Origin of the sequence: Anoxybacillus ayderensis, assembly GCF_000833605.1 — a bacterium.
Taxonomy (GTDB): domain Bacteria; phylum Bacillota; class Bacilli; order Bacillales; family Anoxybacillaceae; genus Anoxybacillus; species Anoxybacillus ayderensis.
The window spans coordinates 1-40962 of record NZ_JXTG01000020.1 but is presented as its reverse complement, the minus strand read 5'-3'; the positions used below and the strand labels follow the sequence as shown (position 1 = coordinate 40962).

Here is a 40962-nt window from a genome sequence, read left to right as displayed (position 1 = left end):
TTGCTTCTTTTTTCCTGTCATTTTGATCGTGCGTTTCAAGCAGACAGGACATAACGGGCATTGTTCAGGTAGAGAAAGTTCGAAAATCCAACGATCTCCTTCTTTTCGCACCTTTTGAATCAAAACATCTGGTAAATCGATGAGTTCTTTGATAAACTGAGAGTACATGCGAATTTTCCTCCAATGGTTTGGTTTGGTCACCTTTACCATACAGGAAAATTCGCATTTTTTGTACCCCTATTTTCTATATGCACACCGATCTTAAATGATCAAGTACAACTTGTGGTGAAGAGCCTTTTTTTCGGAAAATCCTTTATTTCCTGCCTGTTTTCTCCCCGATTTTTTGTATTTCCTTAAGGGAAATGGTGTATATGCGAGACGTAAATGGGCGATTTTTCTCCGTTTTGTCTTTCGCATCATACAAGCGTTTTTGTTAGGCTAAATGTACCGCGGAATAACTGAGGGCGCGCCTTCAAGAAAGGGATATATATGTCTTTTGAAAAAATTGTTGACGAATATCGCCCGCTCATTTCTTATATGATTCGCAAGTTGCATATTCGCCGTCATGTCGATGAATATATGCAAATCGGTTTAATTGCGCTTTGGGAAGCATATGAGCGATACGACGAAACGAAAGGCTCCTTTTGTACGTTCGCATTTAAAATGATTCGGTGGCGCATCGTATCACAGCTGCGCAAAGAAACGAAAAACGTATATGTTCCGTTGCCAGAAGAATATGTGCTAAAAGAAGATGTCGATTTTTTTGCCAACATCGTATGGGAAGATGCGCTGCAATATTTAACGCCGCGCGAGCGCATATGGCTTATTCGTCATGTGATCGAAGGAAAAACGTTAAAACAAATTGCCGATGAAGAAGGAGTAAGTATAAATGCCGTAAAACAATGGCGCATATCCGCCGTCAAAAAGCTAAAACGTTACGTTAACTGCGCGGCTCATCCATATAGTAATACACGACATCGCCGCCGCGCTGGGCGACGCCGCGAAAATGTTTAAAATCTTCTTGCTGGACGAGCACATGACGAAACGTTAAAAAATGTTCTTTTTTTACAAGTAAGTGTGGAACGTCGCGTGTGCGCAATTGTTCAATTAGTCGCTTTGCTTCTTGTTCAGTCACGTTTATCCCTCCCTCTTTGTTTTAACGCGCTGAACGATACATGTCAATACGATGTGTGAATGCCTAATTTTGTTATATTGACACACGTCTATAAAAAATGCACATACAATGTTGGTGGATTCTAAATGAAAGAAAGGAAGATGAACGATGAATGACTGGAATATGTATGAAGATTTCCGATTAGATCAACAAATGATGCCCCAGCAAATGCCACAGATGATGCCGCAACAAACGCAGCCGATGCCAATGCCACAAATGATGCCGGGGGATTGTGGCTGTGGGATGCCGATGGGACCGATGTGGCCAGGAATGCCGCAAATGATGCCACAAACGATGCCAATGCCACAAATGCCGCAACAAATGCCACAGATGATGCCAGGACCAATGTGGCCGTACATGCCGTATGGGCCACAGCGTTAAAAATAGTTGAAAATGCCCTTTACGAACGAGGAAAAATCATGCAAAATAGAAAAAAGGTTTAAAAATTCAAAAGTAAAGGGGATTTTCAATGAAAAAAGCGCAAATTGGCGACATCATTGAATTTAAAAATGGGTTGCGGGGAATTGTTGAAAAAGTAAACGAAAATTCAGTTATTGTCGACTTAACGTACATGGATAACTACAAAGAACTCGACTTACAAGAACGAACAGTTGTCAACCATAAAAACTACAAAATTGTAGAGTAACGAAAAGAGGGCTGCTTATTGTTGATGAGACAGCCCTCTTTGTTGTTCACATTGACCTTTTATTTCGCTACATTCGTAAATGTATACTCCTTGTTTTTCGGAAAGCGCAGCATAATACATCGCTTCCGCCACTTGTTTTGCAGCGATCGGCTTATATTTTTCCCATTTGCCGACGAACGCAAACGAAAAACCGTGAGAAAGCCATTCCGCTGTTTTTTCACCGAGGCGAAATTCTTGTCGCTCTCCTGTTAATAACGATGGGCGAAAAATGTGTAACGAGCGAATCGTAAGCCGCTGCAACGCTTCTTCCGTTTCCCCTTTGACGCGATTGTAAAAAAACATCGAATGCGGATCCGCCCCGATCGCAGAAACGAATAAAAACGTTTTGACGTGGCATTTTTCCGCTAGTTTTGCCGCCCGCAACGTATATTCGTAGTCGACTTTAATAAATTGTTGTTTTGTTTTTGCTTTTTTCATCGTCGTCCCTAAACAACTAAATACATCGTCGACATGAAAATATTGTTCATATTGTTCGATGTTGTCAAAATCAACGACAACTTGTTGTAATTTTTCATGCTCGCACGTCATTTGCTTTCGAACAAACACCGTCACTCGTTCATAATGCTCTGAGCGAAGCAATCGTTGGAGAAGCTCGCCTCCGACTAACCCGCTTGCTCCGATCACAAGAGCTGTTCTTTGTCTCAAATGAAGACCCCCCAAACAAAAAAAGGTTCGTAACAATTTGTCATTATATACCCGTTTGCGAAAAAAAACTAGTTCTCTTTTATGAATTTTTTAAGGCTGACTTATGAGCCAGCCTTTTTAGCGATTATCCACTTTTTCCGGATATAAATCGTGGTTTAATAAGCGATATTCCGCCATTTTTTCATATTTCGTTCCCGGGCGACCCCAGTTGCAATACGGGTCAATCGAAATGCCGCCGCGCGGTGTAAATTTCCCCCACACTTCAATGTAGCGCGGCTCCATGACGCGAATTAAATCGTTCATAATAATATTGACGCAATCTTCATGAAAATCACCATGATTGCGGAAACTAAATAAATATAACTTCAGCGACTTACTTTCAACACATTTTTTATCAGGAATGTAACTAATGTAAATTGTGGCGAAATCTGGTTGTCCGGTTTTTGGCAACTGCTTTTTGTAGAGCAGGTGGACTATATCTTATTCTTATTCGACTGCGATATCGAATAAGAACCCTTGCGCTTCCACCACGATACTTTCATCGCGATGTACTCTACTCTCTTCCTTTATCACTACTTTTACTCGCTTCGTGATAAAGTGATTTCGATAGTCTCTGCACCTTCCTTAGAGAAAAAGGCTGTATACATCGCCCTTTCTTCTTTAAGGCTTGGCTCAGGGTTGGAGAAATAGGGTTCTAATAAATGGATAAGACGATTCTCTTCTTGCATTCTCATATAATAATTCTCTTGTCGATGAATATTGCGATGACATGCAGAACACAAACATTTGTAAATTTTACTAAAGTTTTCTTTATGAAATTTATGCATTTCTGAAATGACAGACAGTGTGTCTAAACAATTACGTTTATCTAAATAAAAGCAAATAGCATCAAAAATTTTTGTAAAAGATAGGAGATGATGTCCATTACAAGTAATGGATCTGATTCCACAGCACTCACAAGTATAGTCTTTTTCAATAACTATATATCTATTCCAAGTGTCAAGAACATACTCTTTCACACTAAGACGATCAATGTGTTTATAGACCTGAGAACTGTAAAATCCACCTTTCCAATTCGAATTATTTTTTCCTCTTTGTTTTTTGGATAGATTTTCTTTAAATTCCTCCGATCTTTTCACATTTTTATTTGAATCAGAAATTTTATTTTTTATTTCTTGAGCCTTCTCTTTACCATAAATATCCTCGTAACTTTTCCCTTTATACATAATCTCTGCTTTTCTTTTATTAGAAATCGAATATCTTTCCTTTTTCCTCTTCACTATGTTTTCAAAAACATCTAATCCGTACTCCGCAATAATCCTTTCTCTTTCCGAGTGCCTAGGTAGTCCGTGAATCTGCCTCCACCTTTCAAGACTAGACCAATCCATACCTAATTCAATGGACAACTCATGAATACTTTTCCCAATGTAAATAAACTGCTCAGTAAACCATTCCTTATCTCTCCAAGGCGTACCGTACAATACAAACACCCTTTCACGAACATATATTCCTATGCTTGTATTGTACATAAAAATTCAGATAATTTCCACCCTTTTTCTCTTCCCCTGAATTCACAAGGTTTAGCCGACAGTGTCACCACTGAAGTGTGCCCTCATTGACACAAGCTCGTGAACTCCGGACAGTTAAATTTTACAAAGTAGTCGCGATCAGGATGTTTGTTATCAAACACTTCAAGAATGTCTGGGCTGTATTCGAATACATATTTCGTTCCTTGGTTTCCAAGAAGCGTGACTCCTTGTAGTTCTTCATCTTTTCTCATCGCTTTCTCCTCCTTTAGTTATACGCCGCGACGATTGCCCCATAATAACGTATGTAGTTGCGGCAAGACGCGAACGTCGTTCATCTCGTTTGATTGCACAACTTGTTCGACGAGCCATTCAAGTTTTTGTAATAACTTTAGGCGAAGCGTGACGTCGTCTCCTTCATGTATATCATCATTGCCGACTTGCACGTAAAACGGAACGGTCGGGTAGCGTTGATGCACATGTTTGGCATAAGCAAAATCTTCATCGTTAAATACGACGACTTTTATACTCACTTGTCCGCGATGGCTCGCTAATCGGTCCATGATCGTATCAAGCATCGCAAAGTTTGTTTCCATGTTTGAGCTCGGCGGCTTTGGTGAAATCGTGAAATCGTCGATATCGTAAAACCAGTCTTGCCATACGCTTCCTTGCGTCTCTAAGCCGATGCGCATTCGATGTTGTTTCAGTAAAGAAATGAGCGCATGCAAACTTTTGAGCAGCGCAGGATTGCCGCCTGAAATGGTCACATGGTTAAAACGATCCCCGCCAAGCTGTTTCAGTTGTTGCCAAATGTCTTCAGCCGTCATTTGTTTTATTTCATCTTTCGCCGAACCGTCCCACGTAAACGACGAATCGCACCAACGGCAACGATAGTCGCAGCCTGCCGTGCGGACAAACATCGTTTTTTGCCCGATGACCATACCTTCACCTTGAATCGTCGGGCCGAAAATTTCAATGACCGGAATGCGCTCCATTATTGTTTCCCTGCTTTCGGACGATATACGACGTAGCTTGTCGGGGACTCCCGCACAAACACTTGAACGCATGTCGGTTTATTCGGCAACGTGTCTAAATGTTCTTGAACAATTTCTGCAATTTTTCGCGCTACCACTTCTGTCGTCGGAAAATGTTCAGCAGCTGTATCGCTAAATACGTCTTTATGGTCGTTCATAACCGTATGATCAAAACGGTTGTGCACAAGTTTTTTCAACTGTTGAAAGTTAATTAAAAAGCCCGAATCATCTAGCTCGTCACCGGCAACAGTAATGTTTATAAAATACGTATGTCCGTGCATGTTCGCACATTGCCCGGCTGCTTCATGCGGAATAAAGTGCGCCGCCGCAATTTGCATATCTTTATTTAATTCATAGCGAAATGGGTGTATCACTTGCGGATAAATTTGTTGGATCATTGCACATGCGCCCCTTTCTTTTCACTCATATATTGATCAAGACCTCGTTTACGCAACACGCACGCTGGACATTCGCCACAACCGTCAGCGATGATGCCGTTGTAGCACGTGAGCGTTTTCGTGCGCACGAACTCAAGCGCATGCAACTCATCAGCAAGCTTCCACGTTTCTGCTTTATTTAACCACATGAGCGGCGTATGGATGACAAAGTCGTAATCCATCGCTAAATTAAGCGTCACGTTTAACGACTTAATAAATACGTCCCGGCAATCCGGATAACCGCTAAAGTCCGTTTCACATACGCCCGTCACGAGATGACGTGCCCCTTTTTGTTTCGCAAGCACGGCCGCAAACGATAAAAACAATAAATTGCGCCCATCGACAAACGTGGACGGCAATTGTCCTTCTTTTTGTTCGATCGCTATATCGCTTCTTGTCAGCGCATTTGGTGCGAGCTGATTTAATAGCGACATATCGAGCACCGTATGTGGCACGTCAAGCTCTTTGGCGATCGATGCAGCGACGTCAATTTCGAGCCGATGGCGTTGGTTGTAATCAAACGTCACCGCTTCGACTTCCGCAAAATGTTTTTTCGCCCAAAATAAACATGTTGTACTGTCTTGGCCGCCGCTAAAAACGACGACTGCTTTTTCCTTTTTCATTTTTCGCTCCCCTTTCTTACGTAATGAGAAGAAAGAGCGTTCTAAAACAAAAACGCTATACCCCCTAAGGACATAGCGATCCCTAGTTTTTTTATAGAGGGTGTTCTAGAACCTCTCCTACGCAAAAAGCGTAGAATTCTTCTTCAATTGTACGCCTAACAATATACCATAAAACATATATTCATTCTATAAAAAAATTATGCTTTATTTGTGAACTGTTTTCAGGATATAATAACAACAAAAAAGTTAGGTGATTCAACATGACAAAACGTTCAACTTTTGATGCGGCGCTTCAACAACTGCGCGAAAAATTAATGACGATGGTATCTGCTTCGCAACAAGCGCTACATGAATCGATTGAAGCGTTAAAAACGCAAAATATCGCGAAAGCAGATGACATTATCGAAAACGATAAAAAAATTAACGAACTGGAGCGCGAAATTAACGAGCTTGCGATTATGACGATTTTAAAACAACAACCGGTCGCATCTGATTTACGTCGGTTAATCGTTGCGCTGAAAATTTCGTCTGATGTCGAGCGCATTGGTGACATTGCAGTCAATATCGCAAAATCGGTCAAATTTATCGGCACAGAACCGCATGTAAAACCAATCGTCCACATTCCTGAAATGGCGGCGATCGTCAACGAAATGTTAGATCATGCGCTTCATGCGTTCCATAACGACGACGTTGAAGAAGCGAAACGCATTGCGCTTGAAGACGATCGAGTAGACGAATTACAAGGAAAAATTATTCAAGAATTAATTGATTTAATGAGCGAAAAGCCAGAGTTTACAAACCAAATTACACAATTGTCGTTCATCACGCGCAACTTAGAGCGCGCTGGCGACCATGTGACAAATATCGCTGAAAATATTTTATATAGCGTCAAAGGAATTCGCATTGATTTAAACTATTAAACATTCGGGTGCCTCCCATCGTTTTGGGGCATCCTTTTTTTGTCGATTTCTTTTTGATGTGATGATATAATTTTGTCGGGGGAGGTGAGGAAATATGGATGATATGCTCAAACGTATTTTCGATGAGCTCGCATTGTTGCGTGAACGCATGGCCACGAAAGATGATATCGCAAGCATTGAACAGCGTATGGCCACAAAAGACGATATCGCTGCCATGGACAAGCGTATGGAACACATCGAGCAAACGATGGCGACAAAAGACGATATCGCTGCCATGGATAAGCGCATCGAGCACATCGAACAAACGATGGCGACAAAAGATGATATCGTAAGCATTGAACAGCGCATGGCCACGAAAGATGACATCATTAGCATTGAACAACGTATGGCTACAAAAGATGACGTCGCAGACATTCCTCTCATTAAACAAGCCGTGCTAGAAACATTAGAAGCAGTAAATGAAATATCAACGATCAAGCAAAACCTCGCTGAAATGTCCCAAAAACTAGATGATGTCATCGCGACCCAAGCGCGACATGAACTTGCTATTCAGTCGCTTGCGCTTCGGTCACTTGTACATGAAAACGAAATTCGTGCGTTAAAAGCGAGATAATAAGAAAAGCGCAAAGCGCCCGCCTATCGGCGAAGAGCGCACAAGCCCCACCGAGGAGGCTGTTGCCGCCGCAGTGTGGGGCGGAGCGACTCAAGCCGATGGCGCTTGGAGCTAGACATCAACTCCAAATTTTATACTTTCTTATCTTTCGAGATAAAAGGCTGTCACAAACTTCTTTTGGACAGCCTTTTCCATTTATTTTTCCTCTTTTGCTAGTTGTTCAAACGACTTCACTTTCCCGTGCGGTTCATTTTGCGCTTGCTTTCGTACGGTCCATTGTCGCTCTTTTTGTCTTTTCGATTGGGTCATTCGTCTCACCTCCCTTTTTATCATTTGTTCATTTTCCTTTTTTATGTCTTTTTCATCATCTGAAAATTGTGTATATTTGAAATAAGGGGAAAAGGGGGAGAGAACTTTGTTGCAATCGAAACAAGCGAAAAAAGCACTACAAAAAGTACAACGAGTAGCGAAAGAAGTAAAACGAACGATGCGATTAGATGAACCGCTCGCTCAACAACTCGATTCGTTGCGCGACGTATTAGACCGCCATCTTGAACGCGATGAATATTTCGTCATCGTCGATGAAGACGGAAAAGGTGTTGTGCATACGAACCGTTTGCGCGAAGGGATGGTATTTGACGACGAAGTAGGAAAAAAATCTGCGAAAACAACTACCCCACTGTTGCAACTGTATAAACGAAATACAGGTGAAGTGCTCATCGATGCGGCATGTCCACTTTTCGAACAAAATGGAAAGCGCTTTAATTTGCGCATGGGACGTCTCATCCATCAGCCGTATATAGAAATGTGGTTTAGTACGATCGTCTTATTGCCCGTTATCGCTCTTTTTATTGTTGCGTTTATGATGCAGCTGCCGGTCAAACAAACGTTGTTGCTCACAAGCGTCACCGGCTTCATCAGCTTTCTCGTTTCTTTTTCATTTTACCGCACGATCATGAACCGCCTGCACGCGTGGTATCACGTCACTCGTGCCGTCTCATCCGGACAGCTTCATACCGAAGTGAAAACGGTCGGAAAGCGCAACGCTTTTCATCAAATTGGCTATGAAATAAACAAAGTGATTCTCGGTTTGCGCATGATTTTACAACAAATCGCAAAGGCAACTTCCTCCGTCGAACAAGTGAGCCACGAACAAAAAGAAGAAGCGAAGCGAATAGCGGAGGCGTTTGATGAAGTGTCCGCAACGATGGAAACGTTTCGTGAAGGGGCGCAAAAACAAACGACATTCGTCGATGAAGCGAAACAGCGCATTCAAACGATGCTTCATTATATGCATACCGTCCAAACAGATATTGAACAAGTCGTCGAACGGGCGCAAACGACATTTCAATCCGCCCAAACAGGATATACGTATATGCAAGCTGTCGAACAACAAATGAACGATACAAAACAACAAATGAACGACACCGCGAAACAAATTCAAACGGTCGCGAAAGAAGCCGATGCGCTCATCCAAAAAGTGTCCGCCATTACGGCGATTGCGGAACAAACGAACATGTTGGCATTAAATGCTTCCATTGAAGCGGCACGAGCAGGAGAAGCTGGCAAAGGATTTGCCGTCGTTGCCTCAGAAGTGCGAAAACTTGCGGAACATACGAACGCTTTCGCGCATGAAATTTTATCATCGCTTGCGAATACGTATAATCAACTATCAAGCGTCGCAAATGCGGTCACGAAACAAGCAAATACGATCGATGAAACGACCGCCTCCTTAACAAAACTGACCGACAGTATTGCTTATTTTCAAACGATGTCACATGAGCTAAATGCGTTAAGTCAACGAAACCGAACGCTTATGCAACAAACGACAAAAGAAGGAAACGAACTACACGAAGCGATTGCCGATATTTATACGATCGCCAACGACTTTACAAAAGTCGTTCACGAAACAGCAAGCGGACTGGAACAACAAGCATCAAGCGTCCACCAACTCGCAAAAGAAGCGGCGGTATTGGCGGAGGAAGTGTATCAACTAAAACAAATTTTACATCGATTTGGAATAAAATGAAAAAGCGAGCCTAATGTGCATTGGCTCGCTCCCTTTTTGTGTGATATGCGTATGCTCCCATACCGATCGTTAAAACAAAAAGCACCAAAAGCATATGTCCTTCTTCTAAACTAGCTACAACGCTACATCCGAAACAAAAGAGAAGCGGTGTTTCTAGCCACTGTTCCTTGCTAAATAGCCACCACTCAAATAAACCGATCGTAAACGCCAATACGTACATCGTTCCACCATGAAGCAAAAGTAATGAAAAAACCCCCATCCATAACGCAATGGCTGCTGGCAATAAAAGAAATGCGTCATGCTCACGTACACCGCGCTTAAACACATATATATGAACGATAAGTCCAAAAGAAAAAACAATAAGCGCCCATACATTTGCATTGTACCATTGAATGAGATGGAACGTTTCAAGCGTAAAGAAAACAAGTAAAACGAACATTGCGATAACCGTTTTCCGCATGAATTCACCTCCCCACATTCAATGTACTACACTTCTTTTTTTCTAGCTAGGCATTTTTCGATAGAATAGCAAGAAAATAAAAATGATGCTCATATATCCAAATAAAGGATACAATAAAGTAAGAAGCGCATCATATCCGACTAAACTAAACGCATACATCGCCAGCAAAAGCGCAACGAGAACAAAGAAAGGCTGGCGAAAAAAAAGCGCCAATTTTCGATGCAAGCCGAACACCCCTGCAATAAACGAGGTGAAAATTTCGCCATAAATGATGGCGACGTATAATCCGTAAAACGAAGCAAACGAACGTTTCACTACTTCCGCCATCGGAATGCTGTAAGATGACAATTGCGGCAACAATGAAAGGGCAACATGACTGCTAAATAAAATAAACATAAGCAACAGGCCTCCGAGCCAACCACCGAGACGAATCGTTTTTTCATCTTTTACTTCCGTTGCAAGCGGAACGAGAACGACTTGCGCCATCGCTAAATTAAACGCCACATACGAAAACGGAGAAAAAAAAGCAGCAAGCGGCGGCTTCGTCCATACGACGTCGCTTCCGTTCATCATCGCAATAGCTAAGCTAAATATCACCATCATCGGCACGACAATCATATTGACGCTTAAAATGCCGTTTAAGCCAAATAACATCGTCACAAAGGCAAGGATGATCGTGAGCACAAGGCCGACGTATGCCGGCATATGAAGCTGCTCTTCAAACACCGCCCCCGCCCCTGACAACATGACCGATGTCACGCTAAATAACACAATAAACATAAATATATTGACGAGAAAACCGAATTTTCCAAACAAATAACTATTCAACTGCTCATATGAACGGGCATGAAGCCGAGCGGCCATCATCATTAAACGCGTCCCGAAAAAAATAAATAGCCCCCCGCTTGCCGCAATAGTTACAAACCCAATCGCACCGTATTGCGTAAAAAATTGCACAATTTCTTTTCCGGTCGCAAATCCAGCCCCAACGACCGTTCCGACATATACAAACGCAATTTGAACCGCCCGCATCCACATACGCTCTCCCCCACTCGTCCATTTTTTCTATATATATGAAAAAAAAACGGCGAATATTTTCCGCCGTTTATTCTACCACTACATCGATTTTTGGCATATTATGCATATTTTTTGCCGTCACATGCGCCACAACGGAATACGTTCCTTTCGCTGCGAACGTATAGCGCGCGACATATTTTCCGTCGCCGACATGTTTTCCTTCAATCATTTGTCGGTCTTCTGTGCCATGTTTCCATACTTCAAATTTCACTTCTGATGCATCCGTTACTTTTTCATCGCCATATGTTACTAAACATGCGAGCTCGACTTCTTGATTAGCCGGAAGCTTTTCTTCGACCGCCATTTTGACGTCTAAATACGCCAACTCTTCTTCTTCCGCCTTGTTCGCACAACCGGCGACGAAAAGCAAAATGAATGAAAACAACAACAACCATTTTTTCATTTGAATCCCCTTCCGTGTTACAATAGTTTCACAAAATATTCACAACTATTTGCTACAATAGTATTAAAATGCGATGGAGGATTTGTGCGATGCGTGTTCGTTTCTTTTTTTGGCTGATGATCGTGATGTTATTAACGAGCTGCACTCCTCGAACATACACCCCGATCAAACGGGACGAGGCGGTCATCGGCGTCGTGAATATAAAAGAACAAAGCTTGTCATTTATTGATTATAACACGAAACAAGTCATAACAACATGGCAAGTGAAAAAACCGATCACAAAAGTAGCGCTTCTTCCGGACGGCGATACGATCGTTTTATTCGGACAAGACATGGATGAAATGATCGCCTATACGTTATCGACGGGAAGAGAAGCGAAGCGATGGAGCGTTGAAAAAGGGGTCACGGATGTGCTCGTCACTGAGCGTGACTTGCTCGTCGTCAACGAAAAAAAAGGAACGGTGTCAATCATGACGTTTGATGGAAAAGTGAAAGATGTGATCGCAACTCCGCCGTCCCCTTTTTCAGTAATAGAAGACGATAAGCATGACCAATGGATTATTATTCATTTTAAAAATGGCGCGATTTCGTTTATTGACAAGACGACAAAACGAGTGACACGAACGGTCGATACGCTCGATTCCGCCGTCAGCGGCTTCGTCGTTCCTGAAACGAATGAACTATGGGTCGGCGGGCATGGCAGCGGAGCAACGATTCAACAAGAAGCATACGTCCATTCGCTTGTCGATGGGCGTCTCATCACACGTGTAAAAGCAGAAACGATGCCGATTCAATTCGCCCAAACGAACGAAGCAATATACGTTCTTTGTCACGGATCGAACATGTTATACGCATTTGATCGGAACACAAAACGATTGATTCGCGAGCTGAATATTGGCGCCAATCCGTTTGCGATGACAAAGGCGAAAAACGATCTCGTCATCGCAAGCTACGACAGCAACGAACTACTTTTTGTTGATGAAAAAACATTCAAGCAAACAAATACTGTTTCTGTTGGACACGGACCGTTTTACATCTTTTTCCGTGATGCGAAGGGGGAATAAACGTGGCAACGATTTTAATTATTGACGATGAAAAAGAGATGCGCGAGCTACTTCGCCTATATTTAGAGCCAGAAGGATTTACGTGCATCGAAGCGGACGATGGCGAAGCAGGGCTTGCACAATTCGGACGAAGACATGTCGATTTAATTTTACTTGATATTATGATGCCGAAACTCGACGGCTATCGTTTTTGCATGCACGTGCGCGAACGTTCGCAAGTGCCGATCATTTTTTTAACGGCACGAAGCGATGAATGGGATCGTGTATATGGGCTGAAAATTGGCGCAGACGACTACATCGTAAAACCGTTTAGCCCGAATGAAGTCGTGGCGCGCGTTCATGCTGTACTTCGACGAACGAAAGGGGCTGATGCAACTCCGCAATATGAAGCAGGTCCGATCGTTGTCGATGAAAAAGCGCGAAAAGTCACGGTCAACGGAAAACCTGTTTTGTTAACGTTAAAAGAATTCGAATTGCTCGTCTTGTTTTTAAAACATCGCGGTCAAGTATTTACGCGTGAACAGCTGTTAGATCGCGTCTGGGGCATTCATTACGTCGGCAGCACGCGCACGGTCGATACACATATTAAAACGTTGCGCATTAAATTAGGCGAAGCAGGGCAACTCATCCAAACGGTATGGGGAGTGGGATATAAATTTGATGAAACGGTTTAATTCTCTTTCTCTACAACAAAAGCTTTGGCTGACGATTAGCGCTTTTTTAGTGCTGGCGGTGTTGCTTTTATATACGGTTGCCGTTTATATATATGAAAACATTTATATTTCAAACGTCGAACAACGTTTATTGCAAGAAGGAATGAACATCGCCGCAAAATATGAAGGTGGTGCGCTGACAGACTCGTTTCGCGACACCGTTTCCTTCATCAATGACATATCCGATACAGAAATTGTGCTCGTCAACAATCCGCGTGAATTAAGCGCATGCTTGCCGTTTGAAGTCGATCATCACTCCATTATTAGCGAAGCGGAACGGCAACAACTACTTGCCGGGAAAACAGTGACGAAAAAAGGATATGAACAAACGTTTGACCGTCAAATTGTCGGCATCATCATTCCGCTATTAGACGAACATCGCCTCATGGGCATTTTATATTTGTACGTTCCGCTCGCATCTATTGAAGATGTGCTCGAGCGCATTCAAACGTTCGTCATGATCGGCGGCAGCCTTTTTTTATTCATTACGGTATTTGTCGGACGAAAAATTGCGATGCATTTCACAAAACCGTTGCAACATATGCAACAAGCGGCCTATCGCGTCTCACAAGGCGATTTTTCTGTCCACGTGAATGTCGAAACGGAAGATGAAATCGGACAATTAGCGAAGGCGTTCAATCAAATGGCGCATGCGCTCGCCAAAGAAGATGAACGAAAAAAAGAATTTTTAGCGAACGTTTCCCACGAATTGCGCACGCCGTTAAGCTATGTGAAAGGATATAGCGAAGCGTTATTAGACGGCGTGGTAAAAGACGAACAACAACAAAAAAAATATATGAAACTCATTCACCGCGAAGCGAGCCGCATGCAACGTCTTGTGCGCGATTTGCTCGATTTGGCGCAACTAGAAGGCACATATCCGCTCGTGCGCACTCCGTTTTCAATCGCACAGCTTATCGAAGAAACGATTGAAAAATACGAGCCGCTCTTGCAGGAAAAAGGCATCCATCTTTCTCTCGATGTCGACCATGATTTAGTCGTCGATGGCGACCCAGATCGCATCGAACAAGTGTTGCAAAACTTGCTTGATAATGCGTTGCGCTACACCCCTTCTGGCGGCAACATATCGTTACGCACCGTAAACAAACATCCGATGTGCGAGCTCGTTATTTCCGATTCAGGACAAGGAATGTCGAAACAAGACATCGAACGATTAGGCGAACGTTTTTTCCGAACGGACCGCTCCCGCTCGCGCGAACATGGCGGCACAGGTCTTGGCATTGCAATCGTCAAGCAAATTGTAAAACTACACGGAGGATCGATTCGCTTTGAAAGCGAACAAGGAAAAGGAACGACCGTGTACATTCAATTGCCATTATATGATGAATCATAGTACAATAGACCTATCATATTTCTAGGAGGGATGACATGAAGTTACATACTATTCCAATTGATTTAGAGCGTCTATTTGAATCGATGTGTCGCTCGTTTGCGATGATTTTATTCCGCCCAGATACGACGGTATTATGGGCAAACGATGCGTTTCTTGAAGCGATGGGCTACACGGAGCAACAATTGCTCGGCATATCCCACCGTCAATTTTGTCTTCCAGAATATGCAAACAGCTACGAGTATACACAATTTTGGAATCACCTAAAAAGCAAACAGCCGTTTTACGGCACGGTGCAACGCGTCACACGACACGGCAAACATATATGGCTTGAGGCGCTCTACGCTCCGGTATTAGACGAACAAGGGCAATTGCAAGCCATTTTTAAAATCGCCACTGATGTCACCGACCGTCACCAGACGTTAAATGAAGAGTTTGCCAGTTTACTTGAAGAAATGAATGCGAGCACGAGCGATATTCAACAAACGGCCCGCTTAATCAACAATCACGTCAAACAGTTGAGTGAAAAAGCGGAAAAAGTAAGCAAAAGCACAGAGGAAATTCAAGGCGTCATTTCGTTCGTAAAAGACATCGCGATGCAATCGAATTTGCTCGGATTAAACGCTGCTATCGAAGCGGCTCGCGCTGGCGAACACGGTCGCGGCTTTGCGATCGTCGCAGAAGAAGTGCGCAAAATGGCGGAAAAAAGCAAACATTCCGCCGAAGACATTTCCGAACAGCTTAATCATATTACAAACTCGGTGTTAGAGATGGTTCATATGCTTCAAGAAGTGTCGGAAAAAATAAACGATAGCGCCGAAGCGATCGACGAACTTCATCAAGTACAACAACATATGGTGAAAATTACGGATAAATTGACGAAACTTTTATAACTGCCCATTGCGGCAGTTTTTATTTATCATGCCATATAATACAATCGCTCAACGTTTCGAATAAAAAATAAAGATTTTTTCAGTCATATTTGTTAAAATGAATTTGATGAGAATTTTAATAAATGGAGGAGGTTGTATGTATACAAGTATCGATTTATTTGCAGGACCTGGCGGATTAGCAACCGGTTTTATGTGGAGTGGAATAAAACCTTTAATTGCAGTTGAAATGAGTTATTGGACAGTTCAAACGTATAGTGCTTCCCACGATGCTGAAATTTTTGATTTAGAAAGTTTCCTATCTGGTACAATGGAAAATCCAGAGAAGTTTTTTAGAAAAAGTGAACGCACCCTTCTCATCTATGGGGACATTAATAAAGTTTCCAATAACCTTATTTCAAAAATTCTCAAACAACGTTTTGGTGTGGATTCGGTAGATATTGTAACAGGAGGGGCTCCGTGTGAAAGTTTTTCTATGGCTGGGAAGAGGGAAGATGGAGATGAACGAGACGATTTGTTTTTAAACATTTTGCGTATCGCTCGCCATGTGAAAAGTAAGATGGTTCTTTTTGAGAATGTAAAAGGACTATTATCAAAACGCTCAAATGGTAAGTCTGTATTCAAAAATATTTGCGATGAATTTGAATCAACTGCTTATGATACGTCCTTTTGTTTAGCTAGCCGTGATCCCCATCAAATTCTTCTAACAGCAAGCCATTACGGTGTCCCTCAAAATCGAGAACGCATTTTTTTAGTTGGGATTAATCGCAACTACAATGCAACTTTTCGATACCCACTCCCAACTCACGGACCTAATCGAATGTTTCCTTATGTTACTGTAGGAGATGCTTTATTAGACTTACCTGAAGTTCGTCCAGGTGAAGAAGTAACAGAGTATACATTCAATTTTTCAGATCACGCACTTAGCGAGCAAAGACGTGATTTTTTACTTAAAATGCGTGGAGTTACACTAAGTGTTCCAAAGCACCTAGCATTTCATCAGAACTCATTAACTTCACACAAAGCAGTAAATCATCGTGAGAAAATGGTTAAACGTATGGAGCTTATACACCAAGGTGAAAATATGAGAACTGCTGCTGAACGTTTAATTTCAGAAAACAGAGAAGACTTACGACGAGAACTTTTTCCGAACAAGTTATATGGCGCGAGAAACAGGAGATTAAGGGAAGATACCCCAAGTTTTACAGTCACATCCCATTGTTTAGATGAAATGATACACCCAGTTCAGCATCGAGGATTAACTCCGAGAGAAGCTGCAAGACTTCAAAGTTTTCCTGATTGGTATATTTTCGAAGGTCCTTTTGTAAAGTTTCATTCCGATCCGGAACAAGACCGATACGAACAGATCGGCGATGCTATTCCTCCGCTACTAGCTTATGCATTAGGACAAGAAGTAGTAAATACGTTAAACACGATCTATCACCAAATAAACAACAATATTGAATATATATGTTAAAAGAGTAGGACAAGTTCCTGCTCTTTTTTTGTAAGTAAATTTGTGGTAAGGTAAAATACAGAACAATCTGTATGGGGAGTGACGAGACTTGGCACAAGAAAATCGCCGAAAACAAGAACATGGTGAAAAAAACAAAAAAAATCTTCAGTCACTAATCGAGACATACACTCGGGAAGGACATATTGCTGAAAATATATCACCTTATAAAACGGGTTATCCCAATTTTGATGAAAAACAATTTAAATTAGACCATCTTATCACCTTCCGTGATGGCGAAGTTTGGGGAATACATACTACGTCAACCATTCGAACAGATCGTGCAAAACAAATTCAATGGGATTCTTACCATATTAAGAAAATTAACCAACATGTGAGCAAAGTATATTTAGTTTTTCCTGAAGGGCTTGATCATTACAACAAAAATCAAGCGCTAAGTTATCAAAAAAAAATTAGAGAGAAAAAAATGTATACAGCTATTGATGATGTTTTAAGTTTAAGTGAGCTTGAACAATGCTTAGAATCAAAAAGTTTGGAAAATGAAAACATTGGAAAAAGAAAAGCAACGGAAGGAAAAAATTTTGAAAAGCGACTAGTATCTATACTAAACCACTCTTCAAACATAAAAAAATGGAATCAATCAAGTTCAACAGAAGATGGTTATTTTTATCCAACATTTCAACAAATCATGAGTTTAATAGGCTTATCAAGAAATGAGAAAATACTGAAAATAGAGGCAACTGATAAAATTCCTAGACTCGAAACAGGTGGACAACCAAAAACAGATATTCTACTTACCATTACGACAGATAGACGCTCGGAAGAAATGTTCACATTTAGTTGCAAACGCTCAAGTGCGAAGTATGTTTCAATCCATGAGTACACAGCAGAAAGTTTTATAGAGGTGTTAGATATAAAAGATAAAAAATTACAAGAAGCTTTCCTAAAGTTACAAGAAGTCGGAGGCTTTACCGAACTGAAAAAACGATATGATGCTCTTTATAAAGTAATGGAGAAAGAACTGCCTATTCTAAATAAAAAATTAGCAGAATGGGCTTATGCCGGTATTGGTGGATACGGGGATCCAAAGATTCACTGGGCAAATTATATCATTGTCTTCAAAAATGATACAAAAACACTTGAGATGGAAAAAATAGATGTTTATATTGCGAATATATTACAAAATGTAGAAGGACAGATGGGGACTTCTTTTCAATGGACTTATCCATCTAAGAAAAAAGGCAAGGCAATACAACTAAAAGGAAAGATTACTTGACTTTTATTTCAAAAAACAAAGACTGCTTTACTTCAACAATATACGAATGAACAAAACTTATTCTAAGCTTGTGCATAGTTGATAAGAGACAAGGTGTCCCCATGATTTTCGGGACACCTTCTTCTTGTTTTATTCATCTCTTTCATGTTTCACAACGATGCGATCGTTTTCTACATCAATGTGGATCGTACGTACATGTTCTTCATCAAGCAACACGTCAGCAATTTGGTCTTCGACATGTTCTTGTATGACGCGGCGGAGTGGACGGGCGCCAAATGTCGGATGATAACCAAGTTCAGCTAATTTTTCTTTCGCTTTGTCGCTCATTGTAACAGCTACATGCTGTTCAGAAAGCGTGCGTTGCAATTCAGCGAACATGAGATCAACAATTTGCAACATGTGCGCTTTTTCAAGCGGTTTAAATTCGATGATCGCATCGAGACGGTTTAAAAATTCCGGTTTAAAGTATAGGCCGAGACGTTGGAGCAAGTCGCCTTCGACATTCGTCCCTGCATTTGATGTCATAATGATGACTGTATCTTTAAAGCTGACGGTACGACCTTGGCTATCTGTTAAACGACCGTCTTCTAAAATTTGCAAAAACATATGTTGTACGTCCGGATGCGCTTTTTCCATTTCATCAAGCAAAATGATGCTGTAAGGATTGCGGCGCACTTTTTCCGTTAATTGACCGGCTTCTTCATGACCAACGTAGCCAGGAGGTGCACCGATGAGTTTGGCGACTGCATGTTTTTCCATATATTCGCTCATGTCTAAGCGAATCATCGCATCTTTAGAACCGAACAATTGTTCGGAGAGCGTCTTCGACAATTCTGTTTTACCGACGCCAGTCGGACCGACGAATAAGAACGAACCGATCGGACGGTTCTTCGCTTTTAAGCCGGCGCGACTTCTGCGAATCGCTTTAGCGATTTTTTTCACCGCTTCTTCTTGACCGATGACTTTTTTCGCTAAGTTTTCTTCTAAATGTTTCATTTTTGCTTGTTCATCGTCTTGTAGTTTGCCGACTGGGATGCCTGTTTTTTCTTCAATGATTTGTTGAATGTGCATGACGTCTACAACAGGTGGCTCAGCTTGTCCGTTTTGTTTTAATTGTTTTTCAAGCTGCAATTCTTCTGTGCGCAATTTGGCAGCGAGTTCGTAATTTTCTTCTTGCGCTGCTTTTTCTTTTTCTTTTCTTAATTGTTCGAGACGTTGTTCGATTGCTTCTTTATTTGTCGGTGTCGCTTTTAAGCTTACTTTTGAACCCGCTTCGTCTAACAAGTCAATCGCTTTATCAGGAAGGAAGCGATCTTGAATGTAGCGATGCGACAATGTGACGCATGCATGAATCGCTTCATCTGTATATTTTACTTGATGGAATTGTTCGTATTTTGGCTGAATGCCTTTTAAAATATCGATCGCTTGTTCAATTGTCGGTTCATGAACGATGACCGGTTGGAAGCGACGTTCAAGCGCTGCATCTTTTTCAATTTGACGATATTCTTTTAACGTTGTTGCGCCGATGATTTGCAATTCTCCGCGAGCAAGCGTCGGTTTTAATATGTTGCTTGCGTCCATCGAACCTTCTGCCGATCCGGCACCGACAAGTAAATGAATTTCATCGATGAATAAAATGACATTTTTCCGTTGCTGTAATTCAGCAATGAGTTGTTTCATTCGCTCTTCAAATTGACCGCGAATGCCTGTGTTTGCGACTAAGGAAGCGACATCGAGCACGTACACTTCTTTGTTTAATAATTTTGTTGGAACAGATCCTTCGACGATTTTAAGCGCTAATCCTTCGACGATCGCCGTTTTACCAACGCCCGGTTCACCGATTAACACCGGATTGTTTTTATTGCGCCGATTTAAAATTTCAATGACGCGTTCAATTTCTTTATCGCGTCCGATGACAGGATCGATCAATCCTGCTTTCGCTAATTGCGTTAAGTTGCGACCGAATTGGTCAAGCAATCCGTTTCGTTTCGGTTGTTGTTCTTGTTGTTGGGCGTGGGAAACAGTTTGTTCAGCAAGCGGTGCGAAGAAGTCGGAGAACAATTGATCGAAACGATCGAAGTGGAATCCTGCTGGCACTTTTAATTGTTGTTTTTGTTTTGCATAGCACGCCTCGCAAAGATGCAATTGTTGTTTTTCGTTGTTTACTTGCACATGTAAAAAGATGTTTGCTTCATTTTGTTTACATACTTGGCACATCATAGGCACCAACCTCCTTTTTGACTTTGACTATATTTGACCTTTCTGTCTTTATTATAATTTGACCTTTTTTGACTTTCAAGACCTTTTTTAAAAAAATAAAAAAAAAACATGATAGGAAGATAACCTATCATGGTCGCTTTAACCCATTCATCAAAAACTGAATCGTCCGCTCTATCTCTCGTTCATCATCCCACGGATAGTCGGGCATGACGAGAAAGCGAGTGAGTAAAAACCCCGCAATTGTCGTAATCGTCAAACGAATAATCGTCTCTGGCGGAAGTGGAGCAAGCTCCCCTTTTTGTTGAAAATGCTCGACAATTTGTTTAAACTTTTCGTACACATGATTGATAAAAATCGTTTGAAACTGCGCTTTAATGTCATCGTGAAACGCCATTTCTTGCCATAATACACGAATCGCGGGCAAATACGTTTTGACAAATTCATATCGGTTTTGAAAAACGGCGCGCACAAATTGCTCATCATGTTCATATTCGTTTTCAAATGCATGCTTCAAAATTTTTCATTGACGAAATAAAAAGATTTTTGTACGATAGTAACGTCAATTGCATATGAAATCTTTCTCGTCAACTAAGATGAGATAGAGGTCGCGGCAAATAATAGTAGTTTCATGGAGACGCAGAGACGTCGCTGAAGTGAGATGAAAGGATTTGTCGCCGAAGTTTATAGCGTGCTCTGGCGCTATAAGCTGGGCCTGTTGCCGAATAGGTGCAGGACTGTCATCGCACATGCGGTGGAGAGCTATCGATCTTAAGTTTGATGCGGATGTGTCATATATTGTGCACCCGTTGAAAACTTAGGGTGCACTTTTTTATTTGAAAAAAGTGCACGACAACAGCGCTCTACCGTACGCACCGTATATTTTATGAACGAAAGGATGAAAAACATGAAACAACAAAAACTCGGCTTTTGGGTATTGACCGCGCTTGTTGTCGGTAACATGGTCGGATCTGGTATTTTTATGCTTCCTCGTTCGCTTGCGGAAGCCGCAAGCCCGGCTGGCGTATTGCTCGGATGGCTGTTGACGGGGGCTGGGGTGTTAATGATTGCGATTATTTTTGGTAATTTAGCGATTCGAAAACCAGAATTAAACGGCGGACCGCAAATTTATGCGAAAGAGCTGTTTCCGAAAGGTTCAAATGCGTCGATCTTATCCGGTTTTATGTCATCTTGGGGATATTGGATCGGCAACGTCGCTGGAAACGTCGCCATTATTACGACGTTTGCTAGTTACTTATCAACGTTTTTCCCTATTTTAACGAGCGGACATGTCGTCTTTTCCGCCGGTTCATTGACGTTAAAGCTCGGCAATTTGCTGACGTTTCTCGTTTGTACGGCGCTTTTATGGATGATGCATACAATTATTTTACAAGGAGCAGAAAACGCTGGAAAATTAAACTTTGTTGCCACCGCAACGAAAGTGCTTGGCTTTTTCTTATTTATCGTCATCGGGCTGTTCGCCTTTGAAAAAAGCTATATCCAACCGTTTGTTGCTCCGCGTTACGATGAAGCAGGTCATACGCTCGGGCTTCTTTCACAAATCAACAACGTCGCATTAAGCACGCTTTGGGCGTTCATCGGCATTGAATCAGCGATCGTCTTCGCTTCGCGCGCGCGCAAACAAAGCGATGTGAAACGCGCGACAATTGTCGGTTTATTTATCGCCTTAGCGATTTACATCGGCATTAGCGTGCTCGTGATGGGATTGTTAAAACAAGAGGTGCTCATGCAGTCAGAAAAACCGCTCGTCGATGCGATCGGAACAGTGTTAGGACCGATCGGATCGCAACTGCTTGCAGCGCTCGGTTTAATTAGCTTAATCGGTTCGACGCTCGGCTGGATTTTTTTAAGTGCAGAAGTGCCGTACCAAGCTGCAAAACAAGGATTGTTTATGCGCACCTTTTTGCAAGAAAATAAAAACGGAATGCCGCGCTTTTCTTTAATCGTCTCGAATATGATTGCGCAACTATTCATTTTTTCAACGATTTCAAACTCGATGGCGGCAGCGTTCGATTTCGTCATTTACATTGCGACATTATCGTATCTCGTTCCGTACGTCATCGCATCCGTCTTCCAATTGAAGCTCGTTTGGACAGGAGAGACGTATCGTACGATGCAAGAACGAATGACAGACGGAACGATCGCCGTGCTTGCGACCATTTATTCCATTTGGCTTGTGAAAGCAGGAACGGCCGATATGAAAACATTTTTACTCGGCATCGCCTTGCTGGCAAGCAGCTTGCTTTTTTATCCACTTGTTGTTAAACAACAAAACGGCGAAACGAACAAACAAAAACAGTCAGCATAACAAATCCCCCGTCATTTCGGCGGGGGACACATCTTCTCATTTTCTCATCTTTATTCTTTGTATTTTTTTCTTGCTTTTTCAAACATTTGATTTAATTTTTCGATCTGTTTATTATTTGCTTGCTTGCTACTGTTCAAATGACCATCATACTCAATTTGATTACTATCTAATGGAACTTTCCCATAATAAACCCCTTTGATTGTATACTCATCATGTGTAGTGCTTTTTCTTAAAAACAAAAGATAACTCTTATCATTTTTCATCAATTGATACCCTGCTGAACCGTACATTGTATTCGTTTCTTTATCAAATGCTCCATTCTCCATAACTTTGATAACATTACCCCTATCTAACTTATATCCTTTTTCATTTTTGAACACTTTTTTGATCTCGACGTCACTTATTGTGTAAAAGCCCGTTACCATATCGCCATCTTTATCAAAATGACTCTCCCCACTTTTCTTCGTACCGATTAAAATGACTTCACTATCATTCTCCATTTCTTCTAAATAATCATACTGATCTATAATTTTTGATTCACTATGAACATATTTTGTATGTGCATTGCTTAGTTCAGATGTCGTATGATTACAAGCAGCTAAAAACAAAATAGTAAAAAAAAGAAGAACATCTTTTTTCATTAGATCATTTCCTTCCCTCTAATAGATAGCATTTATTCCGTTCCAATCATCACTCTGTGGGTACTCGTCATTTAAGAAACCTTCCGAAAGCATGATAGCACGAACATCATTCTCATGATCTAGTCCCAGAGCATGACCTATCTCATGTGCTGTCGTTTCCCTCGTTTGTACCCAAGATAACTTTTGAAAACCCGGCAAATAAATCCTTAACTGAGACTTATCATATGTACAATCCCAGCAAGCAGTCACTTGTCCTAACCAATTTACGTTATAGTTAATACAATCAGCGACAACGGAACCCATATCTTTCGTACTAGCCCACCATTTATAGTTAGCTTGGGAAGCATCATATGTCCTAGTCGTACCAATTAAAGGTGAACTATCAAACGCTTCTGATCCGTAAGCTGCCCGTGCTTCATAACCGGCATGAATAACCGATGAGTCGATCCAATATTTTAACGAGTTTGGACTTCTATATTTTCCTCCCAACAGTTCATAAGCATGAACATTGACACTAGGGATTAAATATAAAATGATAATAAGTAAAAAAGTAAATCGTCTCAAATTTGCTCACCTCTAGAATTTCTTATTGTTTTCAACTTTTCAACCATCTTATCATTTTTTTTTTTGCAAATTGTTTTTACACTAATGACTAAGGTAACTCCCTTGGTCTTTTTTATTTTTCGTCCTCTATCATTTACAGAACATATTTCGACATCTTTCGTTTTCGTCCTTCTTACCCGAGCAAAAATCCCCTTCTTACACTAATGATTTTTTCAGCCTTTTTTCACATGTTTATGTTATAATATTCCTTGAATTTCGTTTTGTCGAGGGAGTACATATGGGGAGAGAGAAAATGAGACGGTGGTTGTTGTACGTCTCGCTTGTTATTTTGCCGTGCTTTGTTGGGAGCGCATGGATTGTGCTTTGGCAAGACGAACAGCAGCAACAACAACTGCTTGAAGAAACGCGAACGTTTGCGAATATACATAAAAATGACCTTGACCGTTTTCTTGCGGAGACGACGGCTCGGCTAGAAACGTTAGCGATCGTCCTGAGCAAACATATCGCGACATTGAAAAAGGAAGAAATAAACGACATATTGCAACAAATGCAAAAACAAGACGTTCGCTTTGAACGCATCTCGTTCGTTTCTGATATGACAAGTTCAACGATGTACATAGCAAAAATAACGAAACAAACGATGATCGATACCCATCAGACGACGACGATCGTCACGCCAATTATCGATGAACAAACAAATCAAACGGCTGGCTTTCTCGTTGCAAAATTGCGCACAGCGTACATGAAACATCGCATGAAAATCATTGATCCAAACGCATCCTTTCGCTTATACGATGAACACGGAACGCTTCTTCTTGCGACAAACAAGCTTCAAGCATCACAACAAACGGTAAGCGTCCATTTAAATCACGCACCGTGGACGATTGAAGCGAACGTGCCGCGCGTAAATATGAAACAAAATATACAAGCTTCCCTTCCTTATATCTTGTCGCTTATTGTGATCATCCATATTATTTGGTTGTTCATTCAATATTCGCTATTAAAACGGCAAACGATCGTCGAACGAATGGAAACGGAAGCGCAAAAGCTTGAGCTCATTGGAACACTCGCCGCAAGCACGGCACACGAAATTCGCAACCCGCTTGCGGGCATTAAAGGGTTTATTCAATTATTAAGCGAAAAACATAAAGATAACGAATCACAGCTTTATTTTTCGGTCATTCAAAACGAAATCACACGCATTAACGATATCGTCAATGAATTTTTAATTCTCGGCAAACCGACGGCACAAAAGCTTGAAATGTGCGATTTAAATCATATCGTCCAAAGCATTCACCCGATGATCGAGTCGCAAGCGCACTTACATAATGTTATTTATTCGTTTCAACGCGCCGATGTACCGCTTCCGATTCGTTGTTCGAAAGACCATTTAAAACAAGTCGTCTTAAATTTAGCAAAAAATGCGATAGAAGCGATGCCGCACGGTGGCGAGCTAACGATTTCTCTTGAAAAACAAGGAAGCTTCGGCATATTGCGCGTCAAAGATACAGGTTGCGGCATTCCGAAACATGTGAGCGACAAGCTATTCCAACCGTTTGTCACATCTAAACAAACAGGCACAGGGCTTGGGCTCGTCATATGTAAACGCATTATAGACATGCACGAAGGGACGATTGACATTCATAGTATAGAAAAGAAAGGAACGACGATTACCGTTCGTTTTCCGTTAGGAGGGTGATTATGGTTGACATGCTGATCGGAAGCACGCTATCTGCACTTGCCACAGGAGCTGGCGCTGTCCCGATTTTATTTTTGTCGCGCTCGTTAACACACAAATGGCGCGACATGTTGCTCGCTTTTACGGCTGGTGTGATGATGGCGGCATCCATGCTTGGACTCATTCCAGAAGCGCTTTCTTCCGGAACGTTTTTTGCCTTAGCCATTGGATTGGGCGTCGGTGTGCTCGCGTTAACGTTCCTTGAAAAAATCGTCCCCCACATCGATTTAGCGCATACCGAAAGCGGCATAAAAATTGACCAAAAAGCGTTGCTTGTGCTTGCGGCGATTACGCTTCACAACATCCCAGAAGGACTATCTGTCGGCGTGAGTTACGCTTCCGGCGAACAAAACCATATGGGTGATTTAATTGCGCTTGCGATCGGCTTCCAAAACGCGCCTGAAGGATTGCTCGTTGCGCTTTTTTTATTTAATCAACAAATTTCAAAAGGAAAAGCGTTTTTGATGGCAACAGGGACAGGACTGATTGAACTTGTCGCTTCCGTCATCGGCTTTTATTTAACGTCGATCGTCGATGCGCTCGTCCCGTACGGATTAGCGTTTGCTGCTGGAGCGATGTTGTTTATTATTTATAAAGAATTAATTCCTGAAAGCCATGGCGATGGGAATGAACAATCGTCAACGTATTCTTTTATTATCGGACTATTAGTGATGGTATTTTTAATTGAAACATTTTAAAGGATGATCTACATGTCGAAATATTATATGCTTCTTTTATTGACAAGCGCATTATGGGGAGGAAACTTTGTCGCAAGCAAATTGCTTGTCGCCCACGCCTCCCCGCTCACGCTGACGTTTATTCGCTGGACGATCGCCGTCCTTTTTTTATTTCCGATCGTGTTAAAAAAAGAACGATCCGTCCGTCTTCAAACGCGCGGCATCGTTCCTTTGATTGCGATGGGGATGTCGGGCGTCGTGTTGTTTAACGTATTTATGTTTCAAGCGCTTCGCTATACATCAGCGGATCATGTCGGTTTAATTTCAACGCTAAACCCGATGGCGATTGCGCTCGTTGCATACGTCGTCTATCGTGACAAACTGACGCTTCGGCAATGGGTGGCGATGATCGTTTCGCTCATCGGTGTGCTCATCGTCATGACGCACGGGCAACTGCATCGTCTAGCGGATGTAAACATCGGCGATGTATGGATGATCGGAGCGGTCATCATTTGGGGCGTTTATTCAGCCTGCGCCAAAGCGGTGATGACATCGTACTCTCCGCTTGCGGCGACGTTTTGGTCTGGCGTATTTGGCGTCATCGGATTGCTGCCGTTTCTTTCTTCTTTTTCCGTTCATGATGTGAACGTCTCCTTTTCGCTTGCGCTTTTATATACGAGCGTTGGGGCGACGGTGCTCGCGATGTTTCTTTGGAACGTCGGCGTCAAACGAGTTGGTGCGACGACAGCGGGCATGTTTTTAAATTTTAATCCGCTTTTTACTGCCTTGTTTGCATACATACTTCTTGGAGAAACGTTAACGCCACCACAATGGATCGGTTCATTCGTCACCATTGCAGGCGTCATATTGTTTACAAAAAAATAGAAGGGGCGTTATTCCCCTTCTTTTTCTTCATATGGATGAGCAACCCAACCGGATGGATCGATAAATAACCGAACGGCAACGACTTGACGATCGTCCATTAATGTAAAGAAATGTGGATTTCCTTCTGGCACGGAAATGACGTCTCCTGCTTCAAGTTCCACGTCAAAATATCCTGTTTTTTCGTCTCCTTTAATGACGAAAATGCCATGTCCTGCGACGATTGCACGCACTTCATCTTCCGTGTGCGTATGCACTTGTTCAAATTTTTTCAATAGCTCTTCTAAATTTGGTGTTTGTTCGCAGAGGGCAACAACGTCCCACGCCTGATAGCCTCTTCGCTTCGCTAAATCTTCAATTTCAGATTGAAACGCGGCTAAAATGTCCGCTTTTTCTTCGTCTGTTAATACAAATTTGTTTTGAAGATGCGTTGGAAGTTTACTTGCATCCCAATGTTCGTACAACACACCTTGCTTATTTAAAAACACAGCGACGTTTTCCTTTCCTTCAATCACTTCTCCTGTATTGCGCACTTTAATCACTGCCATACTTACTCCCCCTTATCGTTTTAAAAGTAATAATTTGACGTGGTACTGACATAAAAACTCGCACGCTTCTAGCCATTTTTTCGCTTCAAACGCATCTTTTCCCCAAACGGTAATGCCGTGGTTGCGAATAAGTACCGCCCCGTTACTTTCGTGCACATGTTTCGCAAATTCATTCGCCAACGTCGGAATATGAGCGAAATTCGGAATAATCGGAATGCGAAATACCGCATCTTCTTCCCATAACCCGAACGCTTTAATGATTTCTTGATTCGTAAAAACGACTTCTCCTTCATCGCCGTACCATTCCGAAATGACGTTGTTGTCAACGGTATGCACATGCAAAACGCAGCCAGCGTTCGTTTTGTTGTAAATGCGGACGTGAAGAAGCGTCTCCGCTGACGGTTTGAGAGACGTCGCTTCCGCTGGCTGTCCGTCCGCACCGACGAGTAAAAAATCTTCTGCCGTCTCTTTTCGTTTATCTTTGCCGCTTGCGGTCACAAGAAACGTGAGCGGCTCATCGCTCACTTTGAGCGACAAATTGCCGCTTGTTCCCATAAACCAATCGCGCGCCGCTAGCTCCCGTTTCACCTCAGCGAGCTCTTCCCATTTTTTTTGCCTCATGCGACCACCTCGCTTTCTTTTAACGCATCGATGACATCATAAAACGTCGTAAACGGCGTATGCGGTAAGTGAAGCTCACGGCATTTTTCAAGCAAAAAGTCGCGGGCGATGACATGATCCGCTAATTTTGCCGCCGCTAAATCCGTAATCGAATCGCCAATCACAATCGTTTTCGCTCCTTTTGGCGCGAGTTTACGAAGAAGGGACGGCTTACAACAGCCGCATTCATTTTGACAATGTTCATCGCACGCATACGGCCATGTAATTTGAATCGTTTCGCCGCGAAAGTCCGCGCGATTGCAAAAAATGCGTTCTTTTTCAATCAAACCGTCCAACAACGGATAAACGAAAAAGTCGATGCCGCCGCTGACGATATAAAGCGGAATGTGTTGTTGTTTCGTAAATGCGACAAACTCCGAAAATCCGTCGCGAATGCGGGCGGTGTCAAGCAAAAATTGCACGATTTGTTCTTTCAATGACGACGGCAAAAGAGAAAACATGCGCCCAACGCCTTGTTGTACGGAACATGTTTGCGCAAGTATATCGTCTTTGATCGCTTCCCACTCCGGTGGAGCGAACTGTTTCATAATCGCAATAATGTTATCGTTTAACGTAATCGTCCCGTCAAAGTCGCAAAAAATGACTGGCTTCATGATGCGCTCCCCCATAAATCAAGCGCTTGTCGTAACGGTTCGTTTTCTTTTGCCGCGTCATGAAGCGAACGCCCTGAAAGCACCGCTTCTACTGCCGCTCGAAACGCTTGACCGCCGCCAACCGCTCCGGCTGGATGACCGTGCACCCCGCCGCCTGCGTTAATGACACAATCGATGCCAAAGTCGCGAATTAAAAGCGGCACAAGCCCCGGATGAATGCCAGCGGATGGGACAGGGAACGTGCGGACAAACGGCTCTTCTTTCGTCAGTTCTTCAGCAATCGCAAGCGTCTGTTGTTTTTCAAGCGCTACACTTCCGTACGGAGACGGGAAAAGCGAAAAGTCTGCGCCTGCCATGCGCAATAGTTTGCCAAGAAGAAGTGCATAGCTCACTCCATACACGTGCGAGGAAGCGATCGCACCGCTAAATGACGGATGCGCCATGATCGGCAAACGAATGTCATCGTCTTCGCGAAGCGCTTGCAGCACGTCAAGTCCGTATGTAAACACGTTAAATAACAACACGTCCGCACCTAACTCCGCTGCGCGCTTTGCTTTTTCTTTTAGTTCAAACGTTTTTCCTGTTAAGTTCACCGCATATAACGTCCGATGCCCTGTTTGTTCGTACACATCGTTGAGCGCTTGTTTTCCTGCGACGATGCGTTTTTCAAACGGCGTCAAGTCGTTTTCAAACAAAATTTCATCGTCTTTCACGAGATCGACACCGCCGAGCGCTTGCAGTTTTAATTGCTCGGTCACATATCGCAAATCGCGCCCGATGACCGCTTTAAAAATGCTCATCACAAGCGGACGGTCAAAGACGCCAAGCTTTTCACGAATACCGTCAATGCCAAAGCGCGGACCCGGAAATGCCCGTTTTAATTCGTCAGAAAACGTCAGGTCAACGAGTTTAATCGTTCCATCCAGCGACAATTTGCCAAACGTCGTCGTCAAAATCGCTGGAAAATCGGCACTAAAATTGACGCTCGGATACGAAATGCGCACGAGCGCCCGTTTCAATCGCTTCCCGAAATACGTATTGACTCGCTCATCTTCCTCAAGCTGTTCAATGGACTCAACAACACCTTTATGTTTTTTCAACTGCTCTTGTTCAAGCTGCGGCAAATCGGTCCACGACCCGATAGTAAGCCCAAGCGCAATCCCTTCCGCTTTTTTCGCCAAATCTTTGTCATCATGAATCAAATATGTTGCTGTAATCATCGTACCACTCCTTTACAAATAAAAAACCTCTTCATAAGAAGAGGCTAATTGTTCGTCTCTTCTTATCTCTCAGCCTACTGCTGCGAGAATTAGCACCGTGCTTAACGTTCGTTAAGTCGGTTGCCGGGCTTCATCGGGCTCGTCCCTCCGCCTACTCTTGATAAGAATTCGCAATGTATGAAATTTTTCAAATGGTTCGTTTTTCACAAATTTAATTTGAATTATGACAGCAGTCTCTCATTTTGTCAATCATTTTTTTAAAAAAGTTGCAACCGCCCGATTCGTTCCGCCGCTTCTTTCAGCCGTTCTTCGCTTGTGAGTAGCCCTGTGCGCACATATCCTTCCCCATGCTCACCAAAGCCGATGCCTGGAGCAACAGCGACATGTGCTTGTTCAAGCAAAAGATTGGCAAACGTCTCAGACGTATATCCTTTTGGCACAGGAAGCCACGCAAAAAACGAGCCTGCTGGCGCTTGGACGTTCCAGCCGATGTCGTTTAACGCGCGAATAAACGTATTCCGTCTTGCTTCATACGTGGCGACAAGCTCCTCGACGCATTGTTGCGACTGTAAAAGCGCGACCGCTGCCGCTTCTTGAATGGCGCCGAACATGCTCACATATAAATGATCTTGCAAAACGTTGATCGCTTCAATCATGCTTTCGTTGCCGACCGCAAAGCCGATGCGCCATCCTGCCATATTGTACGTTTTCGAAAACGTATAAATTTCAATGCCGACATCTTTCGCCCCTTCGACTTGTAAAAAGCTGATTGGCTTTTTCCCATCAAACCCGATCGCCCCGTACGCAAAATCGTGTACGACGGCAATGCCGTATGTTTCAGCAAACGAAACGGTTTTTTTAAAAAACGATTCCGTTGCTGTCGCGCCTGTCGGGTTGTTCGGATAGTTTAAAAACATGAGTTTTGCTTGGCGAACGACGTCTTCGTGTAGTTCCTCATAATCGGGCAAAAAGTCGTTTTCCGCCCGCAGCGGCATCATTTCCATGCGCGCCCGCGCGAGCACAACGCCCGACCAATAGTCCGGATAACCGGGGTCGGGAACGAGCACGACATCGCCGGGGTTTAATAAACAAAGCGGCATTTCAACGAGCCCAGCTTTGCCACCAAATAAAATGGCGACTTCTTTTTCAGGGTCAATCGTTACCCCATACTCCCGTTTGTAAAACGTCGCTACCGCTTCTTTCAAAAACGAATACCCGCGAAACGGTGAATATTTATGGTACGCTGGCTTTGCTACCGCCTGTTGCATTGCGTTTACAATATGAGCAGGGGTCGGCTGATCCGGATTTCCTTGCCCAAGATTAATGACGTCATGCCCTTCAGTAATGACCGCATTCACTTTTTGAACGAGCGAAGCAAAAAATTGCTTCGGTAGTTGTTGCAACAAGTTCGCTTGCGGAAATGTTTTCATTTTTCGCACACCTACTTCACAAAAAGGTTGAAATTCTAGTCATGTATCATATATCGTAAAAATCAAAATGTAAAGAAAATTTTTCGAGGTGAATGAAATGAATATCGCTTGCATACAAATGGACATTGCGTTTGGAGCGCCTGAAAAAAACAAACAAACGATCGTGCGCTACATGGAACAAATGGCGCGTGACGTCGACGTCGTCGTTTTGCCAGAACTATGGACGACAGGCTACGATTTAACGAGATTAACGGACATCGCCGACGAAAACGGCGAAGATACAAAAACGTTTCTTTCCTCGCTTGCGCGCACGTACGATGTGCATATTGTCGGCGGATCGGTAGCGAAAAAAACGGACAAACAAATGACGAATACGATGTATGTCGTCGACCGACATGGTCATGTCGTCAGCGAATATAGTAAACTTCATTTGTTCAAATTGATGGATGAACATACGTATTTGCAAGCTGGCGAAACGTTAGGTGTATTCGAGCTTGCTCACACGACGTGCGCAGGCGTCATTTGTTATGACATTCGTTTTCCAGAATGGATTCGCGCTCATACATTACACGGTGCCGAAGTGCTATTTGTCGTCGCGGAGTGGCCGCTCGCTCGCCTTCATCATTGGCGCACGTTGTTAATGGCGAGAGCGATTGAAAACCAATGTTACGTCGTCGCTTGCAACCGCGCAGGAAAAGATCCGAACAACACATTTGCTGGCCATTCGATGATCATCGATCCGTGGGGAAATGTTCTTGCTGAAGGGGACGAACAAGAAGCGGTCATTGCGGCGAATATTGACATCAACGAAGTGCAACATGTGCGCGGGCGCATCCCGATTTTTGCTGATCGTCGCCCAGACGTGTATAAAATTTTTGAAAAAAAGGATTGACAAACGAGCATGAAGCGATGTATGATTCGAATCAAGCGAATTCACGAAACTTTTTCACTGTTAAAAACATTCAAATAACGATAAACACTCTTATCAAGAGCAGGTGGAGGGACGAGCCCGATGAAGCCCGGCAACCGGCGGTAACGCACGGTGCTAATTCTTGCAGCAATAGGCTGAGAGATAAGAGGTGCGAAGCAAACTTCAAACCTCTTTCGTTCAGCGAAAGAGGTTTTTTATTTATGCTAAGGGAGGAATCCATATGTACGAACCGTTAACAGAACAAAAAGCGATCGCCCTTGCTGTTCGGTTGGGGCTTTTTGGAAAAGATGCGCTTCTTTCATGCCAAGAAATTGGGGATGGCAACTTAAATCTCGTGTTTCGCATCGTCAACGAGCGCACAAACGACAGCATCATCATCAAACAAGCGTTGCCGTATGCGAAAGTCGTCGGCGAAAGCTGGCCGCTTACGTTAAAACGGGCGACGATCGAAAGCCAAGCGTTGCGCACATTCGCAAGCTACGTCCCTCAATACGTTCCGAAAGTATACTATTCTGATGAGTCTTTAGCAATTACGGTGATGGAAGATTTATCACATTTACAAATTGCACGTCGCGGGCTGATCGAAGGAAAAACGTTTCCAAAACTTTCGGAACATATCGGTGAATTTATCGCAAAAACAGCGTTTTACACGTCTGATTTCGGCATGAACCAACAACAAAAAAAGAAACTCGCACAACAATTTACAAACCCTGAACTTTGTAAAATTACAGAAGATCTCGTATTTACCGACCCGTTTTTTGACCATGACACAAATAACTTTGAAGCGGAACTTCGCGCAGATGTCGAGCAACTTGGGCAAGATGACGTGTTAAAATGCGAAACCGCAAAACTGAAACGGCTCTTTTTAACGAAAGCGGACGTCTTGCTTCATGGCGATTTACATACGGGAAGCATTTTTGCAAGCGACGATGAAACGAAAGTGATCGACCCAGAATTTGCCTTTTACGGTCCGATCGGCTTTGATCTTGGGCAATTTTTCGCTAATTTGCTGTTAAACGCTCTCGCTCGCGATGAACGTGACCGCGAACCGCTCTTTCATCATATCGAAAAAACGTGGAACGTGTTTGTTCGCACATTTTCTGAACTTTGGCGTGAAAGCGATGAACCGTATGCGCAAATTTCTGGCGTGCTTCAAGACGTGCTTCACGATGCAAAGATCGAAGCGATTGGATTTGCTGGCTGTGAAGTCATTCGCCGAACGATCGGTTTAGCCCATGTCGCAGACGTTGACGAATTGCCGCTTGAGCGCCGACTTGATGCGAAACGTCACGCGCTTCGCCTCGGACGTGCGCTGATCGTACAGCGTGAACAATTGCCGATTCAGGCGATCAAACAACTTGTGCAACAAACGGTACATGTGAACAGCTAGGAGGAAGACAATGAAATCTGTACAATGGCACGATACACATATCACAATTTTAAACCAACAAGCGTTGCCTCATAAGACGGAATATTTAGAATTAAAAAACATAAAAGACGTATGGGATGCGATCGTGACGTTAAAAGTGCGCGGGGCGCCGGCAATCGGCATGACTGCCGCTTACGGCTTAGCGCTTGCGGCAAAATCGTATGAGACGGACGACTTAGCGCAGTTTCACGCCGAGTTAAAGCGCGACCGCGACTATTTAGCTAGCTCGCGTCCGACCGCTGTCAACTTATTTTGGGCGCTTGATCGGCTTATGAAAAGCGTCGCGCATGCAAAATCCGTCAACGAAGCGAAAACGACGCTCATTCATGAAGCGATTTGCATTCAAGTAGAAGATGAAGACGTATGCCGCCGCATCGGCGAACATGCCCTTTCCCTTTTTCAAGACGGCGATCGCATCATGACGATTTGCAATGCCGGGGCGATTGCGACGGCGCGCTACGGAACGGCGCTTGCTCCGTTTCATTTAGCGAAAGAAAAAGGAATGACGCTTCACGCGTATGCGTGTGAAACGCGACCTGTCTTGCAAGGGGCACGGCTCACCTCTTGGGAGCTTTCGCAAGCCGGAGTCGATGTGACGCTCATTACCGACAACATGGCCGCGCAAACGATGAAAGCAAAACGCATTTCCGCTGTCATCGTCGGCGCGGATCGCATCGCCGCAAACGGCGACACAGCAAACAAAATCGGCACGTTCGGTCTAGCCATTTTAGCAAAAGCGTTCAACATCCCATTTTACGTCGCCGCCCCGCTCTCAACGATCGACTTACAGACGAAAACAGGCGACGACATTCCGATTGAAGAACGCGCCAAAGAAGAAGTGACGCATATCGGCGGCGTGCGCATCGCACCGGATGTGAACGTCTACAATCCTGCCTTTGACGTCACACCGCATGAACTCATTACCGGCATTATTACCGAAAAAGGCATCATTTTTGGCGATTACGAAACAAAACTACCGACATTATTTGAGGAGGTTTTCGCATGAGAAATGTATGGCTTGCCTTCGTGCTTCTTTTGGTGCTATTAGCCGGATGCACGAACGAACAAGATGCCGTTTCTAAACCGGCACAACAACCGAAAGAAGAAACGAAACAAACGAATGAAACAACAGGAGCGGACATTCCAGCCGCACTAAACAAACCGATTAAAATTGCCGCTATTATGCAAATGTCGATCGGCACCTTTTCATCGCAGTATATCGCAGGTGTGAAAGAACAAGTCGCAAAATTTGGCGGCGACGTGCAAATTTATAACGCGGATAACGATTTAACGAAAATGGCATCGTACGTCGAAACGGCGATTAACCAAAACGTCGATGCGATTTTATTAGATCATGGACGGGCGGATGCGTTAAAAGCCCCTGTGGAAAAAGCGCTAGCAAAAGGCATTCACGTCGTCGCATTCGATAACGATTTAAACATTCCGGGTGTCACTGTCATTGACCAAGACGATTACAGCTTAGCATGGAAAACGTTAAAAACGTTAGCGGAAGATTTAAATGGTGAAGGCGAAATCGTCACGATTTGGGTCGGCGGCTTTACGCCGATGGAACGGCGCCACGTCATTTACGAAGCGTTTCAAAAACGATATCCGAACATAAAAGAAGTCGCCAAATTCGGCACAGCGAGCGCAAACACCGCTTTAGATACACAAACGCAAATGGAAGCAATTTTGAAAAAATATCCGAACAAAGGCGATATTGATGCGGTGTTTGCGACGTGGGATGAGTTTGCCAAAGGAGCAACGCGCGCCATTCAACAAGCAGGTCGAACAGAAATTAAAGTGTACGGCATCGACTTAAGCGATGAAGATTTACAAATGATTCAACAACCGAATAGCCCATGGGTCGCAACGACAGCAACCGATCCAGCGGAAGTCGGACGCGTGCAAGTGCGCTTTGCGTATCAAAAAATTGCAGGGGAAAAAACGCCAAACATTTACTCACTTGAACCGCATTTAGTGAAACGTTCTGACTTACCAGATCAACAAGTGTCGATGGGCGAACTGCACAACTACATTTCGGGCTGGGGACAATCAAATGTCGCTGTCTCTCCATGGATGAAAACGCTCGAACAACAGGTGAAAAAACAATGAGCGGGCTTTCCATGAAACAAATCGTCCATTCGTTTGGCGATGTCACCGTATTAAACGGCGTGAACTTCCATGTCCAACCGGGCGAAGTTCACGCCCTTTTAGGTATGAACGGCGCAGGAAAAAGCACGTTAATGAACATTTTAGCTGGTCACCTGCAAGCAACGAGCGGAGCGATTGACATCGATGGACGGTCGTATACGTTTTCTTCCCCAAGAGATGCGAAGCGAGCGGGCATCGGACATGTCGTGCAAGAAGTGGATGCAGCGTTATTCCCTGCCCTATCCGTATATGAAAATGTGCTCGCTGAACAAATTGTTGAACAACCGAACATGTTGTTTTCAAAAATGAACAAGCGGGCGTTTGTGTTACAACTTCTTGAGCGCGTCGGTTTGGCGCATGTGTCGCCTGATGCGCTCGTTCAAACGTGCTCGCTCCATGAAAAACAGCTTATTTTACTCGCTCGCGTCCTCTCTTCTTCCGCTCGCTACATTATTTTAGACGAGCCGACCGCCTCGTTAAGCGAAGAAGAAACGAAACGGCTATTTGCGATGATCGAACAATTAAAAGCACAAGGCGTGTCGTTTATTTACATTTCGCATAAATTGCACGAAGTAAAACGCATTTGCGATCGGATGACGATTTTGCGCGACGGCACAGTTGTATATGAAGGTGATGTGTCGCTTCCGACGGAGGAGATCGTGCGCCATATGGTCGGGCGGCAACCGGAGACGCGCAACACTTTTGCGCGGGAAAAAAGTGAAGAAACGATATTTGAAGTGAAACAACTATACATTCCAAAAACGAAAACGACGGTAGACCTTGCTGTACGACGCGGGGAAATTGTCGGCATTGCCGGCATCGTCGGCGCAGGAAAAACGGAATTAGCAGAAAGCATCATCGCCCATGTGAACACGACAGGGGAACGCATCGTGCGCGGGAAAAAACAAACGTGGACATCGCCAAAAGATGCGATCGAAGCAGGCGTTTGCCTCATCCCAGAAGAGCGCCGAAAACAAGGATTATTTATGAACGAAACAGTAGAAAAAAATTTGACGGTGCGCCTATTGTCGAACATTTCGAAATGGCAATGGATAAACAAACGACGCGAGCGCACGATCGCGACATCGCTCATTTCATCGTTACATATTCGTCCATCCTCGCCGACCGCCTTGGCGAAAAACTTAAGCGGCGGCAATCAACAAAAAGTCGTCATCGGCAAATGGCTACAAACGAATAGCGACGTATTTCTTTTTGACGAGCCGACAAAAGGCATTGACGTGCACGCGAAAGAAGAAGTATTTTCGATCATTCGCTCGCTTGCTGAAGAAGGAAAAGCGATCATTTATTTCACGAGCGAGTTTCAAGAGTTGCTTCGCATTGCACATACGATTTACGTCATGGTCGACGGTCGTTTCATCAAAAAAATAGACGCCCAAGAGGCGACATACGAACAGCTCGTCCATGATACAACAGGAGGTGACATGAGATGAAGTTTTTATACAAATACGGAACGATCATCGCCATCGTTGTCGTCATTAGTTTTTTCAGCATCACGCTCGATTCGTTTTTTACGTATGCGAACTTTAGCGACATTTTACGTTCGATTTCGATCGTCACGCTCGTTGCGATCGGCATTACGTTTTCATTAATTGTCGATGGATTTGATTTATCGGTCGGCTCAACCGTCAGTTTAGCGACTATCGCAAGCGCCTCCGCGCTCGTTTTACATCGCCAAGAGCTTTTCGTCGCTCTCATCGTTCCACTTCTTCTCGGCGTGCTCGTTGGATTGCTGAACGCCTTTCTCATCATTCGCCTTCGCTTGCCCGATTTATTGGCGACGTTAGCGGTCATGTATATCATTAACGGCGTACAATTGACGTATACGAAAGGATTTTCGATTTACAACGACATGCCGCTCCCAGAAGGAGGAACGGCGCCGGGAAAATTTATTCCATCGTTTTTATTTATCGGACAAGGAGAGCTGTTTAGCATTCCATTTTCTGTGTTGCTTATGCTTTTTGTCGTCGTTTGTGCTCATCTTTTTTTAACGTATACGAAATTCGGTCGCTTGTTTTATATGACGGGCGAAAATCGCGAAGCAGCAAGGCTCACCGGCATTCCCGTCGATCGTTACCGCACGATTGCGTATATGATTAGCGGACTGTTCGCTGCTTTAGCCGGCATTGTTCTTGCTTCGCGCATCGGCACCGGACAAGTATCGGCAGGGGCATCGTTATTAATGGATGGCGTCGCTGCTGCCTTTATCGGCTTTTCCGTCTTTGGCGCAGGTAAACCGAACGTCATCGGTACGCTGCTTGGTTCAATTTTAATCGGGGTGTTGTTAAACGGGCTGACGATGATGAACGTGCCGTACTACGCCCAAGATATAATAAAAGGAATGATTTTAATTTTCGCACTTGCGTTGTCCCACATTGTAAAAAAGTAACCCACCTTACGCAAGGTGGGTTTCAAACGTCCGTTCTTTTTCTACTTTTTCCATTAGTTCATCAATAAGACGAATGACTTCGGTCGATGCTTGTTCGAGTTCTTGCAGTTGCGCTTCGGCACCTTTTATATCGCCTTTTGCGTACGCTTCCGCTGCTTTTTTCGCCGCGACGTGCACACGTTCATGAGGGGCATCAAGCTTTTCATACGCTGGCGTGCCTTTCAGTTGTTTTTTCGTTTGTTCATCAAAGTACCATTTTCCTAATCGGCATTGATGGTGAGAAGCGACATCTTCCGGACGAATGTTCTCGTAGCCGACAATCATATTGTAAATGCGCCATTTCCATAATAAGTGATCCGTTTTCGCCAAATGCAATAACGCTTTCGCAGATAGTTTAATATTGTTTTCGTTAACTAAATTTAAGCGGAAACGGTCGATCGCTTTGCTTAACGCATGAACCGTCTTTCCTGTTTTTTCACCAAGCTCGCGAATGTCATCTGTTAATTTTGCAATCGATGCCATGTGGTTTGCGATTTCATCGACAGCCGCCGCTTGCTGTTCGGCAACCGCAGCATTCGTATTTGTACTATCTTGAATGTCGCCCATCGCCGATACAATTTCGTTTAATAAAGGCATCGCTTCTTGCGCTTGACGGACCGCTTGACGAATCGTCGATGATGTTGAGTAAATCGCGGATGATACTTCCGATGAAATCGTCCGCAACTCTCCGACGTTTCGTTGCACTTCGCCGAGCGATTGCACTGTATGATCGGCAAGCTTCCGAATTTCTTCCGCAACGACGGAAAATCCTTTTCCGTATTCCCCCGCACGTGCCGCTTCAATCGAAGCGTTTAACGCGAGTAAATTCGTTTGATCCGCAATGCCGTTGACAAGTTGCATCACTTTTTCAATCGCGCTTAAATGTTGTTGTAAATGTTCAAAACGATCAACCATGTTCGTAAACTGTTCGGACGTTTCCATAATTTCTTCAAACGCTTCCGTCATCATTTGTTGCCCTTTTTCCGCTTGTTCAACGGATGTCGTCGTTTTTTCGGCGATGACGGTCGCCGCGTGCGCCACTTCCGAAACGGCCGTCGTCATTTCTTCCGTCGCCGCCGTCACCATTTGTACATCGCTATTTTGTCGGTCGAGCGCTTGCAGTAAATCTTTAATAAACATAATTTCCGCATTTTGTTCCATCAACATTTCTGTTCCGCTTGCGATTTGTTCCATCATCGTTTCCGTGTACACTTCAACGAGCAGTTGTTGCTCAATATTAATCGCCCGCTGCAACGTTTCCATCAATGTTAAACAACGTTTCGGCGCCAGCGCCGTTTTCGACAGCAACGTTGTTAAAATAAAGAAATTCAAATGATTAAAGGCAACGATCAATTTTCCGACATTCACTTTTTGTTTGCGCAACAAATGGAAAAAGCGAAGCGATTCATCGACGTACGCGCGGTTGCGTTCCATCGTAAAAAAGGCGTTTATATACGCTTCGATGCGCGCTTCAGTCACCGCATTTGCCGCTTCTGGCTGCACTTGTTTCAGCCCCTCATAAAAAAGACGAACCATCTCTTGTTTGTACGGTGCAATGAGTTCATCAATTTGTTTTAACTTTGCGAAATCTTCCGTCGTAAAATGGTTATATGATAACGTGTCGATAAATCGTCCTTGAAACGAATAGTCTGTCCCTTTTTCAAGCAATTCGTTGAATGACGGACGAAGGCGCTTAAATAACATGCGATTCACCTCTTCAGCTGTCTTGACATATAAGTCTATTGTACTATATCTCTTTCCTGCATGTCATTAGTAATTGGCAAGGTAATATAAAACGTCGTGCCAACGCCTACTTCGCTCTCGACATCAATGCGCCCGTCATGTTCTTCAATAATTTTATAGCTGACCATTAAGCCGAGCCCCGTTCCACGCTCTTTCGTCGTATAAAACGGCTCCCCTAATTTTTTTATTTTCTCTTTCGGAATGCCGCTTCCTTCATCGCGGATGGCGATGCGTATGCCTTCTTCAATATTTGAAACAGAAACGGTAATCGTGCCGCCGTTTGGCATCACTTCAATCGCATTTTTTAATATGTTAATAAACACT

At 43.5% G+C, this 40962-nt stretch carries 42 protein-coding genes, 4 pseudogenes and 4 riboswitches; of the genes and pseudogenes, 22 read left to right on the top strand and 24 right to left on the bottom strand.

All coding sequences use genetic code 11. The annotated features are described in order from the left end of the window. Nucleotides 1–168 (bottom strand): annotated as a pseudogene (locus JV16_RS16005) (ISL3 family transposase); the annotation flags it as partial. A gap of 321 nt (nt 169–489) precedes the next feature. Between JV16_RS16005 and JV16_RS12810 the strand changes: the two are divergent. Next, nucleotides 490–1014, top strand: a complete 525-nt coding sequence (locus JV16_RS12810; protein ID WP_021095650.1) for a sigma-70 family RNA polymerase sigma factor — start codon at nt 490–492, stop codon at nt 1012–1014. On the opposite strand, the gene JV16_RS12805 is transcribed toward JV16_RS12810, so the two are convergent. Then, nucleotides 941–1135: a hypothetical protein gene (locus JV16_RS12805; protein WP_042536166.1), complete on the bottom strand. Its 195-nt coding sequence runs from the start codon at nt 1133–1135 to the stop codon at nt 941–943. The two genes, JV16_RS12810 and JV16_RS12805, sit on opposite strands and share 74 nt — an antisense overlap. 147 nt (nt 1136–1282) lie before the next feature. On the opposite strand from JV16_RS12805, the gene JV16_RS12800 reads away from it, so the two are divergent. Both JV16_RS12800 and JV16_RS15380 read left to right on the top strand, forming a co-directional pair. Then, entirely contained in the window at nt 1283–1555 is a 273-nt protein-coding gene (locus JV16_RS12800) for a hypothetical protein (RefSeq protein WP_042536164.1), read from the top strand. 88 nt (nt 1556–1643) lie between these two features. Further along, complete coding sequence (locus JV16_RS15380) at nt 1644–1820, top strand: YkvS family protein (protein ID WP_009362719.1); 177 nt, start codon at nt 1644–1646, stop codon at nt 1818–1820. A 15-nt stretch (nt 1821–1835) separates the two neighbouring features. On the opposite strand, the gene JV16_RS12795 is transcribed toward JV16_RS15380, so the two are convergent. The 7 genes and pseudogenes from JV16_RS12795 to queC form a co-directional block, all read right to left on the bottom strand. Then, the gene (locus JV16_RS12795; protein ID WP_042536162.1) at nt 1836–2525 is read right to left on the bottom strand and encodes an oxidoreductase; all 690 of its coding nucleotides are present in this window, start codon (nt 2523–2525) and stop codon (nt 1836–1838) included. 117 nt (nt 2526–2642) lie between these two features. Next, nucleotides 2643–2972 (bottom strand): annotated as a pseudogene (gene queF / locus JV16_RS12790) (preQ(1) synthase); the annotation flags it as partial. Nucleotides 2973–3103: 131 nt separating this feature from the next. Further along, a complete protein-coding gene (locus JV16_RS12785) occupies nt 3104–4006 on the bottom strand; it encodes a hypothetical protein (RefSeq protein WP_021095656.1) in 903 nt (300 codons plus the stop codon). Nucleotides 4007–4143: 137 nt separating this feature from the next. Then, nucleotides 4144–4305, bottom strand: a pseudogene (locus tag JV16_RS15375) (preQ(1) synthase); the annotation flags it as partial. Between the two features lie 18 nt (nt 4306–4323). Further along, entirely contained in the window at nt 4324–5046 is a 723-nt protein-coding gene (gene queE / locus JV16_RS12780) for a 7-carboxy-7-deazaguanine synthase QueE (RefSeq protein ID WP_021095657.1), read from the bottom strand. Further along, the gene (gene queD, locus JV16_RS12775; protein WP_009362722.1) at nt 5046–5483 is read right to left on the bottom strand and encodes a 6-carboxytetrahydropterin synthase QueD; all 438 of its coding nucleotides are present in this window, start codon (nt 5481–5483) and stop codon (nt 5046–5048) included. The genes queE and queD overlap by 1 nt, the downstream gene beginning before the upstream one ends. Continuing rightward, a complete protein-coding gene (queC, locus tag JV16_RS12770) occupies nt 5480–6145 on the bottom strand; it encodes a 7-cyano-7-deazaguanine synthase QueC (RefSeq protein WP_021095658.1) in 666 nt (221 codons plus the stop codon). The genes queD and queC overlap by 4 nt, the downstream gene beginning before the upstream one ends. Before the next feature lie 76 nt (nt 6146–6221). Continuing rightward, nucleotides 6222–6266: riboswitch (PreQ1 riboswitch) on the bottom strand. Nucleotides 6267–6405: 139 nt separating this feature from the next. Between queC and phoU the strand changes: the two genes are divergently transcribed. Continuing rightward, nucleotides 6406–7065: a phosphate signaling complex protein PhoU gene (gene phoU, locus JV16_RS12765; protein WP_009362724.1), complete on the top strand. Its 660-nt coding sequence runs from the start codon at nt 6406–6408 to the stop codon at nt 7063–7065. Between the two features lie 94 nt (nt 7066–7159). Beyond that, nucleotides 7160–7678, top strand: coding sequence for a hypothetical protein (locus JV16_RS12760; protein WP_021095659.1), 519 nt, complete (start codon nt 7160–7162; stop codon nt 7676–7678). A 195-nt stretch (nt 7679–7873) separates the two neighbouring features. On the opposite strand, the gene JV16_RS16000 is transcribed toward JV16_RS12760, so the two are convergent. Beyond that, on the bottom strand, nt 7874–7987 hold the full coding sequence (locus JV16_RS16000) for a DUF6254 family protein (RefSeq protein WP_003396753.1): 114 nt from the start codon (nt 7985–7987) through the stop codon (nt 7874–7876). 106 nt (nt 7988–8093) lie between these two features. On the opposite strand from JV16_RS16000, the gene JV16_RS12755 reads away from it, so the two are divergent. Further along, nucleotides 8094–9707, top strand: a complete 1614-nt coding sequence (locus JV16_RS12755) for a methyl-accepting chemotaxis protein (protein WP_042536160.1) — start codon at nt 8094–8096, stop codon at nt 9705–9707. Between the two features lie 10 nt (nt 9708–9717). Here the strand turns inward: JV16_RS12755 and JV16_RS12750 are convergent, their stop codons facing one another. The 3 genes from JV16_RS12750 to JV16_RS12740 all read right to left on the bottom strand — a co-directional run bounded on the left by JV16_RS12750 (nt 9718) and on the right by JV16_RS12740 (nt 11647). Beyond that, nucleotides 9718–10167: a hypothetical protein gene (locus tag JV16_RS12750; protein WP_042536158.1), complete on the bottom strand. Its 450-nt coding sequence runs from the start codon at nt 10165–10167 to the stop codon at nt 9718–9720. A gap of 42 nt (nt 10168–10209) precedes the next feature. Beyond that, complete coding sequence (locus JV16_RS12745) at nt 10210–11205, bottom strand: YkvI family membrane protein (protein WP_042536156.1); 996 nt, start codon at nt 11203–11205, stop codon at nt 10210–10212. A 67-nt stretch (nt 11206–11272) separates the two neighbouring features. Beyond that, nucleotides 11273–11647 (bottom strand): FixH family protein, encoded by a 375-nt coding sequence (locus JV16_RS12740; protein ID WP_021094906.1) that lies wholly within the window; start codon nt 11645–11647, stop codon nt 11273–11275. A gap of 89 nt (nt 11648–11736) precedes the next feature. Here JV16_RS12740 and JV16_RS12735 point away from each other — a divergent pair, with 89 nt between their 5' ends. The 6 genes from JV16_RS12735 to JV16_RS12710 all read left to right on the top strand — a co-directional run bounded on the left by JV16_RS12735 (nt 11737) and on the right by JV16_RS12710 (nt 18415). Then, complete coding sequence (locus JV16_RS12735; RefSeq protein WP_021094907.1) at nt 11737–12711, top strand: YncE family protein; 975 nt, start codon at nt 11737–11739, stop codon at nt 12709–12711. A gap of 2 nt (nt 12712–12713) precedes the next feature. Beyond that, the gene (locus JV16_RS12730; RefSeq protein ID WP_021094908.1) at nt 12714–13385 is read left to right on the top strand and encodes a response regulator transcription factor; all 672 of its coding nucleotides are present in this window, start codon (nt 12714–12716) and stop codon (nt 13383–13385) included. After that, nucleotides 13372–14778: a sensor histidine kinase gene (locus tag JV16_RS12725; RefSeq protein ID WP_021094909.1), complete on the top strand. Its 1407-nt coding sequence runs from the start codon at nt 13372–13374 to the stop codon at nt 14776–14778. The genes JV16_RS12730 and JV16_RS12725 overlap by 14 nt, the downstream gene beginning before the upstream one ends. Before the next feature lie 35 nt (nt 14779–14813). Continuing rightward, nucleotides 14814–15668 (top strand): methyl-accepting chemotaxis protein, encoded by an 855-nt coding sequence (locus tag JV16_RS12720; protein ID WP_042536153.1) that lies wholly within the window; start codon nt 14814–14816, stop codon nt 15666–15668. 136 nt (nt 15669–15804) lie between these two features. Then, a complete protein-coding gene (locus JV16_RS12715; RefSeq protein WP_042536151.1) occupies nt 15805–17142 on the top strand; it encodes a DNA cytosine methyltransferase in 1338 nt (445 codons plus the stop codon). 88 nt (nt 17143–17230) lie between these two features. Further along, a complete protein-coding gene (locus JV16_RS12710; RefSeq protein ID WP_021094912.1) occupies nt 17231–18415 on the top strand; it encodes an MspI family type II restriction endonuclease in 1185 nt (394 codons plus the stop codon). A 129-nt stretch (nt 18416–18544) separates the two neighbouring features. Here JV16_RS12710 and JV16_RS12705 read toward each other — a convergent pair whose 3' ends face one another. Further along, on the bottom strand, nt 18545–20635 hold the full coding sequence (locus JV16_RS12705; protein WP_021094913.1) for an ATP-dependent Clp protease ATP-binding subunit: 2091 nt from the start codon (nt 20633–20635) through the stop codon (nt 18545–18547). 127 nt (nt 20636–20762) lie between these two features. Next, nucleotides 20763–21155: pseudogene (locus JV16_RS12700) on the bottom strand (TetR/AcrR family transcriptional regulator); the annotation flags it as partial. 71 nt (nt 21156–21226) lie between these two features. Beyond that, nucleotides 21227–21405: riboswitch (Lysine riboswitch) on the top strand. A gap of 134 nt (nt 21406–21539) precedes the next feature. Here JV16_RS12700 and JV16_RS12695 point away from each other — a divergent pair. After that, nucleotides 21540–22961 carry an amino acid permease gene (locus tag JV16_RS12695; RefSeq protein WP_021094916.1) on the top strand — a complete coding sequence of 474 codons (1422 nt, stop codon included), beginning with the start codon at nt 21540–21542 and terminating at the stop codon, nt 22959–22961. Between the two features lie 50 nt (nt 22962–23011). On the opposite strand, the gene JV16_RS12690 is transcribed toward JV16_RS12695, so the two are convergent. Both JV16_RS12690 and JV16_RS15035 read right to left on the bottom strand, forming a co-directional pair. Next, nucleotides 23012–23602, bottom strand: a complete 591-nt coding sequence (locus JV16_RS12690; RefSeq protein ID WP_042536149.1) for a hypothetical protein — start codon at nt 23600–23602, stop codon at nt 23012–23014. An 18-nt stretch (nt 23603–23620) separates the two neighbouring features. After that, entirely contained in the window at nt 23621–24166 is a 546-nt protein-coding gene (locus JV16_RS15035; RefSeq protein WP_021094918.1) for a matrixin family metalloprotease, read from the bottom strand. 277 nt (nt 24167–24443) lie between these two features. Here JV16_RS15035 and JV16_RS12680 point away from each other — a divergent pair, with 277 nt between their 5' ends. From JV16_RS12680 to JV16_RS12670, 3 genes are read left to right on the top strand one after another with little or no spacing between them, the layout of a single operon-like run. Beyond that, on the top strand, nt 24444–25865 hold the full coding sequence (locus tag JV16_RS12680) for an ATP-binding protein (protein ID WP_042536146.1): 1422 nt from the start codon (nt 24444–24446) through the stop codon (nt 25863–25865). A 2-nt stretch (nt 25866–25867) separates the two neighbouring features. Then, complete coding sequence (locus JV16_RS12675; protein ID WP_042536144.1) at nt 25868–26602, top strand: ZIP family metal transporter; 735 nt, start codon at nt 25868–25870, stop codon at nt 26600–26602. A gap of 12 nt (nt 26603–26614) precedes the next feature. Beyond that, nucleotides 26615–27466, top strand: a complete 852-nt coding sequence (locus JV16_RS12670; protein ID WP_021094921.1) for a DMT family transporter — start codon at nt 26615–26617, stop codon at nt 27464–27466. A gap of 8 nt (nt 27467–27474) precedes the next feature. Here JV16_RS12670 and JV16_RS12665 read toward each other — a convergent pair whose 3' ends face one another. The 5 genes from JV16_RS12665 to JV16_RS12645 all read right to left on the bottom strand — a co-directional run bounded on the left by JV16_RS12665 (nt 27475) and on the right by JV16_RS12645 (nt 31935). Further along, nucleotides 27475–28011 carry a 1,2-dihydroxy-3-keto-5-methylthiopentene dioxygenase gene (locus JV16_RS12665; protein ID WP_042536143.1) on the bottom strand — a complete coding sequence of 179 codons (537 nt, stop codon included), beginning with the start codon at nt 28009–28011 and terminating at the stop codon, nt 27475–27477. Nucleotides 28012–28023: 12 nt separating this feature from the next. Next, nucleotides 28024–28632 (bottom strand): methylthioribulose 1-phosphate dehydratase, encoded by a 609-nt coding sequence (locus JV16_RS12660; protein ID WP_042536141.1) that lies wholly within the window; start codon nt 28630–28632, stop codon nt 28024–28026. Further along, entirely contained in the window at nt 28629–29285 is a 657-nt protein-coding gene (locus JV16_RS12655; RefSeq protein ID WP_021094924.1) for a 2-hydroxy-3-keto-5-methylthiopentenyl-1-phosphate phosphatase, read from the bottom strand. Before JV16_RS12655 ends, JV16_RS12660 begins: the two co-directional genes overlap by 4 nt. Then, complete coding sequence (mtnW, locus tag JV16_RS12650; RefSeq protein WP_042536139.1) at nt 29282–30505, bottom strand: 2,3-diketo-5-methylthiopentyl-1-phosphate enolase; 1224 nt, start codon at nt 30503–30505, stop codon at nt 29282–29284. Before mtnW ends, JV16_RS12655 begins: the two co-directional genes overlap by 4 nt. Nucleotides 30506–30564: 59 nt before the next feature. Further along, nucleotides 30565–30672, bottom strand: a riboswitch (SAM riboswitch). Nucleotides 30673–30762: 90 nt separating this feature from the next. Then, nucleotides 30763–31935 (bottom strand): pyridoxal phosphate-dependent aminotransferase, encoded by a 1173-nt coding sequence (locus JV16_RS12645; protein WP_021094927.1) that lies wholly within the window; start codon nt 31933–31935, stop codon nt 30763–30765. Nucleotides 31936–32032: 97 nt separating this feature from the next. On the opposite strand from JV16_RS12645, the gene JV16_RS12640 reads away from it, so the two are divergent. The 6 genes from JV16_RS12640 to JV16_RS12615 all read left to right on the top strand — a co-directional run bounded on the left by JV16_RS12640 (nt 32033) and on the right by JV16_RS12615 (nt 38856). Then, a complete protein-coding gene (locus JV16_RS12640; protein ID WP_042536136.1) occupies nt 32033–32827 on the top strand; it encodes a carbon-nitrogen family hydrolase in 795 nt (264 codons plus the stop codon). An 87-nt stretch (nt 32828–32914) separates the two neighbouring features. Beyond that, nucleotides 32915–33014, top strand: a riboswitch (SAM riboswitch). A 72-nt stretch (nt 33015–33086) separates the two neighbouring features. After that, nucleotides 33087–34256, top strand: a complete 1170-nt coding sequence (gene mtnK / locus JV16_RS12635; RefSeq protein ID WP_042536134.1) for an S-methyl-5-thioribose kinase — start codon at nt 33087–33089, stop codon at nt 34254–34256. Nucleotides 34257–34266: 10 nt separating this feature from the next. After that, a complete protein-coding gene (gene mtnA / locus JV16_RS12630; RefSeq protein ID WP_042536131.1) occupies nt 34267–35301 on the top strand; it encodes an S-methyl-5-thioribose-1-phosphate isomerase in 1035 nt (344 codons plus the stop codon). Beyond that, nucleotides 35298–36410 (top strand): sugar ABC transporter substrate-binding protein, encoded by a 1113-nt coding sequence (locus JV16_RS12625; RefSeq protein ID WP_042536129.1) that lies wholly within the window; start codon nt 35298–35300, stop codon nt 36408–36410. The genes mtnA and JV16_RS12625 overlap by 4 nt, the downstream gene beginning before the upstream one ends. Then, nucleotides 36407–37900 (top strand): sugar ABC transporter ATP-binding protein, encoded by a 1494-nt coding sequence (locus JV16_RS12620; RefSeq protein ID WP_042536168.1) that lies wholly within the window; start codon nt 36407–36409, stop codon nt 37898–37900. Before JV16_RS12625 ends, JV16_RS12620 begins: the two co-directional genes overlap by 4 nt. Beyond that, nucleotides 37897–38856, top strand: a complete 960-nt coding sequence (locus tag JV16_RS12615; protein WP_042536127.1) for an ABC transporter permease — start codon at nt 37897–37899, stop codon at nt 38854–38856. The genes JV16_RS12620 and JV16_RS12615 overlap by 4 nt, the downstream gene beginning before the upstream one ends. A 6-nt stretch (nt 38857–38862) precedes the next feature. Here JV16_RS12615 and JV16_RS12610 read toward each other — a convergent pair whose 3' ends face one another. Together JV16_RS12610 and JV16_RS12605 are read right to left on the bottom strand one after the other, a co-directional pair. After that, on the bottom strand, nt 38863–40599 hold the full coding sequence (locus JV16_RS12610) for a methyl-accepting chemotaxis protein (RefSeq protein ID WP_042536125.1): 1737 nt from the start codon (nt 40597–40599) through the stop codon (nt 38863–38865). A 35-nt stretch (nt 40600–40634) separates the two neighbouring features. After that, nucleotides 40635–40962: ATP-binding protein (locus JV16_RS12605; RefSeq protein WP_042536124.1), on the bottom strand; the 328-nt coding region annotated here is incomplete at its 5' end.

Bases quoted from the DNA above. Each gene is read 5' to 3' on its own strand.
- JV16_RS12695 (WP_021094916.1), top strand. From the start codon at position 21,540: ATGAAACAACAAAAACTCGGCTTTTGGGTATTGACCGCGCTTGTTGTC.
- phoU (WP_009362724.1), top strand. From the start codon at position 6,406: ATGACAAAACGTTCAACTTTTGATGCGGCGCTTCAACAACTGCGCGAA.
- JV16_RS12610 (WP_042536125.1), bottom strand. From the start codon at position 40,599: ATGTTATTTAAGCGCCTTCGTCCGTCATTCAACGAATTGCTTGAAAAA.
- JV16_RS12675 (WP_042536144.1), top strand. From the start codon at position 25,868: ATGGTTGACATGCTGATCGGAAGCACGCTATCTGCACTTGCCACAGGA.
- JV16_RS12800 (WP_042536164.1), top strand. From the start codon at position 1,283: ATGAATGACTGGAATATGTATGAAGATTTCCGATTAGATCAACAAATG.
- mtnW (WP_042536139.1), bottom strand. From the start codon at position 30,505: ATGATTACAGCAACATATTTGATTCATGATGACAAAGATTTGGCGAAA.
- JV16_RS12665 (WP_042536143.1), bottom strand. From the start codon at position 28,011: ATGGCAGTGATTAAAGTGCGCAATACAGGAGAAGTGATTGAAGGAAAG.
- JV16_RS12645 (WP_021094927.1), bottom strand. From the start codon at position 31,935: ATGAAAACATTTCCGCAAGCGAACTTGTTGCAACAACTACCGAAGCAA.
- JV16_RS12615 (WP_042536127.1), top strand. From the start codon at position 37,897: ATGAAGTTTTTATACAAATACGGAACGATCATCGCCATCGTTGTCGTC.
- JV16_RS12750 (WP_042536158.1), bottom strand. From the start codon at position 10,167: ATGCGGAAAACGGTTATCGCAATGTTCGTTTTACTTGTTTTCTTTACG.
- queD (WP_009362722.1), bottom strand. From the start codon at position 5,483: ATGATCCAACAAATTTATCCGCAAGTGATACACCCATTTCGCTATGAA.
- JV16_RS12715 (WP_042536151.1), top strand. From the start codon at position 15,805: ATGTATACAAGTATCGATTTATTTGCAGGACCTGGCGGATTAGCAACC.
- JV16_RS16000 (WP_003396753.1), bottom strand. From the start codon at position 7,987: ATGACCCAATCGAAAAGACAAAAAGAGCGACAATGGACCGTACGAAAG.
- JV16_RS12660 (WP_042536141.1), bottom strand. From the start codon at position 28,632: ATGAGGCAAAAAAAATGGGAAGAGCTCGCTGAGGTGAAACGGGAGCTA.
- JV16_RS12725 (WP_021094909.1), top strand. From the start codon at position 13,372: ATGAAACGGTTTAATTCTCTTTCTCTACAACAAAAGCTTTGGCTGACG.
- JV16_RS12620 (WP_042536168.1), top strand. From the start codon at position 36,407: ATGAGCGGGCTTTCCATGAAACAAATCGTCCATTCGTTTGGCGATGTC.
- JV16_RS12760 (WP_021095659.1), top strand. From the start codon at position 7,160: ATGGATGATATGCTCAAACGTATTTTCGATGAGCTCGCATTGTTGCGT.
- JV16_RS12680 (WP_042536146.1), top strand. From the start codon at position 24,444: ATGGGGAGAGAGAAAATGAGACGGTGGTTGTTGTACGTCTCGCTTGTT.
- JV16_RS12745 (WP_042536156.1), bottom strand. From the start codon at position 11,205: ATGTGGATGCGGGCGGTTCAAATTGCGTTTGTATATGTCGGAACGGTC.
- JV16_RS12655 (WP_021094924.1), bottom strand. From the start codon at position 29,285: ATGAAGCCAGTCATTTTTTGCGACTTTGACGGGACGATTACGTTAAAC.
- JV16_RS12670 (WP_021094921.1), top strand. From the start codon at position 26,615: ATGTCGAAATATTATATGCTTCTTTTATTGACAAGCGCATTATGGGGA.
- JV16_RS12720 (WP_042536153.1), top strand. From the start codon at position 14,814: ATGAAGTTACATACTATTCCAATTGATTTAGAGCGTCTATTTGAATCG.
- JV16_RS12740 (WP_021094906.1), bottom strand. From the start codon at position 11,647: ATGAAAAAATGGTTGTTGTTGTTTTCATTCATTTTGCTTTTCGTCGCC.
- JV16_RS12640 (WP_042536136.1), top strand. From the start codon at position 32,033: ATGAATATCGCTTGCATACAAATGGACATTGCGTTTGGAGCGCCTGAA.
- queE (WP_021095657.1), bottom strand. From the start codon at position 5,046: ATGGAGCGCATTCCGGTCATTGAAATTTTCGGCCCGACGATTCAAGGT.
- JV16_RS12690 (WP_042536149.1), bottom strand. From the start codon at position 23,602: ATGAAAAAAGATGTTCTTCTTTTTTTTACTATTTTGTTTTTAGCTGCT.
- JV16_RS12735 (WP_021094907.1), top strand. From the start codon at position 11,737: ATGCGTGTTCGTTTCTTTTTTTGGCTGATGATCGTGATGTTATTAACG.
- mtnK (WP_042536134.1), top strand. From the start codon at position 33,087: ATGTACGAACCGTTAACAGAACAAAAAGCGATCGCCCTTGCTGTTCGG.
- JV16_RS12705 (WP_021094913.1), bottom strand. From the start codon at position 20,635: ATGATGTGCCAAGTATGTAAACAAAATGAAGCAAACATCTTTTTACAT.
- JV16_RS12625 (WP_042536129.1), top strand. From the start codon at position 35,298: ATGAGAAATGTATGGCTTGCCTTCGTGCTTCTTTTGGTGCTATTAGCC.
- JV16_RS12810 (WP_021095650.1), top strand. From the start codon at position 490: ATGTCTTTTGAAAAAATTGTTGACGAATATCGCCCGCTCATTTCTTAT.
- JV16_RS15380 (WP_009362719.1), top strand. From the start codon at position 1,644: ATGAAAAAAGCGCAAATTGGCGACATCATTGAATTTAAAAATGGGTTG.
- mtnA (WP_042536131.1), top strand. From the start codon at position 34,267: ATGAAATCTGTACAATGGCACGATACACATATCACAATTTTAAACCAA.
- queC (WP_021095658.1), bottom strand. From the start codon at position 6,145: ATGAAAAAGGAAAAAGCAGTCGTCGTTTTTAGCGGCGGCCAAGACAGT.